The following is a 43,474-nucleotide window of genomic DNA, read 5'->3' as shown; positions in this document are numbered from 1 at the left end:
AGAGAGATGAAAAAATTGATGATATTAATGTCGTAGAAAATCTTCTAGCTGAAGGGGTTGAATCGAAGGCAGCGAGTGCATTTAAAAAACTAAGGAATAAGAATTTTCCAGGCAGTGATGAGCGAGAAAAACTGTCTTTGTTTTTAGGAACTCTTATGGTGAGGACACCGGGTTATCTTAACCATCTACAATCCCAGTATGATGAAGAATTAAATTTATTGCTGGACCTCTGTGCCAGACACAAAGATGGATTCTATAATGGTTACAAGAATGCTGGTATAAGATGCTGTGAGGAAAAAATAGAAAAAGACAGGCAGGCAATTTTAAACAACGAGCTAGATGATGTTGCTCTATTACACCGCAATGCATTATTAAGAATTATGCTGAATATTGGATCAATTATCGCACAACATTTGTCTAACATGCATTGGGCATTAGTTGAAACAAATGATCAATATCCTTTTATAACCTCAGATATGATCATTAATTTGTTTCATCCAGATATTTCACTGAACGGATTTTATCAACCTGGTTTAGGAGCGAATAAAAGCACTTTATTTGTCCCAATTTCTAGCCAATTAACACTTATGATGGTTAATCTACCAGATTTTGTAGATGGAAAAATATTTACAGTGAATAAAGATATATATACATGCTCTGGTGAAAAAGTTGATTTAAAAAACCTTATAAAAGCTCTAAACAAAACTGTATATATCAAATCATATAAATATGTTTTTGCCGGAATAAAGTCAGAAAAGCTTAAAAGAATGTTCACGAATATTTTTAAGCAGGTAAAGTTGTGACGTATAGTGAGTTAATTTTTAGAATTATCCATATATATGGGTAAGTCAGATTTGTACCCGCTCCATCCTCCCCTTTTGTAAAAGCAGTTAAAAATTAATAACGAAAATACTTAATATCTTCGGGATGACGTTCAAACATTTTAAGTAAATTAATGATCGCCATCATGGGTCTGGCTTCACCGCGCTCATAACGACCGAACGCATTATGGCCACCACCAAAAATTTCAGCGGCTTCCTTTTGTGATAGCCCCAGCACATTTTTTCTGATCCGACGAATTTCAGTGGGAGTGAGTATGCCATCAACTTCAGCTTTAAAGGCATCAAACGTTTTTTCTGTTTTTTCCAGATCGTCACCACTTAAAATACCTTCATCACAATAATCACACCACAACCCTGGTTGTTTTAATGTGATTGACTTACCTTTATACGTGTAAGTTTGTGATTTGCTTCGTTGATGAAGGTTACCCATCTGACAGGCATGACATTTCATATTAATCACCTCACTTCTCTTTAAACGAAATGACAAAATGTCCCAACTCATCGACTTGGAACTTGATATAAATGTCATATCCCAAGTAATGAGTACGATAAACATCTTGCCAAACACGATGATCGTTATAAGTGGTCATCGATTTCACAAAATTCTTACGGTCTAATTGGGCAATCGTATCAATAATCTCTTGGCGACCAAAGCCCATGGCACGTGCCCCTTTGAGTCCACTCGCGGTGATCCTTAATGCCGTGACCTTTGAAAAAATAGTTTTAATTTCATCCAGATCATACGTGCGCGAGAATTTTTCCCTTAAACAACCTTAAAGGTTTACTTTTAATAATTATAAAACCCTTAAAGGGTTATGCAAAGCGCTAGAGAAAAATAAAGATTGAGATCCCGCTAAAAACCCACGCTTAAATCATGTTAAAACCAATAAGATCAACGGAATAGAGGATGCTTTATGGGATAGCGACCCCATTCGTGTCAAAATCTACGATTTGAGAGCTAAATTTGCTTTGAAACCATAATATTAGCGATAACAACTTACCCACACAATCTGTGAATAATATTGTGAAAAATATCTGGGCAGATGGGAAGAAGCATTGAATGAGTTGAAGTAAATGATAAGTGTTTAATATCTGTCCACTTTTAGGATAAATTCAAGGAGTAGGGCAATAACTTTTGGATCCGATCTCATTCTCCTTAATTATGTAGGCAAAATAGACTACACAAAATACAATAGGAAAATAATCTAGGTAATTTTTCGATGGACAGTGAGGTAAACTGAGTATGATATTTAAAGGTAAAGCAGAAAAACTTACCTGGAAGGACATTAGAGAAAATGTTTTTCACGTCAATCCTGAGTTTGCTGCCATCATAGATGAAGTAAGCCCAGATGATAATCATTGGTTATTAAAAGCAGAATATCCTTATGGTGCTTTGGTGATGCAAAATTCTTTATTGGCATTACCCAATGAGCAAGGAAAAATCGTTCCGATCACCGATCCCAGTATTGCTCACGATATTCAGTCAGGATTGAGTTATAATTTGAATTCCAATCCGGTGAGTTTTGTTTTAAAAAATTCATTTGAGATCTATTTAGAACTCGATGACAGAATATTACCGTTAAGTGGTTTGATCATGCCTGGCACAGCATTTGGCTCGTGGCGGGTATTAAATCCTGAGCACAGTGAACAACCTAAATTTATTTGGGATATGTCCTCCGGTGCTCGTTCAGTTTTTATGCTGCCTAAAATTGCTGAAAGTTTAAAGCATAAAAAATTGATCAAAACTTTTGGGATCAATAGCAGCCTCCCTAAAAAATTAATACAGCATTGGAAAGTATTTCGAGCTTTGGCGAATTATCAACAAGAAAACCAATGGACTGCTGAAATACTTTATTTTTCTGAAGCTTGGTTTAAACATCTCAATGACAAGACTTGGAATAATTTTTATCAGTTTTTTCATCGTTCGGGTTGGGCCAATACGGAATATTGGAGAAATCAACCGATCCGAAATCTCGTACTATCATTAATTATCAAGGACTACGAATTAAAGCCGAATGCGTTCATTATTGATTCAGCGAAATACCTGCTAGACATTGGAATTGGCGCATCAATAGGTATGGGACCTGCTCAAACTATAAATTCTGGTCCTTGGGATTTTATTCAGGATGTGTATCAACATATCTATGACATTAGAAACTATCCTCCCATCATTATTCAGCCTCAAGTATTTAATATGAAATCGGATGATCCCTTACCAGTGTATTATTCGTTACAATTTCCCAATGCAACCGAGTTTAAACCCAGCACTAGAACAAAAGTAAGTATTATTTCTGATTTACATGAAATTCAATCGCTGATGAACCGATTTAAGCGTGATCTGCTAGCCGATCGATTTAATTTACAGGGAACGTCTCTTTTTAATTTGTTTCAACGGGTAAAATATGATTATTTTCACAATACCACCGAGTTGCATCGAGATATGAAGCATACTGCCGAAATGGCCTCCGATCCAATGTTGAGAACAACGATAGACGGAAAGACTCACCAAGAATTTCCTGCATCGTGTTTGTTTGGTCGTGGTTGTATTCGGATCTCTAAACAAAAAACGGATTAATGAGACAATACATAGAGCCAGCGCGTGCGCTGGGTCTCTGTTTCAACGGTGATTAATTTTATTTGGTTAAGATTGGCTTGATTAGCGTATAACTCTATTTCATCATAGGTGGCTTCATAGGTGTGGACAACAGAATCGTTGACGCGGGTCAAAAATGAACGGTAAGCAAATTCTTCCGTACCGAGCGGCTTAACATTCATGGGAATGGTATCAATAATTAAATAGCCATTGGGATTTAATTTTTTTGCGAGGTTACGGATGATGAGCGGCTGTTCCGAAGGATGAAATTCTGCAAGACCTGACCACAGTAATAATATTACGTCAAATTTTTGCTGAATGACGGTTAAATCGTGAATATCACCATGTATGAGAAGCGCATCCTGTCCAACGTATTGTTTAGCACTTTCGTATTGTGCTTGATTACGCTCGATACCTATAATAGTTCCGAGGTAGTTTTGAGAGCGTAAGGCATGAATTACCCGACCATATCCCGAGGTAACGTCCAATATGGACTGGGCATTTTCCCAATAGGGCTTAAGTAATTTGATGTCGCATCCATTTACTAAACCAGCTTTTTTAGCAAAAGTACGTAAACCTTCCCCGGATAAAGATTGGTAGAACGGATCATTATCATAATTCGTCCAATGATGATGTATGTTAGGCGCATCTAAATTATTCATAAGATCAGATCATTATTTCGAAACCAGATCACAACATAAAATTGATATTCATATTTAGGCTCCTTTTTTAGGACTCTAAATACGGCTCCATTAATACAATCCATTCAATGATATTCCGCAACGGTGTTATTCATGTTTTGATTACGGTGACGTTAAACGTTATTTATTTTATAGCATGACTATACCACAACGACGAAATTAATAGGAACACCCTCTTAAAAAAGTAGGAAAATATTATGGATGATCGATTTTTTTATGTTATCGCACGGCAGCACTTTTTAAGTCATGGCAAGAAAATCACTACCCGACGACTAAATAAGCCGCTAAAGAAAATGGCGGCGATGTTAGGTTCATGTTGGCTAAAGAATAACCTCGGCGCTAGAGCACTAAAAATGTTATTTCAGCAAGAGGAAGTGAAAAAGTCTTTAATGGATCATTACTGTTTAAATTACTTTCAGATCCGCACTCAATACTATGCGCGTATTTTTACAAGAATCACTGAGATCTTCAATTTATTCTCACGATCCGGTGAATTCCGCGATGGTGAATATGATATTTTTTTAAATAACAGGTATAAAAATTGTGCAAGAGCGTTACTGTTTGGGATGGAAGCGAATGGAAAATATTGAAATAAAATTTACCGGAAAATTAACCCTAGAGCCGATGAATATTATCTATAAAAAGAAAAGCGCTCTTTTAGCCTATTTTGTGTCAGTAGATCCCATAAATTCAAATTATACAGCCATTAATATTGATGGAACGTGGCGCTCTAATCATAGAGTAATTTACTTATGCGAAACATGGAGTACAGAGCGGTGCGATTTTATAGTGGAAAGATATTATCGTGTTAATGGGCATATCTTAAAGCGATCCCTAATAATCAACGATATAAAATATGAAGTAGCAGAAATTTTCGCCACTCAAATAACGGAAGTTGAATAAAATCGTTAATTAAAAAAATACATGCAAAACAAGGGTGGCCATATGATTAATTTTAATGAGGAAGAAAATACTGTGGATCAATACACACTGGATTCTCTTATTAGTAGTCTACATCATAATTTGATGATTATTACGTATGAAATAAAAAAAATTCTAGATTCAAACAATATTGATTTTGATAAAGAGCTTACTGTAAAAATTACCGATTCTCTTAGCAAATTAAATTGGGCGAAACAGCATCTCGATATCCTGAAAAATCAACCTGAAGGATCACCACCAAGGAAGTAATTTATGAACCTTTTAAATCACGAGGATGATCATTTCCAACGTCAAACATTGCAATATTTTATCAGAGAAATTAGGCAGATCACGCATTGGCGGTTGAGTAAAATTGCAGAGTATAGTGGAATTTCGCCGCGAGTATTGTATGCAGTTATGAATAACGCTATCGGTAGAATTTCTTCTGAATGCTTTGATAAGATCTTAGGTTTTTATTGTGTGACATGCTATGACGCAAATGGCCACAAGATAATTTTGCAAAAAATGGCTGGATCTTGATGTTTGAGACCCTGTGGAAGATTTTACAGGTACTGTATTAGGGAGCTATTTGAGGTTAGGCCGGGATCGTGATCGCAAGTTCCGTACCTTATGTCCTTTTTAGAGTCAAATTCTGACACGAGGTCAATGTGTTAGTATTCGCTGGACTTTGTTCGTATTTTGTGCAATAATGTACAAAAAATTACCAATCAGATGGTGAGTGCACCTATATAGTACATTAATTATATAGCACTAGAAAATTTTAGGATATGCCAATTGTGTTCCGTCTAAATCCTAGCCTGATTTATTTTATTACGGGAAGGGGTAGCTCAATGTGGGTTAGAAGATACTATTCGCCATCTTTTCCGTGAAACGATCGAAGATCCTAACTTCGCCAGAGATGAAGAACTCGCTTAAGTCTTATTTTTTTGTAAAGCCGATAAAGGCAAGGATAAAAAACACGGTTCACTTCCATGTGATCTAAAAGATAGTATCCTTATTCATTGCCGTGCTGTGTGTCAGCCGTTGCATCATAGCGGATCTCCAAGCATTTGCCATCAGACGACGGCTGAAATCCATACGAGTCAAAATCTCACACGGTGTCATTGACCCTCTTCAATCACTCATTTCGAGGTTGTTTTTCATTGATTTAAGTATTTCTGGCCTAATTTACCCATCAAACACTGAAAACACGTGGGTTAACCTGTTCATTGATACCATTTATCCACTCTTTACTGACGTTCCACTCACCCGCTTGTAAACAGCTTGTATTTATATGGTCATTTTTTGACCATTAATACGCTACCCTAGGATCATCAAGGCACGTTGCCATCTGCCCAACTCTTTCTCACAACCTTATCCACAGTTTGTGTGGGTAAAGGATTGCCACCAATAATAATAAAGGATATTTGACCTAGAGTGATAAACAAAATCTATAGTGCCGAACTGATGACCCTAAGCCAAACAATAAGTGATAGGATAAAAATCATCCGCATTGACAATAAAATTGAGTGGATACAGAACTTAAGCAGCATCGTTTACATCTACTCTTAACCGAATACCATCACGATCAATCATATCTTGCAAACAAAGTCTAATAAATTGTGTAACAGAGTATCCTAGTTTTTGCGCATATTCGGCTGCCATTTTGGGACTTGCAAACCGTCTGCCATGCTCAATATCACATAAATATTGTTTTGATATATTTAACTTCTCTGCAAATTCAACTTGTGATAATTCTTCACATTTACGAATTGACCATAAGAGATTTCCCAACGTCAATTTTTTGCCGGATATTTCTTCTAACATCTTTAGTGCTTCGCGATTTTTTGATTTAGTACTCATGCTTGTTCACCTCAACTACGGAAACAAAATGAATTTTGTTTGATTCATCAATAACATATATAGCTCTATAAGCTCGGTTTAAGCGGATCGAGCGCTGCCCTTTCCGATTTCCTTTAAGTGGCTCATCATGATAACCTGGTATTTTTTGTGCTGCTTTTAAACCGCTTTCAGCAACTAACTCTATCCATGATCCTAACTTTAAGACAATATGTTTCGGTAGACACTTTAAATCTTTTATCACATTTTTTGAAAGTTCAACTTTATATATATCCAATAGTTAACTCCTTAATTACCAATAGTACTCTATATTAGGGTACTTGTCAAGAGCATAAAGAAAGGTGCGCTCCAAGCAATGGCGAGCAAATAGGGCGGCAGCTCAATCTGGGTTCTAAAGGTTTTTTAGAATATTCAATATAATCACGCAGCGCTTGATTCATCCGCGATTGATAACCGCGTTGTGTGGGTGATTGATCGCGAAACCAGGTTAAAATATCCCGATCAATGCGGATCGTAATACGTTCTTTGTTATGCAGTTTCTTTTCGCTGACTGTGTTGTCCTTCACAATAATGACTCCTAGCCGGTGATGTTGTTTAAGTTCACACGGAATACACTATCATAGTTGACCAATTGATTAAATCCTTTCAACCCAGATGAACTATCCCATAGTTAAAATGATTCAGGCAATGTGTGCGAGATGTGATCGTAGGTCGGGTGATTCAGCTCATGACGCAGGGTTTTCCACTGGGGTAAAAATTGTGTCATGAGTTGATAAAATCGTTGACTGTGATTTGGTTCGTGCAAATGAGTGAGTTCGTGAACCACCACATATTCGATGTGCTCGATGGATTTTTTAGCGAGTTCTAAATTATAAATAATTTTCTTTTGCTGGTAATGACAAGAACCCCACCGCGCTTTCATTTTTCGAATTACCCAGTTTTCAGCGTGTTTACCAACAATCGGTTGCCATTTTTTCATTAACTCGTTAATTACCGTGCAGAGTTGTTGTTGATAAAAGGTATTTAGAATTTTTAGGCGATCTTCTCGCGTCGATCCTGCTTTGGTATACATAATAAGCCGATTATCGACGATCATAACACCCGCGTGGGTGGCTTCTATTAATTTTAGTGTATAAGATTGTCCAAAATACACATGCATTTCATTATTGATAAATCGTGAAGCAGGCAATACTACATACGATTTTATTTTGGCAATATGGCGATGAATTTTATCGAGATTGTTACTGACAAAATGGTGTAATTGTTGATCGCTAATATGAAAAGGTGCGGTGATCGAGAGATGACCGTGAGGGGGTGAAATGGTTAATCGGGTGTGTTTTACCGATGTTCGCTTTACTTCGATATTAAGATTTTCAATGGTTAGATAATTTTTTTTCACGATCTTACTAATCCTTAACGTATTTTGTTTAATTTAATTTTTGCGACGAAAAAAATAAATCTTTGAGCACCTCAAGGTGAATAAACAGATCTTTTAACAAGGCTAAATGATGTCTTGCCCAGTGCAATTTACTCACGGTATCAGAAAATGTTCCCATGAATGCTTCGTCAAATTCAATGTTATGGTGATCGAGTACTTTTTTTAGATACGTGGTAAGGTGAGTCATATTGATGGATAAATCAAGCAAGAGATCTTCAAGGTTGTTACGTACGTTCATATTAATACCCTCTCATGTGATTAACGCTAAGTATTTTTAATGTTCGGATCACCTGTTTTTTCTTGATGTGATAACGCGATCGGGGTGTTGCCATCCGTAATGAGGTGGTGCAAAGCGACGTTAGGTCGGTGGTTATTGTCATTGCTTAATCTCCTGTGAGTTTTGTTTAAGGAAGTTGCGATAGCTTGAAAAACTATATAGTTATTAATGTCAATGCTAATTTGACTTTTTTCTTACGATTTAGTTATATTGAATACTAATTTTTATCTCAAGTCGGCAATGATCGCAATGAAGACCCGTTGGGAAAAACAAGCTTCCACGCTGTTAAAAATAGAGTTAACACGACGTGATTTTACTTATGAAGATTTACGCTTAGCGTTGTTACAGTTAGGTGTTGAAAAAACCACTTCTAACTTAACAAAAACGATTAACGAGGGTAAATTTCCATTTGCCTTTTTTTTATTGTGCGCGGAGGCATTGGGCATAGAAGATCTTAGGTTAAAATAAATAAAAGAATATTAACCTCGCCATCTTTTTGAGCACTGTTATTTAATATATATTCTTTATCCTAATTACTATTAATACATTCGTCTATATTAAATTGATATTTAATTTTTAACTTATCGGCTAATATTTTTTTGCCATTATCCACAAGCGGTTTATACCACAGCATATAAATATCATTATTTGATAGGATCTTAGTTAATACTGTTCGCTTTTCTTCTGCTAACACATCGATAGCACAAGCAACCAGCCATTTAGAGGGTGTCGTTTCGCCTTTTGCCATTCCTTCGATAGCTTTGGGTGAATAACTTTTATCTTTATTGAATAATGTGTTGGCTTTTTGATGTAATTTTTCTGATTTATTTCTGATAGCAAGTAATTCAGAATAGATTGCTTGAATTTGTTGCGTACGATCAATTTTTTTATATTCAGCTAATCCGAGCTTATCTAGAATGGCAAGCGCTTTGATTTTATGTTCACCCGAGAGTTTACTGATGCTAATTTTTAATTCTTGTATAATAGCAACCAGCATCGAGTCAAAGATATTGATATTTATCCCAGCATCATCACCAATTTTGCTCAGCTCTGCTATGGCATCAATAAAGCTCAATGGTAATCGAAACCGATAATCGGATTGTTCATTCAAGACTAATTGTCCTAAATGATTTTTAACGGCATCGATATTTTGAATATAATGTTTAAGTTCAATTTTCTGATCATCATTAAGGTGATCCCAGCCCTCAAATTGACTGGGATCGTCTGCTATGAATGAACCATACGTTACTTTTAAATCGGGTGTTTTCACATAAATTCGTGGCGAGCGTTTTAAATTACGTTTTACATCAAAACCGAGTTGTTTCATTTAGTGTTTACCTTCAAAAATTTGGAATTTAACGTCACGAGCATAGCGATATGCCCATTTTCTAGCAATGCTTAACAAGGTGGTTAATTTTCCGCTATGCAAATCACAATAGACGAGTTTTCCACGACAGCCGTATTTTTTTGCACAACGCAGTATAAAAATAGGAGTGTTGATCACACCGCCTGCTAAATATCGAATGTAAGGTAATTTAAGCGCATTAAAAGCCGATGGATCAATATGTAATTTGATTAGCGCATCAGGGCATAGCCTGTAGAGTTCAATTTTAGGTTTAAATACCTTTGGTGAGACTTTATTAAAATAAGTAACCCCTGATATTTTAATCAGGTAGCCGGCGCGACTTAAACCCCCGCCATGACGGGTATAATAGGGTTTTTCACCTTCGTATCGTGGTATGACTTTATCTTGACTGTAGAGCATAATTAAATTATTTACCGTCGCATCGAGACTTGCTTTTATTTGACGGTGTGTCGCAAGCTCTGAGTCTAATTGTTGAAAGCTATCAATGGTGGATTGGATCCCTTTCTCATTTCTTTGAGTTATTTTTGTTAAATCCACGTTAATGGTATAGGTAGGATAATGTTTTAAGTTTCTTAATTTTTTAGCCAACGTTGGGAAAAAGATCAAATGGCTTGCTGTTATTTCGGCATTGCCTACAGGTTCTTTGATAAAGAAATTGTTAAACTGTGGATCAAAGTAGACATTCGTATAATGATCGTAGCAAGGATAAGTTCTTTTAATAATATGTGTAAATGAAATATCTTGTTGCAAAGCAAGATTACTGGGTTGTGGCTTTAACTCTATCATTTTATCTTCTCCTGATTTTATGTCTGATGCTGGTAGTAGCTAATAAACACTGTAAACCGTCTTAATGAAAGTTCACTAGGTTCTATCATAAGCTTCAATTATCCATTCGTCAACAAAAATATAGAATAAAAACATCTAAAATAAAGATATAAAAGATTGACAATTAGCGGGGATTATCAGATAATGAATTCGTTCAATACGAACATCAGTCAACAACATTAGAGGTATTAATCATGAATAAATTTCAAGCATTGCAATTATTGGGCTTAACAGGCTCCATCTCAAACGAAGACATTAAACGCGCTTATCGCTCCAAGGCGAAAGAATTTCATCCTGATCGCAACTCCGCTGGTGCTGAGATCATGAAAATGATCAATATTGCTTATGAACTCGTAAAAAATGAAGAAAACGTCACTGTCTATGATAATCAGATCATGAGTGAATACCCTGAAATATTAGCGGATGCGTTACGCGCTATCCTCAATTTAGGTCTTAATATTGAAATATGCGGGTGCTGGGTTTGGGTTGATGGCAACACAAAACCACACAAAGACATATTAAAAAACGCAGGGTTTAAATGGGCGGTTAAAAAGGCAAAATGGTATTTTCGTCCAGCTGAAAAACGTTCACGTCGTTATGGTGCTACTTGGTCTATGAATGAGATCCGCACTGCTTACGGTAGCCAAATAATTAGAGAGGATCAAAAAAAGCTTAGTACGTCAGCTTAATACTTGTTATTTAACGGGGGCTTTATAAAAAGTCCCCAATTAAAAATTACTCAATAAGCGGCTTGGTGTTGACTTGATATATATGTTACATTGTATTATAATACAGTGTATAATAGCAATGGATGGTGAAATTTGAAGTATTACAAAGTTAAAAAATTTGCAATGGAATCTAAAAGAGCGGAGGTATCCGATCATTTACTGATTGAAACGGTGACGGATTTTTTTACTCTGGATGAAAAAGGACAGCAGCGATATTCATTAGGCGGTGGGCTTTATAAGCTTAGAATAGCGTCTAAAGCGGGGAAAGGAAAAAGTGGTGGCAGCCGTAGTATTCTAGCCTTTAATCAAGGTGACAAGGTGATCTGGCTACATTTGTTTTCCAAAAATGAAAAAGACAATATCACGAAGAGTGAATTTAAGAAGTTAAAAGTACTCGCTGAAATTTTACTTAAACTGAATGAACAAGGGATCACTCATATGATTGAATTGGGTGAACTTTATGAGGTAAATCATTATGTCTAATTTAAACGATACCATTCATGATATTGCAAGAGGGTTGTATAAAGCCGATCTTATTGACAAGAAAACGTTACGAGATTTAACGGATGATGAACGGCCTGAATTGATCACCTACACCGGGGAAGACATCCAACGCTTGCGAGAACGAGAAAAATTAAGCCAGGCGGTGTTTGCTATGTATCTCAATATTAGCCCTGAAATGGTGAGAAGCATGGAGCACGGGCAACGACGCCCTCAAGGTGCGATTTTAAAATTATTGAATATTGTTGATAAACACGGAATATCTATGCTGTCATAATAATTTTGCCAGGTAAAATAAGTGCTACCATTAACGTGTTTCTCTTTTTTTATCTTGATGAAAAGCAAGATCGCCTTTTAATCTCCAACGACTGCGAACCTGCTCTGCTTGTGGTGATTGTAATATTTCAGCGGCTTCTAACAACAAACCGAAAATAATTGCGGATGGTTCGTTGTCTAACCCTGCTTTTTTTATTAACCCACCCAATTGAATTTTGCGGCGGGTATCTTCTTTACGTTCCAGCATGCGCGTCCGTTGATACTGACGAATGAGTTTTCTTTGCTGAGCCATGACTTGCTTTAGTTGTTGTGGTGTTTTTGCGTGATTTGAGAAATCGGGCACCGTGAGTTTCCCACTCCTTAAGCTTTGCGCTTTTTTCATTTAAGGCTTGAGCAAGTTCATTAAATAAGGCTGCAAAGATTTCATCGGTTGCGGTTAAGACGGTAAAACGCTCCGCTAAATTAGCGATCTCAGTTTTACGTTTTTGAATGAGTCTCGTTTCTTCTTCAATTAATCGTTGTTTTCTTTGAGCGAGCTCTAACAGTTTATTTGCATATTCTGCCATGGTATTTTCCCCAGTTAATTTTACAAAACCATTATTAACCATCAAAGTGGCGCAGCCACAACCGAGTACGGGAGGCAATGCTCACGTAGAACGCCCGCCACGCAGTAAACAAGAACACAGCCGGTAAACGGGCGTATAAGGCGAGCTTGCGAGCTAACGGTGCGTATCGATCTTACTATAACGCCTTGTACTTTCTATGCCACTATTATTTCATTAAACAGACGCCACCCCTTTAATGAATAAAAAAATTTCCGCCCCACCTAAAAATAAAAAAGCGTAAAAAGATTAATTTACCAAAAAATCGAATTAATAATAACAAAGTGCGAAGCACCCAGCAAGTCTATTGCCAAAATAGCGCACTTATATATTGCTTGCGCAACATCTGTGCTAACGCTACAATGAAATGGATTAATTTATGATGATTTTCAAGGAAAAGTTTGCCACAATGGCCATGTATCATCTTCATGTCAAAACCGTATCACGATCACGTGGGCAGAATGCTATTGCTTCTGCTGCTTACCGACGTGCAACAATGATGTATGATGAACAAGAAGGTGAAACCTATGACTACAGAAAAAAACACGGTGTTATCTACAGTGCCCTACTTGTTCCTGACAATGCGCCGGACTGGGCACAGCGTTTAGCGTCTAATGGCGTACTTAAGCAGAAAGCCTATCCATTACTGGCACCGAAAATAATGAACCCCCTTCCACAAGACTCTGCTGATCAACATAAAAGCTCTGAAGTATTGTGGAATTTAGTTGAACGAACCGAAAAGCGTAAAGACTCACAATTAGCCCGTGAGGTAGAATTTTCATTACCCATTGAATTGAATGAAGAGCAATCCATTGAGCTTGCTCGTGAATTCATACAAGATCAATTCGTAAGCGTTGGCATGATTGCTGACTGGAGTGTTCATTGGGATATAGGCAATCCACACGTTCATGTGTTATTAACCATGCGCAAACTTACTGAAGAAGGTTTTGGCGCCAAGGTTACGGCGTGGAATAAAAAAGAGTTATTACAAACCTGGCGCAAAGCTTGGGCCGACTATGCGAATTTTCATTTACGCATGCACGGTCACGGCGAGCGCATTGATCATCGCTCCTACAAAGATCAAGGCGTTGATCTTTTACCCACGATCCATCTTGGTAAAGCGGTTAAAGATATGTCAGCTCGCGGGTTAGACACTGAGCGGGTTAAGCAGTCGCAAGCCATCTGTCAGGAAAACTTAAAGCGCATTGCGAGCAATCCGCAGTTGCTTACTGCTAAAGCAGAAATCAGCCGTGATCATTTTACCCATGAACATGTTGCAAACGCGCTCAGTACTTATGTCAATAACCAAGATAACTTAGTAACCCACACTAATCATCCGATCTCTCCTGAAATCACCGCGCAAATTCTTTCTACTCTGGCCGCTGAAGAACAACCGGCGGCAAAATGGATGACGCCGGAACGTATTGTAACGTTACTTAAAAAAATTGAACATCATGATGCCGTCTTCAATGAACGCACACTAGCCACAGCGTTAAGTGCGGAAATCGCCGATGCTGAACTTTTCACACAAGCACTTACGGCAATTAAACAGAGCAATTTACTCCTGCCTTTAGGACTAGGCGAAGATGGACGCGAGTACTATACCACGCAAAACATGTTTACCCTTGAAAATGAGGCTATCACGTTAGCGGATACCCTTCATCAAACCCATCATCATCGGATCACTCATCGTACTATCAAAAATGAACTGGCTCGCTATGAAAAAGAGTCGGGTAAACAGTTAACCGATGAACAACACAATGCCGTTAAACACCTGTTAAGTAAGCCTGCTATTCGCTGTTTGGTTGGCCGCGCCGGTACCGGCAAAAGTTTTTCGCTTGGCGCGGCTAAAGCGGTGTGGCAGTCTCAAGGGCTGAATGTTTACGGGGTTGCACTGTCAGGGATCGCGGCCGACGGGTTAGAGCGTGACGCTGGCATTCATGCTAAAACCATCGAATCCTTCAATTACGCTTTAGAGAATAATCATTTAACGCTGGATAAAAAATCGGTCGTCGTCATGGATGAAGCGGGCATGACTGATAGCGTGTCAATGTTAAAAATATTGAGAGCCGTTACAAAAGCAAACGCTAAACTGGTCTTAGTGGGCGATCCTGATCAACTACAGCCGGTCGGGCCTGGCGCGATATTTAGAGCGATGCTTGAGCGCTTTGGATTTGCTGAAATACAAACCGTTTACCGTCAAAAAGTGGAATGGCAGCGCACCGCTACGCAACAACTCTCCGCTGGCGATATAGCAAAAGCCATTGACGCGTATGATGAGCATCAGCTTATTGAGTTGGTAACGGATGAACAAGCTGCTATTGCAAAATTAGTTGACGATTGGAAACGTGCGGAAGCACCGCTTACTGAGCGTATTGTCCTTGCTTACCGAAACGAAGATGTTGATAAGCTCAATAAAGCGATCAGAAGCGCTCGTATTCACGCACAGCAATTAGCACCCGGTTATGAGGCTTATACGCAGCACGGTACACTTTTACTCGCCAAAAATGACCGTATTTTATTTACTAAAAATAATCCTAAACTCGGTGTAAAAAACGGTCGTTTTGCGACAATCACTCACGTTGATATCACAGAATCAGGCCGAGTTTTATCGATTGAGGCGTTACTCGACGGTGAGAAGCAACAACGTGTTCGCTTTACTCCCCAAGAATGTCGCCATGTTACCTACGGCTACGCAGCAACTGTTCATAAATCACAGGGCACCACGTTTGATGAAAGTTTTGTGTATCTGGGTAAAGGCGGCTGGTTACGGCAATTAGTTTACGTGGCGTTAAGCCGTCACCGCTACAAAACAAAAATTTATGGTGATAAAACACACTATCCCACGGTTGACGACCTAAAGCGAGATCTAAGTAGGCTCGCCCTAAAAGACAGTATCCTTAATTTCCCGAAAGCTTTTGCGGAACGTCGAGGGATTGAAATCACCAAAAAATTAGAAAATGATTGGAAAGAAACGCTAAAACGCCATTTTAAATCACTGGCAGCGGATCTCGCCGAAAAAATAGAATTCAGGCTTCGTCCTGAAAAATACCGCAACCAGATCCATGCGCAACTTGCACAAGAAAATAAAATTGAGCGCATGTATGAGCGTCGGCAAGATGCCGTGTTAGTGGCACAATATTTTGATGCCCATTGCGAAGTGGGTAAAGCTTGGCAAGCCTTAGATACTAAAATGCAAAAAATGGGGTTAAAGCCTCAAGATTACGCTGCAGAAAATTACGCTATTCTTAAAATCACCGGCGAATTTAAAGCGTGTGAGCAAGCATTTCGACGACGTGAAAAACTGGCATACCATATTATGCAGGATAAATCGCGCTATGAACATGCGATCACGATTTATGGTCTTGATACCCTGGCGTTAGAAAAATACGCAATACAATACAAAAATCGCTTGGTAATGCAAGACTATACACAATTAGCGCACAGCGGAAAAATGGTATTACGCGATAAATTAGCTTGCCAAATAATGGAAAATATCAAGGCTTACTATCCTCTATTTCAGCATTTAACGTGGATGCAAAACCTAAGAGAACAAGTACCAAAACATGTTAAACGCAAAACACTCAAACACTTATCAAAAGAGGAACGGCAAGCATTCCGAACCCTAGAAAACTATACTCAACTGACGCACAAAATTGGCCAAATTTATCAAATGCTGAAAACATCAGCATCGGAAAATAAACCGGTTTCGCGTCAGCAAGTATTAGATCTTGAAATGCTTCAAGCACAACGCAATGAATTAGCTGATCATATTTTTAGTCGTGCCGATCGCTTTGAAACCGCACTAGATTTTTATCAAATTGGAAAAACGACGTTACACTTAGCCAATGAAACATTAAAACCGGAACATGAGCAATGGGCCACCAACCGCTGGTATAAATTGCAAATTTATGCCGCGCAGCACCGCAATCGCGAGCGGGTCAATCATTATCTTACTGCTATTGCGGAAAAGAAGATTGATGAGCGTCATAAAATCGCCCATGCCATTACTACCGATGCAAGCGCCCACCATGGATCTATTTTAGCATTAGGCAATAATGAAGATTCCAAAATTCTCTGGCAACAAATTCGTGCTGACGCCAAAGCGTTTGAGCGTGAAAATTTCATGGTGAAATTAACTGCTGAAGAAAAAAATGCATTTTTAATGGTAGAGCGCTATGTCGAAGCAAGGCGTTCACACGGAAGGGCGTGGCGCGAAATCTTTGAAACGAAAAAGGTGTTAGATACTGAACATAATCCCTCACATAAAATACACTTTAACCGAGCAAAAACGATTGCCGGTCGCTATACTCAATATCGTGATCGTTGCGCCGATAACGTACTAGCGCATTTACAACCCGCTTTAAAAGCCTTGCGCTACTTTAACATCGATGTCAATGAACTCAATAAACCGGCTTACAATGAGTTATGTCGTCAGCGAGTGATAAATTATATTGCCAACGTTACTCAAGGCAACAAAACAGAAACTTCAAAACTTGCTTATGAAATTTTACGCGATCCAGGCGCGCACTATTATCTCTTAAAAGAGCATCAAATCAATCAGTATGAACTTAGCCGAGCAGCGAAAACTCATCTACGGCAATTGTTATTTAAAGATCTGTCACCCGTAGAAAAACAATTATTGCGCTTAGAAAAGAAACTTAAATACGCTAACCAGCGTGTGGGTATTACCTGGCAACACTTGAATAGGCTCAGTGAAAAAGATCCTCGTCTTGCCGCAACCACACAAACATTTAATGTCCTGATCTCTCGACGCGATAATTTGGCGAAAAAATTTATTCATCAGCAATCGGAGATTGAATTCGCGACGTTATTTAATGAAATCGTACGTGAGCAATCGTTGGATTTACCTATTAACGTTACTATCGAAAAAGTAAAAAGCCAAGCGAACCAACATCAACGACGAGTCGAGGAAGTCATGCAATGGCGAGAATTATTTGATGAGGGACAAGCTATTCTATCGGATATGTCGCAAAGCAATGCCAATTTTAATCCAACACATTCTAAAATAACGCAATGGCAAGCCGTCCAAGCCGAAATGAAAACGGTAGCTAAAAACATTGAACGCGCTTTGCCGCGTTATCAATACGCGCTGCTGGATGCAGGATTATCTGCTTCCTTCTTTACAAAAGCCAACAATGCTGCAACGGAATTGCAAAAATTGATTGCCTTGACTATTAATCCTCAACCACTCACCTCTCAACAGGTTACTCTGAATACAGAACAACAGACAAAAATTACGCGCGCCATGCGGATCCTTAAAAATTCTAAACCGATTGAAAACACGTTGGCTGAACGTTATTTGCGCGAGCACCGTGGGATAATCGGTACATTACCGGAAACATTTCGCTATCATCCTAGTACTTGGAATAGTCAATTAAAACGCACGATGCCGGCATTGGTTGTGACAGCGACTTCACGTCGTCATAAATTACGTGCTATTCAACTGATTTACTTAGATGCTGAAACAGCCAACAAAGCAAAACTTCGAACCAAAAAAATGACGTTAGGATCACCCAGCGCTGAATCGATGGCCGTTATCGTTAATCGTGGCAAAAATAATCAATTGATTGCCGTCGCCGAAGGACCTGAAACGGCATTAAGCATTAAAGAAGCCTATCCTGAACTAACCGTTTATTGCACGTTAGGGGTAGAAAACTTTAAGCGCATTCCGGTTTACCCTGAAACCAAACAAGTGTTATTTTGCGCCGATAACGACGGAATAGATCCCAGTTCGCAAAAAACATTAAAAGAAGCAGCACAACAACTGTCCTTAAAAGGTGTCGATGTTTGGCAAGCAATGCCAGCGTCCATTCCAGGGTTAAAGAAAACGGATTTTAATGATGTGTTAAAAGTTCAGGGTGTTGAAGCTATTCGCGAACAATTAATCGCGGCTCAACTTCTTAAACCTGCCATGAACGCCGCACGACAAGAATTTGAAATGGCTCAACACCTTAATACCTTGACCGAACACACCACACCCCTCAAAGCAGAACCCGCCGTTGACGCTTTGCCTATACAGAAAAAGGATACGTTTACTGAGATTAGAACCCTGATTAACACCTTAGATACTCTTAAACAAAACGCGGAACAAAATCGTGCGCAAATTTTATTGCTGGAAAAAACACTCAAAACCAAAGTGAAATGGTTAACGCAAAATCCTACACGTTATGATGAGTTAAAAGCCAATGATCCAACACTGGCGGCAAGGGTCGCGCAATTAGCAAAAAGCTTGCGGGTTAAGCGATGACATCTTTGGAATGAAAGACCATCAATTCTTTATAATTTATATTAAGTCATAAGAATTTTAATTCCTATTTGAATAAATCATCTAATGTCACAACCGCATCAATTAAACGATTAGAATAAGCATTGCTTTTCAATCCATTAGCAGTAATCATTGCCATAAAAAGTTGTTTTGATGTTTTGGTTTTTTCACGAAATACTTCGACCTTATGTTGTAGAGTTTTTGCATAACTTTTATCGATCACAAACATTTTTTCCGTATATTTAATCTCACATAAGGTAATGGCACTATCATTTCTGTCAATAATGAGATCAATCTGTGCCCCACTTTCCAGTTCTTTTCGTGGTTTAAATATCCATGAACCGATTGCACTACTGGTTTTAATATTCAATGCGTTAATTATCTGTTTACTGTGCTTCATACAGATTGCTTCATAAGCATAACCTGACCACGCATAATAAGCTGGTCGTTGACTTTGTGTTAACCAATGTTCCTGAGTAAATCGTTTTTGTTTTGAGTGCAGCCAGTGAAAATAAAACAAACAAAATTCATCGATCAATTTATAATATTCGCCTCTATCCTTTCCCCAAGGAATGTATTCTTCGATGAATCCCGTTTCACACAATTCTCCTAAACGCTTCGATAAACGACCGCCACCAGAAGATAATAAGGTGTTTGATTTAATTTCTGATCGACTCATTCCTTGTGTTTTTTTTGCGATCAGAGATACAATTTCAATATAAGCATTGGCATTCTCAAACAATGAATCAAATAGTTTTGAAAATTCTTCTTTCAACGGAGCCTCCCTATCAAAAAAAATCTTTTGAATATTCTGCTCTGCAGATAACCCAGGCTCAACATATCTTAAATAATAGGGTATTCCACCTAATGCCATATACACAGATACTATGTGTCTATTATTTAACTTAACTTTTCTACTCTGGAGATAAGCTCTCGTTTCAGATAAATCAAAAGGAGCTAATTTTATTTGCGAAGTAATTCTATTATGTAATCCACCTTTATTATAAATAATCTTTTTAATTAGCCATGAGGCAGAAGAGCCGCACACAATCAGAATTATGTTAGATGATTTTGACCAATAATGATTCCAATAATAATCAATTTCTTGTAGAAGCCCTGATTTCTTGGTGGCCATCCATGGTAGTTCATCTAAAAATATTACTACTTTTTCAGTCGCCTTTGAAATTTGCTTATGCAATATGCGAAAAGCCCTACTCCAGCTAGTCGGTACTTCAATAGCAGTGCCATCAAAGAATTGATCGGATATCGCCTCTGAGAATTTAGTTAATTGTGCTTTTAAATTACCCTTTTGCAATCCCGTGGCATGAAATAAAACACATTTCTTATTCTCAAAAAAATCACGTATCAAGGTTGTTTTTCCAACGCGTCTTCTGCCATAAATGACTAAAAACTCTGCTTCTGTGGAAGTATACAACTTATTTAATATTTTTTGTTCCGTTTTCCTACCTATAATCATGTTTGTTTCCAGATGGGCCACTTATAATGCTATTATAGGTGGCCCATCTGGAAAAACAACTAATTTATATGGGCCACTTATGAATATATTATAACCGGCCCATCGAGTTGAGCGTTAAACAAGACAAAGCTATCGTCAATAAAAAGCGCCTTTCGTGCCAAAAAGTACAGCAAGACTTGCTGATTAAGAACTCTAACTAAAAACCAGCCACTCTAGACAGTTCTTCCACGGGGCACCGCTAAGCGGCCTATAATAATATTTAATGGCGTTAAAATTGAAAATTTCCTATTAATTTAATGTATCTTACCAACGTTAAACATGATTTTTACCTGATAATATGTTAAAATTATGTTTTGCAAGGTGAGTATATTTATGTCATCAACATCAAGCGAAAACCCATCGGATCCCATCACTGAATTAGTTAGAAATACATTAGCGAGTTGCGAGCTAGAAGGGATTTATTTGACTGAAGAAAGCAAACAAGAATTAAGCTTACTCACTTCAGGAAAAATGACGCCAGAAGAATTTAAGCACTATATTCTAAAAAAATATCAACAAGAACCTTAAATTTTATGGCTGATCCGTATGTTTATCCAGGCACTCAGATCCTCATCAATAAACTGAATATTAAAAATTCTGAACAATTAGAGCAGGCTGAAGCAATCCTCCTTAGCACCAATCGGATCACCTTACCTAAATTAACAACGTTTGATTATGAACATTTAAAAACGATCCACAAGCATCTTTTTCATGACCTTTATGCTTGGGCTGGGAAGGAGCGCACCGTTAATATTAGCAAAAATGAGGACCTATTCTCCCTTACTCATCGCATCAAACCCGAGTTAGATAAGATTTTTAAAAATTTACGAACTGAAAATCAGTTAAAAGGTTTATCCCCATCACAGCTTAATGAGCGAGCCGCGTTCTATTTTGGTGAAATTAATGCGATCCACCCTTTTCGTGAAGGTAATGGCCGAACACAGCGAGTATTTTTTGAGGGGTTATTTGAACAATTAGGCTATCGCCTAGATTGGGCAAAGGTTGATCGCAAATTCTATTTACAAGCAAGTATTGATAGTTTTAAACGTGATTACCGTAAACTCGAGCAAGTCTTTCATTTAACGTCAAGTCCCAATACTTTTCAGAAAACTTTCGTTGATAATACAGTACTCATTAAAGAGATTAATAATCTGATTGCATTAAAACAGAGTCCAATAGAAAACCGCTTCCAAATTACTCTCACGGAAAAACAGATACGTCAGCAAGTTAAACAACTCCAACAGAAACCTGACGATTTTAAACTATTCACGCAAAATAATCCTAAACTGGCTGAAATTATTAATCAACTTACCAAAAAATTGCGTGTTAAACGATGACTAACTGACGCGATGCTTCTCATCATCTATCCTATGATTTAGATAGCATTTGGGAGCTATCTATGATTAAAGAGTATCATTAAAACGGTAAATCCTCTTCAGCAGAGGGGTTAATCAGATCATTATTAATAGCCGATGATGATTGAGATTGCGAAGCTTGATTATCTTTACGATGACCTTCCAGCATTTGCATTTCATCCGCAACAATTTCCGTAGTATAGCGATTCATTTTATTGTTATCTTGCCATTTACGCGTGCGCAGTTTTCCTTCTATATACACTTTGCCACCCTTTTTTAAATATTCCTTAGCAATTTCTGCTAAACGATTAAATAGCACTACACGATGCCATTCTGTTGATTCTTGAAGATCTCCTGTTTTTTTATCCTTCCAAGTCTCACTGGTGGCAATGCTAATGGTGGCGACGGCATTACCACTGGGCAGGTAACGGACTTCTGGATCGCCGCCTAAATTACCGATTAAAATGGCTTTATTAATACCTCTACTCATTGTTAAATATTCCTCATGATAAAAAAAATAAATCCTCGCGATTAAATCCAATCGATCGCCGATGAACGCCAGCCACAATATGATGAAACACTTCTTTATTCCCAATATTATTATTGGCATCTTCAATAATTTCATCGATCATTTGTTGTGGAACAAAAATATGATGTTGTTTTAAAACAGTTAAAAATGGTTGAATGTGGTTAGGGTGCGACTCTTCTTGATCCAAATTAGAATAATAAGGCGCATCACTTTCAAGCGGTTTATAGATCACCATAAAAAAACCTTGTAAAGGACGATCCCACCCCATCAAAACATAAGTAGGTGTTTCGTTGTGAAATACTTTAAACAGATGTTGTGACATCATTTTCTCCTAATACTGACTATTTCTTAAAAGGATTAATGTTCTTGCTCTAATAATTGATAAGGATCGGGATCATAAAGATCCGCAAATTCTGAACGCTCAAAATACAGCGCCTTGTAACAAAAAATCGGCTTTGATAAAGCTTTTTGATGGCGAATAAATAATAATTGGCTTTTATCTGGTAAATGCGGCACTTCATCGGGTGGGATCAATCGTTGCTTCGTTTCTTGCAAGGAATTATTTTTACTTTTACTTTGCTGAGAATTACGCCAACCCATACTGGTACTTTTACCATCGGAAACTCCGCGAGTTAACACGGTCGTATCACCAATAATACTGGATACGTAATTTTGTGTTGCTAAATCAGCAGGACTGATATTAAAAAATTGGACGACTTGAGAACAGGTGATCATGGATTTCGCCCCTTTTTCACCATACACTGCTTCTAAATCACTGTGAGCTTGTGTGCAACCCCAGATAGAAAGCCCGTAACCGGAGGTAAGATTATAAGCATCACTTAATGGCTTGATATAACCCAATGCTTTCAACTCATCAATGGCCATCAAAATTCGTTTAGCAGGTCGTTTTTCTGATATTAAATGGATCGGCAACGTCACCCACATGCGGATCCACGTTTTTAACGATTCAATTAAATGTTGTGGCACGACCACGAAGATATCAAGTTTATTTAAGGCTAATTCGTTAAGATCAAAATCTGAATACGTTAAATGTTCACGCATTTCTGGATATTTTAAATAATCGATAGCATTCGTCGTGGTAGAGAAAAATGAGCCTCGCTCTTCAGAATCAACATTTAACATGAGATTCGCGCTATCACGCGGCAATCCATAACCACGATCAGATTGAGCCATCAGGCCTAATAATTTAAATAATTCAGATTCAGGTTGGTTTAATAGATCATAAACGCGACATAAATTTCGATTTTCTCTAGGTTCTTCCACACACACCCAAGCAATAAATCCCGCTAAAATGCGACGTGATGCTTTATTAAAATGCAATTCCGTGGGATTGGCGTTAGGTAAGTGAGGAATTAATGCTTCTAGCATGGCATCAATTTTTTGTACCATGGTACTATCATCGTTAATAAAATCGAGCGGATTAAATCGATGAGAAGACGCATTGATTAAATGATCAAATTGTGGGGTTAATCCACGATCTTGTAATAATTTATTTCCCTCTTCACCTAATTTTGGAATAACTTTAAAGGGATCCAATAGCACTACCTTTCGACCTAATTGCTTGCGACGCCTTCCCCACACACAATAAGCTTGCCCTTTAGGCTCGATACTCACTAAAGGATAGTCATAATCCTGTTGGGTACTACAGGCCATTAATGAGCTCAACGTACTGGTGAATTTGCCACTCCGCGGTGGTGCGATGGTTAGTGCGTTGCCTTCTAAGTGCACTCTTAATAAAGGAGAAATGTTAGGATCATTGGATGCGTTGATTTGTCCTAATAAAATTCCTCGTTGCGTTGTCATCTCGTTTAAATCATCACCGTATAATAAACTAGCACAACCTAAGCTTTGATCTCGTGATAGTCTTAATGTTTTTTGAAACGGCAGTGTTTCTTTTTTTTGGGGAGAATAAAATGAAATACTGGTAACTAGATTAATACTACTCACAAGACACACAACTATCATCACTAATTGCCAAGGTTCATGACTAATATCCACCAAAATTGCAATCAATCCGTGATGAGTGGTAAAGGTATTGCCTAACCAACGATAAAAGCAATAGGCATTACTCAGAAAAGCAAGTAACAGTACAAACCGATAACTAACACGATAATCAGGATAGAAATAACTTCCCATAAAACTCACTAATATCATGAGCAGTGAAAAAACCGCTAACACAAAAGAAAAATCCAGATTTAAATACACATAATAACTTTGTAGCACGAAGAGAAAACCGACTATGCCTAAAATAATGATTAAATCGAGTTTGGTCATTACCCATTCTTTAAAATGAAACAATACCGATGTACTCATGTTTAATTTTTCACTCATTGTGCTGCATCTCGGATTGAATTAGCTTGAGTTAATATTGGATCAAACCAAATTTCTTTAATTTGAAAATGATCGAGATAGATCACTATATCTAACGTTTTTAATAAAACGTCTTGTATGGTATGAAGATCTAAATTGACTCCACTGGGTGATTGTTTAATGAGAGTCGCTATTCGATCAAAAGCTTGTTTTGCGCTGTTGGCGTGCGTGGTAGTAATTGATCCAGGATGTCCGGTATTTAATGAGCTAATGTAATCCCAGGCTTCATTCCCACGTAATTCCGCGAGCAAAATACGATCGGGTGATAATCGCATACAACTACTCAAACACTCTGTTGCAGAAAGGCGTCCGTGATTGGAACCATAGAGTAAATGGATTTTATCGGGATGATGAGGAAGTGTTAATTCATGTACGTCTTCAATGGTGATCAGTCGTTCATGATGCGGTATCGACTCAATTAAGGATCGTGCCAGCGTAGTTTTTCCCGATCCAGTTTTACCTGCAATAACAATATTTCGTTTATACACTACCGCATCCGTTAAAAATGAAACCCAATTTTTCTTTAATAAAAAATCGATAAGATGCTGATCGAGGGGTTTCATTGGTTCATCATTATGGTTAGCATTTTTATTTTCTGTGATCCCCAAAACCTGGCAGTGTTTAAATGCGCCTTCATCCACTAACTGCGAGAGTGATTTGGTGACGAGGGAATGTTTACGAATGATAATACTTAAAATCCCTTCTAATACAGCCGGTGGTTGCAACATCGTCACCCGTTCACCATCGGGTAAAATAGCATAATGTTGCGCTTGATTAGCCAGTCCATTATACGTTTGTATCGCGGTCATCAATCCTTTTAAATAACGATAATCTAGGGTTTCACAGGAATGAAAGGTTTTGCCTTGCGGCGTTTCTACTACTACTTCCATGGGTCGATTAATACGAATTTCTGTCACACGCTTATCGTCAAGATAGGGGGCTAATGGTCGTAATAACTGGCGTAATGCATGATCTTTGAATGGAGTCACCTGAGTAGCAGTCATCGCATCTCCTTTAATTCAACACACAGGTATTATTACAGTCGCTCACTTTTCTCGACGCAGGCAACGTAGGATGAGGATAATGTGTCTTTAATGAAGTGGTTTTCAGCCCATACACTGCTTCAAAACTCAAATCACGTGCAACATAAATCGCAATCCTGTCACCCTGATGCTTATACAAAGTGGGTTTAATGCTAATAGAACGTTGTAATTCATCACTGGCTAAATCTTGCGTGGCTTGTGACGTATTTCCAAAACTAATGGTAGTATTCCCATTCGCGCGTGTACTGAGATTAGAGGCGATTTGCCCAGCATCTTGTAATACACTCAAAAAAATGGCCGATCCAAAGCGTTGCCAAAAATGTTCATCGACATAACCCGGGATCCCCGCTCCCCCTAAGGGATCTGTGCCAGGACTATTGAGATCAATAATCACGCCATTCGGTGTTTCTAAGCGTTGCCAAGCCACAAAAATACGGGCTTGCCCGAGTTGTAATCCATTTTCATATTGACCGGTAATTTTCGATCCTTTATCAATTAATATGACTCGACCATTATCGGAATACACATTTTCTGTCGTGTAACACACCACCATTCCTGAAACATCCGAATCAATGCGTGTTTGTAGCGCACATCCAATTAAAGTACCGCGAGTAATCAACCAATCTCGATCACCTAACACGCCAGCCGTTTGTGAAGTTAATTGCAAGGGTTGTAATTGCTTTGCTAATCCAAAAGATTGCGTTGATAATTCATTTTTTGACATCGAGCCAGTAGTTCCTGTTCCAACCGTTGCATTTGAAGTATCTTCACCAAATCCACCACTTAAACGACGTTCTGTTAAAGGATCCATGGCTTGAGATGAATTTTGCATTGGACTCTCTCTGAAACTTCCTGAAGTATTGAGTGCTGAAGATGGTTGGGTTGCAGGAACAAATGGCAATGCTAATGGTGGCAACGAGTTAGTAATCATCGTTGTATTATCTTGCTTGTGATCAGTTTGCGTTGGTTTACGCAAAATCGCTTTCCAAGTAATAATTGAACCTAAAATCAATACGCCACCTAAAATTAGCCAAAAAAATGCTTTCATTCCCGGTTGACGTACTCGCTCTTTAGCGTTTACTGCGCCACGTGCGCCAGCAATAGAAGGTGTAGAATGATCCGCAGTTCTTTTTTTCATGGCGCACTCCTCTTCACCACGCGGATCACCGCTGGCGAAATTGTACCTGAATGATTGGCAATGCCTTCGGGATTAAATCGACGATTTACTACGCCTACAACCCGTGATCCCAAACGTAATACCCAACGTGAAGCCACTTTTTCTAACACAATCATATTATTGTCAGTGCCTTGGTTATGACGATTCACAATGGTTTCACTACCATCCGGCTCAACTTTATAAATGGTGGGTAAATCACGATCCCCTGGAAATTGAAAGTAAGTAAATCTTCCATCATCCCATACGTGGCTTGGCGCAATAGATCGTGATTGACGATCGTTTGTCATCAAGTAATTTAAATTAATAGGGCCTGCTTTTTGTGAAAAAGCACGATTTAAAACTTGGCGCGCGTTGACTGTTTTTTTATGTTCGGCTATTTCATCGGGATAGCGAAATGATAATTGATACGTGGTAAGGGAAACGGGATCGGCTAGATAATGCAATTCAAAATGATAAGATCGCTTATTAGTGACCACAATTAAATTCGTATCACCATTTTGTGCCTTGGGTTTTAAAAAAATATAATGTTCTATATGAGTAAACTCCCAGGCTTGTGGATCGCCAAAAGCATGGGCTAAATACACTTCATCCGGTTCTAATATAATTTCTGTAGCAATACCCAATACACCATTTAATTTTACCACATCATTCGGATTGTAATTCACCACTTGGATCCGATGATCAAACTGAGAAACGGCGGGTGTTACTAATGCCCACGCTGTTGTCAGCGTAAAGCAAAATAAAATCGCACTGATTAATTTTGTATTAAAATAAGAAATCATGCTGGATCACCTCCGGCTGGATTAGGAGTAGGTGTATTAAAATCTTCTGGATCAACGCGATAACTTGTCACCTGAAATCCAAGTGGATTTTTTAAACGATCGGCTTCATTCATGGGTAAATTTTTATATTGATAAGCAATCGTCGCGATCCAATTTTTTTGTATCCCGTTAAACTGCCCTGGCAAGGTGGTGATTGTAGAAAAATGAACGTCAGCGGTACCATTTTTTTCATCAGGAACAATGGAGTGAACATTCACAACAATAGTTCCAGTATCTTTTAATAATTGATCTAAAGCAGTCTTACCTACAAAACGTTGATGATAGTTTTTGGCAACGCTGGGATCGCTTAATAAGCCAACCAAATCGTAACTGTGTTGAATGGTGTGATAATCATAACTTTCTGCATTCATCACATATTGATTTAACCAATATTTATCGATGACTTCCCCATAGGAATTTTGTTGATTTTTTATAATAGAAACCACATCCGTTTGTCCCGTCGCATTATTAACGCGTAAAATAAATGGCGGTAACGGTTTCGCAAGAGTATGTTCTAAAATACCTAATGCGATGAGACTAAGAATAACAATCACACCGCATACGGCGGTGATCCACCAAGCTTTTTGTCTCGATTGAAGTATTTCATTGATATAATCGCGCTCTAATCCTCGGGTTTCAGTTAAAAACTGCTGAAAGTCATTCGCTTTCAATATTTTGTTCTTTAAAAAATTATTCATAGGATCCTCGTGATTGGATTGGATCAGATGGAATGGTCGTGTTAACTGCAATTAAATTTCCCCAATGAGGCGTGGGTGGTGGTGGAACGGTGCTACCACACGCACACAAATTGAGTAAAATAGGAATAAAAAATAGTTTTAATAACTGCTTCATGGTTATTTCCTTATCTTCCAGAAAAATCACGTTTGACTTTATTGATGATCCCGCGACCCACAGCACGAGTTCCCGCCGCTGCACCACGACCTAAACTGCCTGTTACACCACGCGTATCTAACGTAACACCGTGTGATAAACTGGCTGCCATTTGTGGGAGTTGTAAAAGAATAATGACGGTAGCAAGACTCAAAATAAGACAGCCACCAATACTTTCTGCCAGGTTAATCTGACCATCCAAATGAATGCTGGCCACATAGCCTGAGAAAAGATGCAACATAAAACCAAACACAGCAGACAATAAAATCACCAGCAAGCCATAACTCAATATTTGACTTAACCATGATTCAAAAAGACGTTCCGTTGATTTAAATAATAAAGCAAAAATAAAAAGTGGCCCGAGAGCGGCTAATACACATAACGCAACTTTACTCAAAATAATAAAAACCCCACCCACGGTGGTGATGACGACGGTTCCAATTAAAAATAAAAGTGCGAAAATAGCATAGACAATCCCTTGTTTTGAAAACATTCCCGCTTTACTAAACGCATCGGCTGCTTGATTAAAGCCTTCTGTTGCTGCTTCATCGATGAGTTCTGCGGAAGACACGTTAACATGTCCGCTTAATAAACTGGTGGCTAACGTATCCGGTAAGGTTTGAATTTGGGATGCCCACTGTGTTTGATAAAGCCCGCCTGTCGTGGCGATTGACACAATGATCCCGATCCTTAATGACTTTAAACAAAAATCCAACAGCGGCATGTTGATCACCCCATTCATGATCAATAATCCGTAGATCACAAAACTTAACGTCATTCCTGCCGTCACGATTGGCAAAATAGTGCTAATGGCATTGGATGATACATCGGTTACAAATGTGCTGGTTAATCGATCAAACTGCTGAAACAGTTCAGAAAACAAAGTAAAACTCATCATGTTCTCCTTTCATTTTTTAATTTGGGAGATGAGGACTGTTGTCATTGTTTGGGTCAAACATTTTTTGAGTTAATGCTGATGCGGCATTATCACAATTCGGATTATTCTTAAGTTCGCCTGGATCATTTTCACAACGCTTTATCATCGCTTTACGCTCAGCATCATGTGATTTCCACCATGCCACATCATGAACCACCTCTTTACTACAACTACAAAGCAACATCGATACACATAACGCGACACTCATTTTTTTAATCATTACAATCTCCTTGTGATTAATCATTGGGTAAATGGGGTAAAACAGTATTGTTGGGGTTTAATATTTTGTTACTCAATTGATCTTGTTGTTCATCAATCAATTGTTGTTCTGATCGTTGTAAATTTTGCATTAACGTTAATTTTGTTTGTTCATTTTGCACAATGGCTTGTTCGCTGGCAATTCGAGCCTGTAATTCCGCAATGTCTTTGGGATCTTGTGTTTTATTAATACTCGCCAGTAAGGATTCAATATTATTTAATCGTGACATCATGCCTTGATACGCCATTTCTCCCATCGCTTTATTATCGGCTGCCGTTTGTAATTGACGTTGTTGAATATAATGTTGTGCGTCACTCACATTCATTCCCTGTATTGTATTAGCTTCTTCTTGCAAAATGTGTTGTGCTTGCTCCGAAATGGGTGTGCCATTACGATAAACCGTTTGCCATTGATCCGGTAATGCGTTTTGAAACGTGGGATTCACGTATAAATTACCCATACCACGATTACCGGTCATGCTGTGATAGGTCGTTTGTATTTGCTGATATTCATTCTGCAAAATGGCAATTTGATTTTTGAGTTCGGCGACTTCTTCTGCGGCTTTCATCACGGCACTGGCATCAAATACTGGCAACATAGCAAAAGCGATCGACGCCCATCCAACAAATAGCAGTAACATACCTCCAAATAATTTTTTCATCATGCGATCCCCAGTATTTGATAATAGTGTGGCAACCAATTTTCAGCGTCCTCACCCACCGCCTTCATGCAATCTCGTGCTATTTCTGCTTGATCGGGAGTTCCCGATAAAACCGCTAAACTTTTTGGATCCTGGGTGAGATTAAAAGAAGCCAATCCCGCATTACCCCCTTGCTTAATTAAAAATTGACGCGAACCAGAAGGAATACGTCGATAGGCTTCAAATTCTGACAAGGTTAAACCTAAACTATCGCAGTAAATTTCTCGTGAGGCAGACGAATTTTCTAATAACATTAACGTGGCGATCTGTTGACGTATGGTGCTGGCAATCGGGCTACTGAATGCATCTTCCGGTTCTTGGGTTGCAAAAATACAAATACCATTTGATTTACGGATTGTTTTTAATTTATCTTTAATCATCGTTTGGAAATAGGGATCACTGAGCGCTTTCCAAAATTCGTCAATTACCATAATAAATCGTCTACCATCAATTAACACATTCATACGATAGATCAGTAACATCATCATGGGTCCACAGAGAGTAGGATTATCCAAAAAATCGGTCACATCAAATCCCATGGTAGTAAATTGCGTTACATCCAATGTGTCGCTGGGATTATCAAAAGCAAAACCATATTCATGTCCTTCACACCATTTTAATAATCGCGCATGTACTGAAGGTCGCTTATCATTTTCATTTAATGGATTAGGCAGTAATTGCAATAAAGTGGATAATCGTCTTGAAGAAAAATCAATGTGGGTGAGTAATGTTTCTAATGCTGTTTCAATTTCCGCTTCTTCCTGATGAGTATGGGGTAATGAACCCGGTAAAGCCGTGAGCTTCAGCAACCATTCTTTTAAAAAGGATTTATTTTTAGGAGTATGATTAAGTTGTAATGGATTTAATCCCGTCGGAATACCATGCCGTAATGAAAGATAATGACCACCCATGGCCAAAATCGCTATTTCCATACCCCGATCTTTATCAAAACACACCGTAGTAGGTTTAAATTTCTGCGATTGTGCCAGTAAAAAATTCACCAAAGTAGTTTTACCAGCGCTACTTTGCCCTACTACTAAGGTATGCCCTAATAGACGTTTTGCAAAAGCATCATCATCATCACCCGATACATGACAGCTAAAATACAGAGGTGAGCCACTCGGCGTTTTAAAAATAGTCATGGCTTCACCCCAAGGATTTCCTGTGGGTTTACCCGACAGATAATTGTGAAACGGTGAAAAACATAAAAAATTAAGTGACGTGATCGGCATGGGACGTGGACGATCGCGAAAATTACCAGGCCATTGCGCAAAATAAGCGGCTTCTAAAGCAATGTCAGACGACACGGCAATCACTCCGCTATCAGCAAATAAAGCTTTGCTTCTCGCTAAATTTTGTTGAACCTCTTGAAGACTTTCGCCCATCACCAACAAACTAGCGTGGTGTTCACCCATAATAAATTGTCTGGACTCTAACTGATCTAATGCAACCGAAATAGCATCAACTTGTGAAACAGCCACATCATTCGCATTGATCAATTGTTTTTGGTGATTTTTTAAGAATCCTCGTGCTGCAAACAACGATAATGGACAAAAACTTTGGGTTAAAATAAATTCATAAGGAGTATGCAATAATTCGTTAAATTGGCCTGGGGTCGTTTCATCATTGTAATCTTTGATATCGAGCATACCAAAATAGCGTGTCGATCCTGGATAACGAATTTCACCTACTTCTCCAAACGGATGAAATAAAATCCGTTCTTGATTTAAATACGTATTAATATAATCGCGACAAATGGGAACGGGTTGTTTATTTAAATTAACCAATAACCCTAAAAATTCCAATGCTTCAGAATAAACATGATCATTTTTATCATAAGTTGATAAACAACGTGCCCCATAGTCTTTTAATGAGTGTGCAAGCATATTATTGATTTCATCTAAACTGTTTAAACGTTGTTTTTGTAATAGTATTTTTTCTTGTACTGAACGATCCTCATGTTTAGATAAAACGCTTAATAATTTATCGGTTGTGGGTCTTATCATGACTGTTAAATATAAATCATTTACCATGAGTGGATAGTCATGAAAACTGTTTTGGTATCGTTCATTTAACGCTTGGCAAAAAATAAGATCAAAATTACCTGATCCATATTCATCAACACGTCGACGATGTAAATGCGACCAAAAACACACATTATGATGTAGCAGTCCTCGTAATAATTGATTTAAATCTTCAATCCATTTTGCTTGCAAAGTTTTGTCCGTGCATTGATGAGAACGTCCATTTAATTTCCAAACCGATAAATAGTCACCCGCGTGAGTCGCAATAACGTGATCCGTTACGTGATACGCATACGGGATCCGATCGGCTAATGTTTTTTCATTCCCCATTAAGGATAACGATCTCATTTATTTTTCCTTTTTCGATACGCCATCAGACTATAGCTTGATGCTCGCCAAACATGTCGATAGCGATTACGTAAAGTGGTATCAAGGTATAAAGCCCACAAACGAAAAATTCTGTCATCGTGTTTCGTGATCTGTTGCAAAATAATGACAGCAGGTGGTAACAACAACCAACACCAAAGCTTAAACATCGAGATCATTGCTATCACCATTGCAACCACAAATAAAGGCGTAACAGGAACACCCAAAAATATAGGTAGTCGGGTTGCTCCCTTAAATAAAGGAAAATTCTTGGCTTGCATTAGCTCACTCCTGAAAAAAAGTAAGAGGCAATGGGACAAGCACTGCCTGCGATTAATGCACCCAAAACCCAGTTGATGAGCGTTGAACGTTCGATCATAGATTTCATATAGAGCGTACCCACGGCGACTAACACTAACGTCGCAATTGCTGGTACCACAATCATTAATCCATTTCTTAAATTAACGATGCTAGAAGCTGCTGTTTGTAATCCATCTGCTCTCGCAATGGTGACGGACAAACAACACGTAAAAAATAGTATTTTTTGAATTACACGTTTCAAAAAATAATAGGATGAAAACGTCATATAATTTCTCCTGTCTGGGATGGTAATTGAAAAATATCCGTGTCCGGTTTGGCAAATAGATCCTGATCCACTCGTTTTGGTGAAATAGGTAATAATGATTTTGATGTGATCGGCTTCTTAAGATCAGGCGTGGCCGTGACATTTTTATTCAAGATGATAATATCAGGAACATGTTCTGATGCTTTTATCACTTGATTAACATAGCCATTTTGCAATCCGCGCTCAAAATTGCCCGTGTTATAACACGATAATGCGGCTGTTAAATCAGCAACTTTATTTCTCAATCGGCTGGATGCGCGTTGGTAGCAATTGCTTAAAATTTCACTCGCTGCATGCAAATTCACACAAGGATCAAACGCATTATTAATGTCTAACTTTAGACGGGAAAAATTGGCCGAGTTAATTTGCCCAAGACCCACATCGAAATTAAACCCGTTATGTAATAAGAATTGAGCAGTTTGAATGGCTTCCGATTTTGTTCTGGGTTGTCGAGATAATTGATAGTTACCATTAATATTAATACTCAATGAATTAAAATTAGATTCATGTAAAATGACGGCAGCAAGCGTACGAGGATGTATCGTTGGGGCGCAATGTTGTGCTAGCGTTTTCCATCTGAGATTATTTAAATGAGTTGCGTAAGCAAAGTTTAAAACAAAAAATAACAAGATGAATATACTTTTTAAGGAATTTTTTAGTAAGGATCGCGAAAATAATCTTTTGAGATGCAACTTCATCACTAACATCAGATCCAAACTGGGATATTGCATCTCAATACCCCAGACTAGATTTAGGCAAGCCAAGCCCCTATCTCTATTAATCGTCATTAACATCTTCATTAATTTATGACACACTAATAATCACCCTATTTATGCGATCAAAATCCTATTTTTCTCTAAATTAGATTAGTTCTTTTGCTGATTCCTCTGCTGATGAAAATCACCCAAATGTAACCACAGCTTTTTAGCTAATACTTCAACGTCTTCTTGAGTGGGTTTATCGACACTTAATAATACCTGCTCACTCACACGCAATAACCAATCATGCATGTAAATAGCATCCTTTAAATTATCTCGATATGGATTATCGTCTGAAAAAACCTGCATGGTTTAACCTTCTTTCTGTAACACTCGATAATGATCATACCAACCTTTTTTTAAAATACTTTGCGTAAAACGCAAACTTTTAAAATTTTTTAACATTATTTTGGTAAATTTCTTGGAACACCTTTAATAATTCAAACGGTAAAACAAATATCGGTTTGTTATTGAACTTTTCACGGATCTCTTGAATATGGTATTGAAACGATCGCACTGAAATATTTAATTCATTCATTACTAAGGTGGGATCGCCGTGTTTTAATAAGAGTAAACCCAGATCGGCTTGTTTTTGGGTGAGTTTTTCATGGCAGTATTGCTCGCCCAACACGAATTTAATGGTGCGGTTTTGATACAGAGAATTGAAAATGGTATCGAAGTTCTCCAACATAATGCGACCTATTACTGCAAGGGACGACCATACTCACCCAGCGGAATTTGTTTAGCCGCCCAGGCATTGACAATAAACTGAAAAATCTCTAACTCGCGGTGAAGAACAGAACCAAAGATGCGGTTAAATAAGGGAACGGCCAGCATGGGTAACAGCGAGCGGATAATCAAATCCGCTTTGGCGGGAAAAACGACGTATTGTTCAATCATGTTGTGAATAAGCTCCCAAAATAAATGAAAATACGTATCAATTTTTTCTTGGAGTAGCTCGCTATTTTTCGTTTCAATTTTTAAAAAAATAAAGCCTGTTACCTCATGCGAAATTAATTTACAAAAGACGTTGAACTCTTTAATGCGTTCATCAAGGTGTGGACACACACTAATTTTCTGAATTTTATGTTTGACTGCCGCAATTTTTGCATCCAACGCCAGTAACGCCAGTTCTTCTTTCGTGGTGACATAATGGTAAATGCTGGATTTTCCAACCCCGCATAGGTGGGCAATCGTATCAAGTAGGGTGCGCTCGTAGCCATGCTCGAGTAGTTGATTAAGCGTGGTGCGCACTAGCGTCTCTTTGGTGAGTTTCCCTGTCATGATATTTCCCCTCTTCAATACAGCTGAAATAACGCGTTACCCTTCGGACAACCGTGGCTCATCTTGCTGCGATTTTTTTCGCAGTAGTGATTGGCAGTGCTGCAAACTGATTTCACACACGGCTTGCATTGCTGAGATCTCATTGCTAGGTGCACCGCGTTTTTGCCCGAGCTCTAGCAATAAACACATTTGTTCATAATCATATTTAGCCGCGTTTAGGCTTAGCTCCAATGTCTGATTTTCTTGCTGCTTGGCTTCTTTAATTTGTTGACGCAACATCGCGGGTGGTGTCCATTTACCCTGTATAATGCATTTTTTAACGGTGTTAAGTTTTTTAATAAAATCATTCCCGGCGTTGGAAAAGCATGCGGGTGTCAGTAACACGTAGTGCATTTCGCTGAGCAAATTTTGCAGTTTGTAATTGGGCAAAAAGGCTAAACATGCTTTTGCGGTTTGCTCAATGCGTTTTTGTTGATAGTCCGTCAAGCTTTCGCCAATGATTGTCGAGTCTTCTTGCGAAATAAAAGCAGCAGCAGAGGGTTCTTGTGGATTAGCTTGAAGTGATTTGTGATCTGCTGCTGTTTTCTCTGTTGTAATCTTTGCTGTATTCTTTGCTATTGGTGACGTATTTTTACGGTCTCCATTTGGTAAATTGACCCTTTTCGATAATGCATTTTTACCTTCTCCATTTGGTATTTCGGTCTCATTCGATAACGCAAATTGATTACTTCGATCTCGCATATTTGCGTTATCGAAATTATCAATAACATAGCGTTGTTTGATCCATTCATTACAGACATTGGGGTGAAATAAAAAATAAGTCGTGCGATCGAATTTATAACGAGGATTAGGATTACGGTGAGTGGTAATAACGTTTAGGTCTTTTAATACATTAATCGCCTGGCTTATTTTCTTCTCACAAAATAATCCCAGTAATCCTTCGTGTAATTGTTTGAGCGTATGATATTGCAATAAGCTTTCATCTTGTGCCCGTTCATCACCATGATTTTCAGCAATATCGTTCATCGCTTTATTCTGGCGCGTCATCGATAATTTTGTATCATGATAGTAAGTAAAATAGGAGATCAGCGCGGCGGCACAATAATCTTGACGGGTAAATTCAATTTGCCATTTTTTTACAATGATGAGGGGATCATTGCTTGGCCTCATGACGCAGGATTCTTTCATTTAAACTCCATTTAACTAAGTATTCGAATTACCGAATATTATATATTCGTTTCGAATACTTTACAACTGTTGTAAAATAATCGGGCGAATATATTACTAACCCTTTAAGATTATTATTCAAAATAATAATTAACTGTTATTTGAGATATTCAAGCATACTGGGAACATAGTCTTTAATAAGACTTCCTGATTTTAGCTTAGTGATCAAATCAGGATTTGCAATAAATGGACGACCTAGTGCAACTAAATCAAAAGATTGTTCATTAATTCCATTACACGCCGTATGATAATTATATCCACCAGAAGTAATCAGCGTTCCCGAATATTTTGATCGTACGAAAGATGTCATCGTTTTATTTTCTAATTCGGGATAAGTAATTGAGTCATCAAAATTACCAATATGAACATACGCTATTTTTATTTTAGAAAGTTGCGCTAATAAATAAGTAAAAACCAGTTTATCACGAGAGTCCGTAATAATTTCCGCCATATGTCCTCCAGGCGAAATGCGTAACCCTATGCGTTCGAAACCAATTGCATCTCCACATGCCGTAATTAATTCTAAACAAAATCGCGACATGTTTTCTTCATTATTACCATACTCATCTATACGTTTATTGCTGCAATAATGAAGAAATTGATCAATAAGGTAGCCATTAGCTCCATGGAGTTCAATTCCGTCAAAACCTGCTTCAATGGCATTTTCAGCGGCATGAACATAATCCTTTATTAAATTTTTAATTTCATTTAATGAAGCTTCTCTTGACCAGCCACAATTTAATCCAGTGCGTCCTAAAGGTGTCGTCATCACAGTCGCTGAGGCAGAGATTGGAAGGCATCCTTGATGAAAATTTGGATGAGAAACTCGTCCACAATGCCAAAGCTGCAAAAAAATATGACCATCATTGTTATGAACGGATGTTACAATTTTTTTCCAAGCAGTCACCTGCTCTTTGGTATAAATTCCAGGAACGTTCCCATAGCCGATAGCATCTGGAGAAATTATGGTTCCTTCTGTAATAAGGAGCCCAGCTTCTGCTCTTTTAGTATAATAATTTTCCATACCTTCAGTTGGGCAATAATTTTTATCGGCAAAACGACGCGTCATGGGCGCCATAACTATCCTATTATTTAGAGTCAGGATTGATGTTAATTTATACGGATCAAATATATTAATTTTACTGTCTCTCATTTGACTAGATAAAGAATAGGTTGTGAAGATTTATTTGACTGTTTTTTTACAAAATCTTTGTTTTCAATTACTAACTTCATCCCCTGCTTAAATGTATAATCTGATTCATCAATAATAGGTGATTTTTTTAAGAAATCCATCACCTCTTTATATAATTCCCCTATTACTGTATAATTTTTTATTAGATCATGAACGTTTTCATACACAATCATTGATGATTTATCAATTTTTGGTAAATTATACTTCTCACAATTTTCCTGAAATATTGGCAGCAAGCTGTTATATGCAAAATCTCCCGCCTCCATTATAGCATTCACGTTTGCAGTAAATTTAAAGTAATTTAAATGATCCTTTTCAAAAGATGAACAACAATATATAACGTGAAATAATCCTTGATCGGTTGTAATTTTCCTAACAAAATTTGTTCCTGAGTTTAGATTAAATATTTTTTCTCTAACAGAATGAACCTCCTGTTGTTTATTTGTAGCATTAGGTAACCGCCATGGATAAAAAACATGTTTTTCATATATTCTTCTATTTGTTGGCTGATCGATCAATCCATAATTGTTTTCACTATAAACCTGTGTCAACGCAGGATTAGTCGAGAGGTGAAGCATATCATTATCAGGTAAAATAACTAAAACTGCGAAACAATCAATATTACAATATTTTTTTATCCAAGCTTTAAAAAATTTTATCATCGCTTTCTCATATATCTTATCCATTATTATGTTAGCATTCTTTCTTAATAACATTTATTGAACTCCATAATTATAAACAACAACATCTAAGCGACATTTCTATATTTAATTGTCTTAATTGCATTAACTAGTGCTTTTAGAATATCGAATTTTGATTGTGTATCCTTATCTACTGAAGATAAGGTTTGATAAAGATCAATACACAACTTGATTTTATCCCTATCTGAGATATTAGAGTTTAAATTTCCAAGCAAATTATTAACTTCGATATAAATATCCGCAAATAAATCTGCATTTATCCTAAAGGAAGTAATGCCTGCGTATGATAATATTTTATATTCTACTGAATCTGAACTCTGACAAGCTAGATCGACCTGTGATGGCGAGGTGGGTTCATATTCTTCACTATCTTGCTGTATTTCTTCTTCGCTGCCTTGTCCCGTTAACAACCAGCCAGGACTAACTTTCATGTACTGAGAGTATTTTAAAATGATTTCAGGACTTAACTTTCTTTTGCCTGCCTCATGTTGGGAATAAGTGATATATGGAATATTGTGAGTAACCGCGAAAGCTTTAGCTGATTTAAAGCCAGCTTTAACACGAGAAAACTTCAGTCTATTTGCTATTTGTAAACTGTTTTTCATACACCTTCATAATATTCGAATCGAATTTTTTTTATTATATACTATACAATAAATACTCGCAATAACGAATTATAAAACGCCTAATATTCACGTTAATCCACTTTTAAGTATCATTAGCTATTGTTATATCCTTATATTTGTTTAATATGTGTGTCAAAGAAATATTCGGCATCCTTAAGTCAAGCTAGAGAGCAAACACATGTCAATACTAAGCAGTAACTATCTAGCGCAAAATATTGCGCATTTATTAGTAACTCATGGTAATCTTTCGATATCCGACCTAGCTAAAACAACCGGAATTCCTCAACCAACGCTGCATCATTTGTTAGCTGGAAAAACACGAAGACCCCGAAAAAATTTAGTAAAAACTTTAGCAAATTTTTTCTCAATCACACCTGAACAATTATTAGGAGAGCATCCTATCCCGCTCATTATCCCAGAAAAAATCAAAGAAATGTATAAAATTACTGCCGTGCCATTTATTACATGGGAGGTGCTATCAAATTGGCCAAATAATGTTGAATATTTTAACCCCGAAAGAGAAATTATTGTGAATAATTTATTGAGTAAAGATTCCTTTGCTATTATAGTCAATTCTTCTCTCATTGAACTACTAAGAATTTTTTCGGAAAACACCGTGTTAATTTTCGACAATAGAAAAACACTGAAGGATAAAGATTACGCCATAATTTTTAGTAAGAAATTTAGCAAAATTGAATTCAGTAGAATATATTTAGAAAAAAATTTTGTATATGCAAAACTTGATCTACTTGATGGTAACGAAAAATTAATAAAACTAGACATGGAAGTTGATAGAGTTGTTGGAATATTATCTGAGGCAAGGATACCCTATTAATATCGACCACTTTAACTCTAATTAACTATCAAACAGCACATTTTATAAGGCTTTCCACTTCCGCAATTACAAGGTTGCTCTAAATTGTATAACCAACTGTAGGATTCAGATATAAAAAAGGAATTTTCAGGTATACTAACAATTCCTTTATGAAAAAAATTATAGATTTCCTGGACATAGTTATTTAATAATTTCATCGTATTTTCATAAAACTGATTTGGGTCTATATTTTTATCACGCAAAATTCTTGAAAAAAACTTTCGATGGAATTTGCTATTCTCACCTAAAATTACAATTGCCATTGTCAGACTTTCAATCTTAGGATTTGATAGCTTTGTCCAGCAAAAAAAACTTATTGAAAATCCCAATGAGAATCCTTTTGCCCAGTTTTCAAAATATTTTTTTGAAAACTGTTTTTTATTATTTTTATTTAGATAAATCGAAAAAATCTCATTATCCAAATTAGATCTAACTTTCTCCAGTAATAATTGTAAAATTCTTTTCTGTTCGTGACTAGTTTCAGCAATATTGTCTAGATTATTCATTAATATTGACATCCAGTCTAAATAATAGGGCTCTTCCGGGCAACATGCAACTGCTGTTAATAAACCATGGACGGTTTCATCTGACAATGAAATTTTGATTTTTAATGATTTTTTTATTTTAGTTAATTCATATATAAATGTATCATTCATAACTCAATATTAAACCTATCTAAAAGGTAGTTTTATAAATGGGGAGTTTACAATCTCAGCCCACTTCAAGACTTGTATATTATTATCTGATATTAACACTTCTCTAAACAACCTGATTTATTAATGATAAAGTAAATTATAATACATGATAAAAAGATTAAACAAATATACTGATAAAGACGGTAGCTATCCATCGGTATAGAGATTGCTTTTCCTAGAGCTAATGTTCGATGAGATATTTTAATTAAGTAATAAGCACATACTGAAGCACTTGCAGAAGTAAATTGAATCATCCCCATATAAAAACCTTGTTTACTTTTATTGGTAATAAGTTCTGAGATCTGTGATTGCATGGTTGGAAATATTAAAAATTCACCCACAGCAATGAAAGCAATACTGATCAGTATCCAATAAAGTGGTATTTTAGTACCTAATGGATAGAGCCAATGAACATTGGCTAACAAGAAAAATGCAAAACAAAATGAGACTAATCCCAAGTACATCATGTTATTAGCGTTAAGGCTTTTAATCGATTGTAATTTTACAATGCCTGAACCAAATATGATATTGACTATAGGATCTACTGACAATGCTAATAAAGGAGAAACTAATATACCCAATATAACTGTGTTAACGTGTTCACTTAAAAATACTGAGAGTTGATTATAATAAACTGCAATAGCCAACCAATAAGTAAATACACATAGGAGAAGTAATGTGAGAAATTTAAGGTATCCTGTGTGCAGGGTCTGGAAATAATCTCGAGCAATCATTACTATACTACCAACGAAAACCATTAAAATTATTATCCTGGAATAGCTTCTCAGAGATAATGCCAAATAGCAAAAAATGGCTATAAATAACAGCGCTATTATTCTAAGAGAAATTTTCTTTAGTGTAGCTACCTTAATATCTATTGCTATGATTTTTCTACTCAACAATATTATCATTGAGGAAAATATAGCCAAAGTTCCTGCTACAAATATTTTTTTATTAAAATGTAGTCCTAATATTAGTATAAACAATCCAATTAAGGCTCCGAAATTAAGAATAATTTGATATATATTGTTAGCTTGATGTCTTAAGTCTTTATCTTGAAAATGATTATTTACAAATAGATTAAGATTAATACAATACAGTGCTGATCCAATCACAAAGAATGTCAACGATAGTATAATAAAATTATTATTGCAGAAATTTAAGGTGGTAAAACCAAAGGCCGACATGGCTAAACCTGCTATCATAAACAGTTTGTTATTACCAATATCTTGCAAAAATGTCCCCAATAACAAATTAGCAAGTGAAAAAATTGCTGCGGTTGTGGTACTCATTGAATAGGTCGAAATTAGGTCAAACCCTTTATTTTTCAATATAAGAGGTAATCCTATTTTTATAACAATATAACCAATCATGAAAAAAGTTTCCGCAAGCATTAAATTTTGAAAACTTTTTTGCGCACTAGATTTAGCCATTACTAAAGATCCTTAAAAACTAATTAAACTAATCAATAATTACGATAAAATCAGATTATAAATCTTCTTAAATCCATGTTTTTTTAATATCGATGCTGCAATAGCACTTCTAACCCCAGTCTTACACCGAATAATTATGATACTCTCGCGATCAATTTCACTCATTCGATTTTCTAATTCATTTAATGGTATCAACTTACCACCAATATTTTCAGCCTCATATTCCCACACTTCTCTAACATCTATTAATTGTACTTTATTCTCAGCATCCATTATTTTTTTATATTCTAAATAATTTATTACTGGGGCAGCTTCGACACGGCAAGATTTTAAATTATGATGCGGCAGATTATCAAAGTTACGATTTTTTTCACAAATAATACAATTTTTATCCTTCATTAACTTGCTCTTACTAAAATTCATTTCTAAAGCATGATACTGTAAGAGGTATCCAGATAAGCTTTCTCCTATATTTAGGATAATTTTTAACGCCTCCAGCGCTTGCATTGAACCTAATATACCAGGCAAAACACCTAAAACACCTGCATCTTGACAGTTTGGAGCATTATCAAGTGGAGGTTCTGGAAAGAGACATCGATAACAAGGCCCTGATTGATAATTAAATACGGAAATATAGCCGATAAATTGCAATATGCTGGCGTAAATATAGGGTATTTTTAAATAATAACTGCAATCATTTATTATATAACGCGTTTGAAAATTATCAGAACCATCAATAATAACATCATGTTCACGCAATAACTCGAATGCGTTTTCATGAGTTAAAAAATTTGAGTGGATCTTAATATTCACATGTGGATTCAATAAAGA

51 protein-coding genes are annotated in these 43,474 nt (G+C 37.2%); 13 read left to right on the top strand and 38 right to left on the bottom strand.

Annotated elements, in window-relative coordinates; all coding sequences use genetic code 11:
- Positions 1 to 803 (top strand): DUF4238 domain-containing protein (locus KIT27_08555; GenBank protein ID MCW5589696.1); only part of this gene is annotated, 803 nt, incomplete at its 5' end.
- A 94-nt stretch (positions 804 to 897) separates the two neighbouring features.
- On the opposite strand, the gene KIT27_08550 is transcribed toward KIT27_08555, so the two are convergent.
- Positions 898 to 1,293: a type II toxin-antitoxin system MqsA family antitoxin gene (locus KIT27_08550; GenBank protein ID MCW5589695.1), complete on the bottom strand. Its 396-nt coding sequence runs from the start codon at positions 1,291 to 1,293 to the stop codon at positions 898 to 900.
- Positions 1,294 to 1,303: 10 nt separating this feature from the next.
- Positions 1,304 to 1,579 (bottom strand): type II toxin-antitoxin system MqsR family toxin, encoded by a 276-nt coding sequence (locus tag KIT27_08545; GenBank protein ID MCW5589694.1) that lies wholly within the window; start codon positions 1,577 to 1,579, stop codon positions 1,304 to 1,306.
- Between the two features lie 506 nt (positions 1,580 to 2,085).
- Here KIT27_08545 and KIT27_08540 point away from each other — a divergent pair.
- On the top strand, positions 2,086 to 3,417 hold the full coding sequence (locus KIT27_08540; GenBank protein MCW5589693.1) for a hypothetical protein: 1,332 nt from the start codon (positions 2,086 to 2,088) through the stop codon (positions 3,415 to 3,417).
- Here the strand turns inward: KIT27_08540 and KIT27_08535 are convergent.
- A complete protein-coding gene (locus KIT27_08535; protein MCW5589692.1) occupies positions 3,414 to 4,097 on the bottom strand; it encodes a class I SAM-dependent methyltransferase in 684 nt (227 codons plus the stop codon). The genes KIT27_08540 and KIT27_08535 overlap by 4 nt on opposite strands.
- 236 nt (positions 4,098 to 4,333) lie before the next feature.
- Here KIT27_08535 and KIT27_08530 point away from each other — a divergent pair, with 236 nt between their 5' ends.
- From KIT27_08530 to KIT27_08520, 3 genes are read left to right on the top strand one after another with little or no spacing between them, the layout of a single operon-like run.
- The gene (locus KIT27_08530; GenBank protein ID MCW5589691.1) at positions 4,334 to 4,726 is read left to right on the top strand and encodes a hypothetical protein; all 393 of its coding nucleotides are present in this window, start codon (positions 4,334 to 4,336) and stop codon (positions 4,724 to 4,726) included.
- Positions 4,713 to 5,039, top strand: a complete 327-nt coding sequence (locus KIT27_08525; protein MCW5589690.1) for a hypothetical protein — start codon at positions 4,713 to 4,715, stop codon at positions 5,037 to 5,039. The genes KIT27_08530 and KIT27_08525 overlap by 14 nt, the downstream gene beginning before the upstream one ends.
- A gap of 42 nt (positions 5,040 to 5,081) precedes the next feature.
- Complete coding sequence (locus tag KIT27_08520) at positions 5,082 to 5,327, top strand: hypothetical protein (protein MCW5589689.1); 246 nt, start codon at positions 5,082 to 5,084, stop codon at positions 5,325 to 5,327.
- Between the two features lie 1,272 nt (positions 5,328 to 6,599).
- On the opposite strand, the gene KIT27_08515 is transcribed toward KIT27_08520, so the two are convergent.
- The 5 genes from KIT27_08515 to KIT27_08495 all read right to left on the bottom strand — a co-directional run bounded on the left by KIT27_08515 (position 6,600) and on the right by KIT27_08495 (position 8,593).
- A complete protein-coding gene (locus KIT27_08515; protein MCW5589688.1) occupies positions 6,600 to 6,920 on the bottom strand; it encodes a helix-turn-helix transcriptional regulator in 321 nt (106 codons plus the stop codon).
- Positions 6,910 to 7,194: a type II toxin-antitoxin system mRNA interferase toxin, RelE/StbE family gene (locus KIT27_08510; protein ID MCW5589687.1), complete on the bottom strand. Its 285-nt coding sequence runs from the start codon at positions 7,192 to 7,194 to the stop codon at positions 6,910 to 6,912. The genes KIT27_08515 and KIT27_08510 overlap by 11 nt, the downstream gene beginning before the upstream one ends.
- 46 nt (positions 7,195 to 7,240) lie before the next feature.
- Positions 7,241 to 7,483, bottom strand: coding sequence for a BrnA antitoxin family protein (locus KIT27_08505; protein MCW5589686.1), 243 nt, complete (start codon positions 7,481 to 7,483; stop codon positions 7,241 to 7,243).
- A gap of 104 nt (positions 7,484 to 7,587) precedes the next feature.
- Entirely contained in the window at positions 7,588 to 8,316 is a 729-nt protein-coding gene (locus KIT27_08500) for a M48 family metallopeptidase (GenBank protein MCW5589685.1), read from the bottom strand.
- 28 nt (positions 8,317 to 8,344) lie between these two features.
- Positions 8,345 to 8,593 (bottom strand): hypothetical protein, encoded by a 249-nt coding sequence (locus KIT27_08495; GenBank protein MCW5589684.1) that lies wholly within the window; start codon positions 8,591 to 8,593, stop codon positions 8,345 to 8,347.
- A gap of 288 nt (positions 8,594 to 8,881) precedes the next feature.
- Between KIT27_08495 and KIT27_08490 the strand changes: the two genes are divergently transcribed.
- The gene (locus tag KIT27_08490; GenBank protein MCW5589683.1) at positions 8,882 to 9,100 is read left to right on the top strand and encodes a hypothetical protein; all 219 of its coding nucleotides are present in this window, start codon (positions 8,882 to 8,884) and stop codon (positions 9,098 to 9,100) included.
- A 61-nt stretch (positions 9,101 to 9,161) separates the two neighbouring features.
- Here KIT27_08490 and KIT27_08485 read toward each other — a convergent pair whose 3' ends face one another.
- Positions 9,162 to 9,959 carry a hypothetical protein gene (locus tag KIT27_08485; GenBank protein MCW5589682.1) on the bottom strand — a complete coding sequence of 266 codons (798 nt, stop codon included), beginning with the start codon at positions 9,957 to 9,959 and terminating at the stop codon, positions 9,162 to 9,164.
- Positions 9,960 to 10,784, bottom strand: coding sequence for a hypothetical protein (locus KIT27_08480; protein ID MCW5589681.1), 825 nt, complete (start codon positions 10,782 to 10,784; stop codon positions 9,960 to 9,962).
- A 233-nt stretch (positions 10,785 to 11,017) separates the two neighbouring features.
- On the opposite strand from KIT27_08480, the gene KIT27_08475 reads away from it, so the two are divergent.
- From KIT27_08475 to KIT27_08465, 3 genes are all read left to right on the top strand, one after another.
- Positions 11,018 to 11,512 (top strand): DnaJ domain-containing protein, encoded by a 495-nt coding sequence (locus KIT27_08475; protein ID MCW5589680.1) that lies wholly within the window; start codon positions 11,018 to 11,020, stop codon positions 11,510 to 11,512.
- A 132-nt stretch (positions 11,513 to 11,644) separates the two neighbouring features.
- Positions 11,645 to 12,034, top strand: a complete 390-nt coding sequence (locus KIT27_08470; GenBank protein MCW5589679.1) for a type II toxin-antitoxin system RelE/ParE family toxin — start codon at positions 11,645 to 11,647, stop codon at positions 12,032 to 12,034.
- The gene (locus KIT27_08465) at positions 12,027 to 12,329 is read left to right on the top strand and encodes a helix-turn-helix domain-containing protein (protein MCW5589678.1); all 303 of its coding nucleotides are present in this window, start codon (positions 12,027 to 12,029) and stop codon (positions 12,327 to 12,329) included. Before KIT27_08470 ends, KIT27_08465 begins: the two co-directional genes overlap by 8 nt.
- 30 nt (positions 12,330 to 12,359) lie before the next feature.
- Here KIT27_08465 and KIT27_08460 read toward each other — a convergent pair whose 3' ends face one another.
- Complete coding sequence (locus KIT27_08460) at positions 12,360 to 12,575, bottom strand: conjugal transfer protein TraD (GenBank protein MCW5589677.1); 216 nt, start codon at positions 12,573 to 12,575, stop codon at positions 12,360 to 12,362.
- The gene (locus KIT27_08455) at positions 12,562 to 12,894 is read right to left on the bottom strand and encodes a hypothetical protein (protein ID MCW5589676.1); all 333 of its coding nucleotides are present in this window, start codon (positions 12,892 to 12,894) and stop codon (positions 12,562 to 12,564) included. Before KIT27_08455 ends, KIT27_08460 begins: the two co-directional genes overlap by 14 nt.
- Positions 12,895 to 13,309: 415 nt before the next feature.
- Between KIT27_08455 and KIT27_08450 the strand changes: the two genes are divergently transcribed.
- Positions 13,310 to 19,201, top strand: a complete 5,892-nt coding sequence (locus KIT27_08450; GenBank protein MCW5589675.1) for a MobA/MobL family protein — start codon at positions 13,310 to 13,312, stop codon at positions 19,199 to 19,201.
- 64 nt (positions 19,202 to 19,265) lie between these two features.
- Here the strand turns inward: KIT27_08450 and KIT27_08445 are convergent, their stop codons facing one another.
- Positions 19,266 to 20,696: an AAA family ATPase gene (locus KIT27_08445; protein ID MCW5589674.1), complete on the bottom strand. Its 1,431-nt coding sequence runs from the start codon at positions 20,694 to 20,696 to the stop codon at positions 19,266 to 19,268.
- 372 nt (positions 20,697 to 21,068) lie between these two features.
- On the opposite strand from KIT27_08445, the gene KIT27_08440 reads away from it, so the two are divergent.
- Positions 21,069 to 21,263, top strand: a complete 195-nt coding sequence (locus KIT27_08440; protein MCW5589673.1) for an antitoxin VbhA family protein — start codon at positions 21,069 to 21,071, stop codon at positions 21,261 to 21,263.
- Positions 21,264 to 21,268: 5 nt separating this feature from the next.
- Positions 21,269 to 22,072 (top strand): Fic family protein, encoded by an 804-nt coding sequence (locus tag KIT27_08435; protein MCW5589672.1) that lies wholly within the window; start codon positions 21,269 to 21,271, stop codon positions 22,070 to 22,072.
- A gap of 79 nt (positions 22,073 to 22,151) precedes the next feature.
- Here the strand turns inward: KIT27_08435 and ssb are convergent, their stop codons facing one another.
- The 22 genes from ssb to KIT27_08325 form a co-directional block, all read right to left on the bottom strand.
- Positions 22,152 to 22,580, bottom strand: a complete 429-nt coding sequence (gene ssb / locus KIT27_08430; GenBank protein MCW5589671.1) for a single-stranded DNA-binding protein — start codon at positions 22,578 to 22,580, stop codon at positions 22,152 to 22,154.
- Positions 22,581 to 22,593: 13 nt separating this feature from the next.
- Positions 22,594 to 22,944, bottom strand: coding sequence for a hypothetical protein (locus KIT27_08425; GenBank protein MCW5589670.1), 351 nt, complete (start codon positions 22,942 to 22,944; stop codon positions 22,594 to 22,596).
- 32 nt (positions 22,945 to 22,976) lie between these two features.
- Entirely contained in the window at positions 22,977 to 24,971 is a 1,995-nt protein-coding gene (locus KIT27_08420) for a type IV secretory system conjugative DNA transfer family protein (GenBank protein MCW5589669.1), read from the bottom strand.
- The gene (gene virB11, locus KIT27_08415; protein MCW5589668.1) at positions 24,968 to 26,014 is read right to left on the bottom strand and encodes a P-type DNA transfer ATPase VirB11; all 1,047 of its coding nucleotides are present in this window, start codon (positions 26,012 to 26,014) and stop codon (positions 24,968 to 24,970) included. Before virB11 ends, KIT27_08420 begins: the two co-directional genes overlap by 4 nt.
- Before the next feature lie 10 nt (positions 26,015 to 26,024).
- A complete protein-coding gene (gene virB10, locus KIT27_08410; protein MCW5589667.1) occupies positions 26,025 to 27,191 on the bottom strand; it encodes a type IV secretion system protein VirB10 in 1,167 nt (388 codons plus the stop codon).
- Complete coding sequence (virB9, locus tag KIT27_08405; protein MCW5589666.1) at positions 27,188 to 28,012, bottom strand: P-type conjugative transfer protein VirB9; 825 nt, start codon at positions 28,010 to 28,012, stop codon at positions 27,188 to 27,190. Before virB9 ends, virB10 begins: the two co-directional genes overlap by 4 nt.
- Positions 28,009 to 28,749 (bottom strand): type IV secretion system protein, encoded by a 741-nt coding sequence (locus KIT27_08400; GenBank protein MCW5589665.1) that lies wholly within the window; start codon positions 28,747 to 28,749, stop codon positions 28,009 to 28,011. Before KIT27_08400 ends, virB9 begins: the two co-directional genes overlap by 4 nt.
- Positions 28,742 to 28,903, bottom strand: coding sequence for a hypothetical protein (locus KIT27_08395; protein ID MCW5589664.1), 162 nt, complete (start codon positions 28,901 to 28,903; stop codon positions 28,742 to 28,744). The genes KIT27_08400 and KIT27_08395 overlap by 8 nt, the downstream gene beginning before the upstream one ends.
- A gap of 10 nt (positions 28,904 to 28,913) precedes the next feature.
- A complete protein-coding gene (locus KIT27_08390; GenBank protein MCW5589663.1) occupies positions 28,914 to 29,840 on the bottom strand; it encodes a type IV secretion system protein in 927 nt (308 codons plus the stop codon).
- 16 nt (positions 29,841 to 29,856) lie between these two features.
- Positions 29,857 to 30,099 carry an EexN family lipoprotein gene (locus KIT27_08385; protein ID MCW5589662.1) on the bottom strand — a complete coding sequence of 81 codons (243 nt, stop codon included), beginning with the start codon at positions 30,097 to 30,099 and terminating at the stop codon, positions 29,857 to 29,859.
- A gap of 16 nt (positions 30,100 to 30,115) precedes the next feature.
- Positions 30,116 to 30,802, bottom strand: a complete 687-nt coding sequence (virB5, locus tag KIT27_08380; protein ID MCW5589661.1) for a P-type DNA transfer protein VirB5 — start codon at positions 30,800 to 30,802, stop codon at positions 30,116 to 30,118.
- Positions 30,799 to 33,210 (bottom strand): VirB4 family type IV secretion/conjugal transfer ATPase, encoded by a 2,412-nt coding sequence (locus KIT27_08375; GenBank protein MCW5589660.1) that lies wholly within the window; start codon positions 33,208 to 33,210, stop codon positions 30,799 to 30,801. Before KIT27_08375 ends, virB5 begins: the two co-directional genes overlap by 4 nt.
- The gene (locus KIT27_08370) at positions 33,207 to 33,509 is read right to left on the bottom strand and encodes a VirB3 family type IV secretion system protein (protein ID MCW5589659.1); all 303 of its coding nucleotides are present in this window, start codon (positions 33,507 to 33,509) and stop codon (positions 33,207 to 33,209) included. The genes KIT27_08375 and KIT27_08370 overlap by 4 nt, the downstream gene beginning before the upstream one ends.
- Positions 33,509 to 33,814 (bottom strand): hypothetical protein, encoded by a 306-nt coding sequence (locus tag KIT27_08365; GenBank protein ID MCW5589658.1) that lies wholly within the window; start codon positions 33,812 to 33,814, stop codon positions 33,509 to 33,511. Before KIT27_08365 ends, KIT27_08370 begins: the two co-directional genes overlap by 1 nt.
- Positions 33,811 to 34,584, bottom strand: coding sequence for a lytic transglycosylase domain-containing protein (locus KIT27_08360; protein ID MCW5589657.1), 774 nt, complete (start codon positions 34,582 to 34,584; stop codon positions 33,811 to 33,813). Before KIT27_08360 ends, KIT27_08365 begins: the two co-directional genes overlap by 4 nt.
- Before the next feature lie 135 nt (positions 34,585 to 34,719).
- Positions 34,720 to 34,920 (bottom strand): hypothetical protein, encoded by a 201-nt coding sequence (locus KIT27_08355; protein ID MCW5589656.1) that lies wholly within the window; start codon positions 34,918 to 34,920, stop codon positions 34,720 to 34,722.
- 79 nt (positions 34,921 to 34,999) lie between these two features.
- Positions 35,000 to 35,302, bottom strand: coding sequence for a hypothetical protein (locus tag KIT27_08350; GenBank protein ID MCW5589655.1), 303 nt, complete (start codon positions 35,300 to 35,302; stop codon positions 35,000 to 35,002).
- Positions 35,303 to 35,313: 11 nt separating this feature from the next.
- A complete protein-coding gene (locus KIT27_08345; protein ID MCW5589654.1) occupies positions 35,314 to 35,895 on the bottom strand; it encodes a TetR/AcrR family transcriptional regulator in 582 nt (193 codons plus the stop codon).
- A 36-nt stretch (positions 35,896 to 35,931) separates the two neighbouring features.
- Positions 35,932 to 37,083: a hypothetical protein gene (locus KIT27_08340; GenBank protein MCW5589653.1), complete on the bottom strand. Its 1,152-nt coding sequence runs from the start codon at positions 37,081 to 37,083 to the stop codon at positions 35,932 to 35,934.
- Between the two features lie 136 nt (positions 37,084 to 37,219).
- On the bottom strand, positions 37,220 to 38,275 hold the full coding sequence (locus KIT27_08335) for an alkene reductase (protein ID MCW5589652.1): 1,056 nt from the start codon (positions 38,273 to 38,275) through the stop codon (positions 37,220 to 37,222).
- On the bottom strand, positions 38,272 to 39,030 hold the full coding sequence (locus KIT27_08330) for a hypothetical protein (protein MCW5589651.1): 759 nt from the start codon (positions 39,028 to 39,030) through the stop codon (positions 38,272 to 38,274). The genes KIT27_08335 and KIT27_08330 overlap by 4 nt, the downstream gene beginning before the upstream one ends.
- A 32-nt stretch (positions 39,031 to 39,062) precedes the next feature.
- Positions 39,063 to 39,620 carry a helix-turn-helix transcriptional regulator gene (locus KIT27_08325; GenBank protein MCW5589650.1) on the bottom strand — a complete coding sequence of 186 codons (558 nt, stop codon included), beginning with the start codon at positions 39,618 to 39,620 and terminating at the stop codon, positions 39,063 to 39,065.
- Positions 39,621 to 39,819: 199 nt separating this feature from the next.
- Between KIT27_08325 and KIT27_08320 the strand changes: the two genes are divergently transcribed.
- Entirely contained in the window at positions 39,820 to 40,476 is a 657-nt protein-coding gene (locus KIT27_08320) for a helix-turn-helix transcriptional regulator (protein MCW5589649.1), read from the top strand.
- A 17-nt stretch (positions 40,477 to 40,493) separates the two neighbouring features.
- On the opposite strand, the gene KIT27_08315 is transcribed toward KIT27_08320, so the two are convergent.
- The 3 genes from KIT27_08315 to KIT27_08305 form a co-directional block, all read right to left on the bottom strand.
- Positions 40,494 to 41,171: a UPF0149 family protein gene (locus tag KIT27_08315; protein ID MCW5589648.1), complete on the bottom strand. Its 678-nt coding sequence runs from the start codon at positions 41,169 to 41,171 to the stop codon at positions 40,494 to 40,496.
- Positions 41,172 to 41,263: 92 nt separating this feature from the next.
- The gene (locus KIT27_08310) at positions 41,264 to 42,643 is read right to left on the bottom strand and encodes a hypothetical protein (protein ID MCW5589647.1); all 1,380 of its coding nucleotides are present in this window, start codon (positions 42,641 to 42,643) and stop codon (positions 41,264 to 41,266) included.
- A 39-nt stretch (positions 42,644 to 42,682) separates the two neighbouring features.
- A partial coding sequence (locus KIT27_08305) for a ThiF family adenylyltransferase (protein MCW5589646.1) occupies positions 42,683 to 43,474 on the bottom strand: 792 nt, incomplete at its 5' end.

The organism is Legionellales bacterium, from assembly GCA_026125385.1.
Classification (GTDB): domain Bacteria; phylum Pseudomonadota; class Gammaproteobacteria; order JAHCLG01; family JAHCLG01; genus JAHCLG01.
Note: the sequence above shows the minus strand (reverse complement) of the source record. Positions and strands in the feature narration are given on the sequence as shown.

Bases quoted from the DNA above. Each gene is read 5' to 3' on its own strand.
- KIT27_08550 (MCW5589695.1), bottom strand. From the start codon at position 1,293: ATGAAATGTCATGCCTGTCAGATGGGTAACCTTCATCAACGAAGCAAA.
- KIT27_08540 (MCW5589693.1), top strand. From the start codon at position 2,086: ATGATATTTAAAGGTAAAGCAGAAAAACTTACCTGGAAGGACATTAGA.
- KIT27_08535 (MCW5589692.1), bottom strand. From the start codon at position 4,097: ATGAATAATTTAGATGCGCCTAACATACATCATCATTGGACGAATTAT.
- KIT27_08530 (MCW5589691.1), top strand. From the start codon at position 4,334: ATGGATGATCGATTTTTTTATGTTATCGCACGGCAGCACTTTTTAAGT.
- KIT27_08525 (MCW5589690.1), top strand. From the start codon at position 4,713: ATGGAAAATATTGAAATAAAATTTACCGGAAAATTAACCCTAGAGCCG.
- KIT27_08520 (MCW5589689.1), top strand. From the start codon at position 5,082: ATGATTAATTTTAATGAGGAAGAAAATACTGTGGATCAATACACACTG.
- KIT27_08515 (MCW5589688.1), bottom strand. From the start codon at position 6,920: ATGAGTACTAAATCAAAAAATCGCGAAGCACTAAAGATGTTAGAAGAA.
- KIT27_08495 (MCW5589684.1), bottom strand. From the start codon at position 8,593: ATGAACGTACGTAACAACCTTGAAGATCTCTTGCTTGATTTATCCATC.
- KIT27_08490 (MCW5589683.1), top strand. From the start codon at position 8,882: ATGAAGACCCGTTGGGAAAAACAAGCTTCCACGCTGTTAAAAATAGAG.
- KIT27_08485 (MCW5589682.1), bottom strand. From the start codon at position 9,959: ATGAAACAACTCGGTTTTGATGTAAAACGTAATTTAAAACGCTCGCCA.
- KIT27_08480 (MCW5589681.1), bottom strand. From the start codon at position 10,784: ATGATAGAGTTAAAGCCACAACCCAGTAATCTTGCTTTGCAACAAGAT.
- KIT27_08475 (MCW5589680.1), top strand. From the start codon at position 11,018: ATGAATAAATTTCAAGCATTGCAATTATTGGGCTTAACAGGCTCCATC.
- KIT27_08465 (MCW5589678.1), top strand. From the start codon at position 12,027: ATGTCTAATTTAAACGATACCATTCATGATATTGCAAGAGGGTTGTAT.
- KIT27_08460 (MCW5589677.1), bottom strand. From the start codon at position 12,575: ATGCTGGAACGTAAAGAAGATACCCGCCGCAAAATTCAATTGGGTGGG.
- KIT27_08455 (MCW5589676.1), bottom strand. From the start codon at position 12,894: ATGGCAGAATATGCAAATAAACTGTTAGAGCTCGCTCAAAGAAAACAA.
- KIT27_08450 (MCW5589675.1), top strand. From the start codon at position 13,310: ATGATGATTTTCAAGGAAAAGTTTGCCACAATGGCCATGTATCATCTT.
- KIT27_08445 (MCW5589674.1), bottom strand. From the start codon at position 20,696: ATGATTATAGGTAGGAAAACGGAACAAAAAATATTAAATAAGTTGTAT.
- KIT27_08440 (MCW5589673.1), top strand. From the start codon at position 21,069: ATGTCATCAACATCAAGCGAAAACCCATCGGATCCCATCACTGAATTA.
- KIT27_08435 (MCW5589672.1), top strand. From the start codon at position 21,269: ATGGCTGATCCGTATGTTTATCCAGGCACTCAGATCCTCATCAATAAA.
- ssb (MCW5589671.1), bottom strand. From the start codon at position 22,580: ATGAGTAGAGGTATTAATAAAGCCATTTTAATCGGTAATTTAGGCGGC.
- KIT27_08425 (MCW5589670.1), bottom strand. From the start codon at position 22,944: ATGATGTCACAACATCTGTTTAAAGTATTTCACAACGAAACACCTACT.
- KIT27_08420 (MCW5589669.1), bottom strand. From the start codon at position 24,971: ATGAGTGAAAAATTAAACATGAGTACATCGGTATTGTTTCATTTTAAA.
- virB11 (MCW5589668.1), bottom strand. From the start codon at position 26,014: ATGACTGCTACTCAGGTGACTCCATTCAAAGATCATGCATTACGCCAG.
- virB10 (MCW5589667.1), bottom strand. From the start codon at position 27,191: ATGAAAAAAAGAACTGCGGATCATTCTACACCTTCTATTGCTGGCGCA.
- virB9 (MCW5589666.1), bottom strand. From the start codon at position 28,012: ATGATTTCTTATTTTAATACAAAATTAATCAGTGCGATTTTATTTTGC.
- KIT27_08400 (MCW5589665.1), bottom strand. From the start codon at position 28,749: ATGAATAATTTTTTAAAGAACAAAATATTGAAAGCGAATGACTTTCAG.
- KIT27_08395 (MCW5589664.1), bottom strand. From the start codon at position 28,903: ATGAAGCAGTTATTAAAACTATTTTTTATTCCTATTTTACTCAATTTG.
- KIT27_08390 (MCW5589663.1), bottom strand. From the start codon at position 29,840: ATGATGAGTTTTACTTTGTTTTCTGAACTGTTTCAGCAGTTTGATCGA.
- KIT27_08385 (MCW5589662.1), bottom strand. From the start codon at position 30,099: ATGATTAAAAAAATGAGTGTCGCGTTATGTGTATCGATGTTGCTTTGT.
- virB5 (MCW5589661.1), bottom strand. From the start codon at position 30,802: ATGATGAAAAAATTATTTGGAGGTATGTTACTGCTATTTGTTGGATGG.
- KIT27_08375 (MCW5589660.1), bottom strand. From the start codon at position 33,210: ATGAGATCGTTATCCTTAATGGGGAATGAAAAAACATTAGCCGATCGG.
- KIT27_08370 (MCW5589659.1), bottom strand. From the start codon at position 33,509: ATGCAAGCCAAGAATTTTCCTTTATTTAAGGGAGCAACCCGACTACCT.
- KIT27_08365 (MCW5589658.1), bottom strand. From the start codon at position 33,814: ATGACGTTTTCATCCTATTATTTTTTGAAACGTGTAATTCAAAAAATA.
- KIT27_08360 (MCW5589657.1), bottom strand. From the start codon at position 34,584: ATGCAATATCCCAGTTTGGATCTGATGTTAGTGATGAAGTTGCATCTC.
- KIT27_08355 (MCW5589656.1), bottom strand. From the start codon at position 34,920: ATGCAGGTTTTTTCAGACGATAATCCATATCGAGATAATTTAAAGGAT.
- KIT27_08350 (MCW5589655.1), bottom strand. From the start codon at position 35,302: ATGTTGGAGAACTTCGATACCATTTTCAATTCTCTGTATCAAAACCGC.
- KIT27_08345 (MCW5589654.1), bottom strand. From the start codon at position 35,895: ATGACAGGGAAACTCACCAAAGAGACGCTAGTGCGCACCACGCTTAAT.
- KIT27_08340 (MCW5589653.1), bottom strand. From the start codon at position 37,083: ATGAAAGAATCCTGCGTCATGAGGCCAAGCAATGATCCCCTCATCATT.
- KIT27_08335 (MCW5589652.1), bottom strand. From the start codon at position 38,275: ATGAGAGACAGTAAAATTAATATATTTGATCCGTATAAATTAACATCA.
- KIT27_08330 (MCW5589651.1), bottom strand. From the start codon at position 39,030: ATGTTATTAAGAAAGAATGCTAACATAATAATGGATAAGATATATGAG.
- KIT27_08325 (MCW5589650.1), bottom strand. From the start codon at position 39,620: ATGAAAAACAGTTTACAAATAGCAAATAGACTGAAGTTTTCTCGTGTT.
- KIT27_08320 (MCW5589649.1), top strand. From the start codon at position 39,820: ATGTCAATACTAAGCAGTAACTATCTAGCGCAAAATATTGCGCATTTA.
- KIT27_08315 (MCW5589648.1), bottom strand. From the start codon at position 41,171: ATGAATGATACATTTATATATGAATTAACTAAAATAAAAAAATCATTA.
- KIT27_08310 (MCW5589647.1), bottom strand. From the start codon at position 42,643: ATGGCTAAATCTAGTGCGCAAAAAAGTTTTCAAAATTTAATGCTTGCG.